The 57671-nt window shown below is 64.8% G+C and carries 44 protein-coding genes and 1 tRNA gene (2 of these 45 running past the window's edge); 28 read left to right on the top strand and 17 right to left on the bottom strand.

Translation table 11 applies throughout. From position 1 onward, the window contains the following. Positions 1-872, bottom strand: partial view of an AAA family ATPase gene (locus ACX80C_RS07660; RefSeq protein ID WP_459325832.1) — the 5' portion only. It extends 172 nt beyond the left edge of the window; 872 of the gene's 1044 nt are visible here — the first part of the coding sequence; the start codon lies at positions 870-872; the stop codon falls past the left edge of the window. 232 nt (positions 873-1104) lie between these two features. On the opposite strand from ACX80C_RS07660, the gene ACX80C_RS07655 reads away from it, so the two are divergent. The 5 genes from ACX80C_RS07655 to ACX80C_RS07635 all read left to right on the top strand — a co-directional run bounded on the left by ACX80C_RS07655 (position 1105) and on the right by ACX80C_RS07635 (position 7389). Continuing rightward, positions 1105-2043 carry a TatD family hydrolase gene (locus ACX80C_RS07655; RefSeq protein WP_459325831.1) on the top strand — a complete coding sequence of 313 codons (939 nt, stop codon included), beginning with the start codon at positions 1105-1107 and terminating at the stop codon, positions 2041-2043. A gap of 361 nt (positions 2044-2404) precedes the next feature. Next, positions 2405-3514, top strand: a complete 1110-nt coding sequence (locus ACX80C_RS07650; protein ID WP_459325830.1) for a transglycosylase family protein — start codon at positions 2405-2407, stop codon at positions 3512-3514. Positions 3515-3588: 74 nt separating this feature from the next. After that, positions 3589-4464 (top strand): 16S rRNA (adenine(1518)-N(6)/adenine(1519)-N(6))-dimethyltransferase RsmA, encoded by an 876-nt coding sequence (gene rsmA / locus ACX80C_RS07645; protein WP_459325828.1) that lies wholly within the window; start codon positions 3589-3591, stop codon positions 4462-4464. A gap of 77 nt (positions 4465-4541) precedes the next feature. Then, the gene (locus tag ACX80C_RS07640) at positions 4542-5516 is read left to right on the top strand and encodes a 4-(cytidine 5'-diphospho)-2-C-methyl-D-erythritol kinase (RefSeq protein ID WP_459325827.1); all 975 of its coding nucleotides are present in this window, start codon (positions 4542-4544) and stop codon (positions 5514-5516) included. 46 nt (positions 5517-5562) lie between these two features. After that, a complete protein-coding gene (locus ACX80C_RS07635) occupies positions 5563-7389 on the top strand; it encodes an ABC-F family ATP-binding cassette domain-containing protein (RefSeq protein ID WP_459325826.1) in 1827 nt (608 codons plus the stop codon). A gap of 33 nt (positions 7390-7422) precedes the next feature. Here the strand turns inward: ACX80C_RS07635 and ACX80C_RS07630 are convergent, their stop codons facing one another. After that, positions 7423-8067 carry a TetR/AcrR family transcriptional regulator gene (locus ACX80C_RS07630; protein ID WP_245192247.1) on the bottom strand — a complete coding sequence of 215 codons (645 nt, stop codon included), beginning with the start codon at positions 8065-8067 and terminating at the stop codon, positions 7423-7425. Positions 8068-8199: 132 nt separating this feature from the next. Here ACX80C_RS07630 and ACX80C_RS07625 point away from each other — a divergent pair. From ACX80C_RS07625 to sufU, 9 genes are all read left to right on the top strand, one after another. After that, positions 8200-8271, top strand: a tRNA-Gln gene (locus ACX80C_RS07625). A 91-nt stretch (positions 8272-8362) separates the two neighbouring features. Continuing rightward, positions 8363-9853 (top strand): bifunctional UDP-N-acetylglucosamine diphosphorylase/glucosamine-1-phosphate N-acetyltransferase GlmU, encoded by a 1491-nt coding sequence (gene glmU, locus ACX80C_RS07620; protein WP_459325823.1) that lies wholly within the window; start codon positions 8363-8365, stop codon positions 9851-9853. Continuing rightward, entirely contained in the window at positions 9850-10830 is a 981-nt protein-coding gene (locus tag ACX80C_RS07615; protein ID WP_459325822.1) for a ribose-phosphate diphosphokinase, read from the top strand. Before glmU ends, ACX80C_RS07615 begins: the two co-directional genes overlap by 4 nt. Before the next feature lie 273 nt (positions 10831-11103). After that, positions 11104-11748 (top strand): 50S ribosomal protein L25/general stress protein Ctc, encoded by a 645-nt coding sequence (locus ACX80C_RS07610; protein ID WP_459325820.1) that lies wholly within the window; start codon positions 11104-11106, stop codon positions 11746-11748. A 12-nt stretch (positions 11749-11760) separates the two neighbouring features. Continuing rightward, positions 11761-12348 carry an aminoacyl-tRNA hydrolase gene (pth, locus tag ACX80C_RS07605; protein ID WP_459325819.1) on the top strand — a complete coding sequence of 196 codons (588 nt, stop codon included), beginning with the start codon at positions 11761-11763 and terminating at the stop codon, positions 12346-12348. A gap of 402 nt (positions 12349-12750) precedes the next feature. Then, positions 12751-15378, top strand: coding sequence for a helix-turn-helix transcriptional regulator (locus ACX80C_RS07600; protein WP_459325817.1), 2628 nt, complete (start codon positions 12751-12753; stop codon positions 15376-15378). Positions 15379-15385: 7 nt separating this feature from the next. Continuing rightward, a complete protein-coding gene (locus tag ACX80C_RS07595) occupies positions 15386-18079 on the top strand; it encodes a LuxR C-terminal-related transcriptional regulator (protein WP_459325815.1) in 2694 nt (897 codons plus the stop codon). A 217-nt stretch (positions 18080-18296) separates the two neighbouring features. Continuing rightward, positions 18297-19598 (top strand): aminotransferase class V-fold PLP-dependent enzyme, encoded by a 1302-nt coding sequence (locus tag ACX80C_RS07590; RefSeq protein WP_459325813.1) that lies wholly within the window; start codon positions 18297-18299, stop codon positions 19596-19598. After that, on the top strand, positions 19595-20065 hold the full coding sequence (gene sufU, locus ACX80C_RS07585) for a Fe-S cluster assembly sulfur transfer protein SufU (protein WP_459325812.1): 471 nt from the start codon (positions 19595-19597) through the stop codon (positions 20063-20065). The genes ACX80C_RS07590 and sufU overlap by 4 nt, the downstream gene beginning before the upstream one ends. 86 nt (positions 20066-20151) lie before the next feature. Here the strand turns inward: sufU and nhaA are convergent, their stop codons facing one another. The 3 genes from nhaA to ACX80C_RS07570 all read right to left on the bottom strand — a co-directional run bounded on the left by nhaA (position 20152) and on the right by ACX80C_RS07570 (position 22332). Then, positions 20152-21507 (bottom strand): Na+/H+ antiporter NhaA, encoded by a 1356-nt coding sequence (gene nhaA, locus ACX80C_RS07580; RefSeq protein ID WP_459325810.1) that lies wholly within the window; start codon positions 21505-21507, stop codon positions 20152-20154. Between the two features lie 106 nt (positions 21508-21613). Further along, positions 21614-21835 carry an SCO4848 family membrane protein gene (locus ACX80C_RS07575; RefSeq protein WP_459325808.1) on the bottom strand — a complete coding sequence of 74 codons (222 nt, stop codon included), beginning with the start codon at positions 21833-21835 and terminating at the stop codon, positions 21614-21616. Continuing rightward, positions 21835-22332: a DUF2505 domain-containing protein gene (locus ACX80C_RS07570; protein WP_459325807.1), complete on the bottom strand. Its 498-nt coding sequence runs from the start codon at positions 22330-22332 to the stop codon at positions 21835-21837. Before ACX80C_RS07570 ends, ACX80C_RS07575 begins: the two co-directional genes overlap by 1 nt. A gap of 206 nt (positions 22333-22538) precedes the next feature. On the opposite strand from ACX80C_RS07570, the gene mfd reads away from it, so the two are divergent. The 4 genes from mfd (at position 22539) to ACX80C_RS07550 (ending at position 29778) form a co-directional block, all read left to right on the top strand. Beyond that, positions 22539-26153 (top strand): transcription-repair coupling factor, encoded by a 3615-nt coding sequence (mfd, locus tag ACX80C_RS07565; protein ID WP_459325805.1) that lies wholly within the window; start codon positions 22539-22541, stop codon positions 26151-26153. A 256-nt stretch (positions 26154-26409) separates the two neighbouring features. Next, a complete protein-coding gene (deoC, locus tag ACX80C_RS07560; RefSeq protein ID WP_459325804.1) occupies positions 26410-27426 on the top strand; it encodes a deoxyribose-phosphate aldolase in 1017 nt (338 codons plus the stop codon). Positions 27427-27436: 10 nt separating this feature from the next. Next, positions 27437-28909: an aldehyde dehydrogenase family protein gene (locus ACX80C_RS07555; protein ID WP_459325802.1), complete on the top strand. Its 1473-nt coding sequence runs from the start codon at positions 27437-27439 to the stop codon at positions 28907-28909. Then, a complete protein-coding gene (locus ACX80C_RS07550) occupies positions 28906-29778 on the top strand; it encodes an aldehyde dehydrogenase family protein (protein WP_459325800.1) in 873 nt (290 codons plus the stop codon). The genes ACX80C_RS07555 and ACX80C_RS07550 overlap by 4 nt, the downstream gene beginning before the upstream one ends. Before the next feature lie 50 nt (positions 29779-29828). Here the strand turns inward: ACX80C_RS07550 and ACX80C_RS07545 are convergent, their stop codons facing one another. From ACX80C_RS07545 to nirB, 5 genes are all read right to left on the bottom strand, one after another. Continuing rightward, positions 29829-30440 (bottom strand): endonuclease domain-containing protein, encoded by a 612-nt coding sequence (locus ACX80C_RS07545; protein ID WP_459325798.1) that lies wholly within the window; start codon positions 30438-30440, stop codon positions 29829-29831. 462 nt (positions 30441-30902) lie between these two features. Next, entirely contained in the window at positions 30903-31157 is a 255-nt protein-coding gene (locus ACX80C_RS07540; protein WP_459325796.1) for a hypothetical protein, read from the bottom strand. Positions 31158-31237: 80 nt separating this feature from the next. Then, positions 31238-32365: a uroporphyrinogen-III synthase gene (locus tag ACX80C_RS07535; RefSeq protein ID WP_459325795.1), complete on the bottom strand. Its 1128-nt coding sequence runs from the start codon at positions 32363-32365 to the stop codon at positions 31238-31240. Continuing rightward, on the bottom strand, positions 32362-33390 hold the full coding sequence (gene cobA / locus ACX80C_RS07530) for a uroporphyrinogen-III C-methyltransferase (RefSeq protein WP_459325793.1): 1029 nt from the start codon (positions 33388-33390) through the stop codon (positions 32362-32364). Before cobA ends, ACX80C_RS07535 begins: the two co-directional genes overlap by 4 nt. Further along, on the bottom strand, positions 33387-35990 hold the full coding sequence (gene nirB / locus ACX80C_RS07525) for a nitrite reductase large subunit NirB (RefSeq protein ID WP_459325791.1): 2604 nt from the start codon (positions 35988-35990) through the stop codon (positions 33387-33389). The genes cobA and nirB overlap by 4 nt, the downstream gene beginning before the upstream one ends. A gap of 227 nt (positions 35991-36217) precedes the next feature. Between nirB and nirD the strand changes: the two genes are divergently transcribed. Together nirD and ACX80C_RS07515 are read left to right on the top strand one after the other, a co-directional pair. Then, a complete protein-coding gene (nirD, locus tag ACX80C_RS07520) occupies positions 36218-36595 on the top strand; it encodes a nitrite reductase small subunit NirD (protein ID WP_459325790.1) in 378 nt (125 codons plus the stop codon). 49 nt (positions 36596-36644) lie between these two features. Next, complete coding sequence (locus ACX80C_RS07515; RefSeq protein WP_459325789.1) at positions 36645-37196, top strand: flavin reductase family protein; 552 nt, start codon at positions 36645-36647, stop codon at positions 37194-37196. A 19-nt stretch (positions 37197-37215) separates the two neighbouring features. Here the strand turns inward: ACX80C_RS07515 and ACX80C_RS07510 are convergent, their stop codons facing one another. Further along, positions 37216-38922 carry a phospho-sugar mutase gene (locus tag ACX80C_RS07510; RefSeq protein WP_459325787.1) on the bottom strand — a complete coding sequence of 569 codons (1707 nt, stop codon included), beginning with the start codon at positions 38920-38922 and terminating at the stop codon, positions 37216-37218. A gap of 2 nt (positions 38923-38924) precedes the next feature. Next, entirely contained in the window at positions 38925-39734 is an 810-nt protein-coding gene (locus ACX80C_RS07505; protein ID WP_459325785.1) for a purine-nucleoside phosphorylase, read from the bottom strand. Positions 39735-39830: 96 nt separating this feature from the next. Between ACX80C_RS07505 and ACX80C_RS07500 the strand changes: the two genes are divergently transcribed. Beyond that, positions 39831-41228, top strand: coding sequence for an NAD(P)H-quinone dehydrogenase (locus ACX80C_RS07500; protein WP_459325784.1), 1398 nt, complete (start codon positions 39831-39833; stop codon positions 41226-41228). Between the two features lie 81 nt (positions 41229-41309). Here ACX80C_RS07500 and ACX80C_RS07495 read toward each other — a convergent pair whose 3' ends face one another. From ACX80C_RS07495 to ACX80C_RS07480, 4 genes are all read right to left on the bottom strand, one after another. Beyond that, positions 41310-42140 (bottom strand): hypothetical protein, encoded by an 831-nt coding sequence (locus ACX80C_RS07495; protein ID WP_459325782.1) that lies wholly within the window; start codon positions 42138-42140, stop codon positions 41310-41312. Between the two features lie 186 nt (positions 42141-42326). Then, positions 42327-43940 carry an FAD-dependent oxidoreductase gene (locus ACX80C_RS07490; protein ID WP_459325780.1) on the bottom strand — a complete coding sequence of 538 codons (1614 nt, stop codon included), beginning with the start codon at positions 43938-43940 and terminating at the stop codon, positions 42327-42329. After that, positions 43937-46048: a molybdopterin oxidoreductase family protein gene (locus tag ACX80C_RS07485; RefSeq protein WP_459325779.1), complete on the bottom strand. Its 2112-nt coding sequence runs from the start codon at positions 46046-46048 to the stop codon at positions 43937-43939. The genes ACX80C_RS07490 and ACX80C_RS07485 overlap by 4 nt, the downstream gene beginning before the upstream one ends. Next, positions 46048-47418 carry an MFS transporter gene (locus ACX80C_RS07480; RefSeq protein ID WP_459325777.1) on the bottom strand — a complete coding sequence of 457 codons (1371 nt, stop codon included), beginning with the start codon at positions 47416-47418 and terminating at the stop codon, positions 46048-46050. The genes ACX80C_RS07485 and ACX80C_RS07480 overlap by 1 nt, the downstream gene beginning before the upstream one ends. Positions 47419-47684: 266 nt before the next feature. Between ACX80C_RS07480 and ACX80C_RS07475 the strand changes: the two genes are divergently transcribed. From ACX80C_RS07475 to ACX80C_RS07455, 5 genes are all read left to right on the top strand, one after another. After that, a complete protein-coding gene (locus ACX80C_RS07475) occupies positions 47685-50489 on the top strand; it encodes a M6 family metalloprotease domain-containing protein (protein WP_459325775.1) in 2805 nt (934 codons plus the stop codon). Between the two features lie 176 nt (positions 50490-50665). Next, the gene (locus ACX80C_RS07470) at positions 50666-52078 is read left to right on the top strand and encodes an MFS transporter (protein WP_459325773.1); all 1413 of its coding nucleotides are present in this window, start codon (positions 50666-50668) and stop codon (positions 52076-52078) included. A 174-nt stretch (positions 52079-52252) separates the two neighbouring features. Next, on the top strand, positions 52253-53455 hold the full coding sequence (locus tag ACX80C_RS07465; protein WP_459325771.1) for a serine/threonine-protein kinase: 1203 nt from the start codon (positions 52253-52255) through the stop codon (positions 53453-53455). Beyond that, a complete protein-coding gene (locus tag ACX80C_RS07460) occupies positions 53452-54105 on the top strand; it encodes a hypothetical protein (RefSeq protein ID WP_459325770.1) in 654 nt (217 codons plus the stop codon). Before ACX80C_RS07465 ends, ACX80C_RS07460 begins: the two co-directional genes overlap by 4 nt. Before the next feature lie 52 nt (positions 54106-54157). Beyond that, positions 54158-55141 carry a squalene cyclase gene (locus ACX80C_RS07455; protein ID WP_459325769.1) on the top strand — a complete coding sequence of 328 codons (984 nt, stop codon included), beginning with the start codon at positions 54158-54160 and terminating at the stop codon, positions 55139-55141. On the opposite strand, the gene ACX80C_RS07450 is transcribed toward ACX80C_RS07455, so the two are convergent. Then, positions 55138-56937, bottom strand: coding sequence for an acetyl/propionyl/methylcrotonyl-CoA carboxylase subunit alpha (locus ACX80C_RS07450; protein WP_459325767.1), 1800 nt, complete (start codon positions 56935-56937; stop codon positions 55138-55140). The two genes, ACX80C_RS07455 and ACX80C_RS07450, sit on opposite strands and share 4 nt — an antisense overlap. A 181-nt stretch (positions 56938-57118) precedes the next feature. Here ACX80C_RS07450 and ACX80C_RS07445 point away from each other — a divergent pair, with 181 nt between their 5' ends. After that, entirely contained in the window at positions 57119-57496 is a 378-nt protein-coding gene (locus ACX80C_RS07445) for a serine/threonine protein phosphatase (RefSeq protein WP_459325765.1), read from the top strand. 46 nt (positions 57497-57542) lie between these two features. Then, positions 57543-57671, top strand: partial view of an FAD-dependent oxidoreductase gene (locus tag ACX80C_RS07440; RefSeq protein WP_459325763.1) — the start only. Its footprint extends 1047 nt past the window's final position; only the first 129 of its 1176 coding nucleotides appear in the window; its start codon is at positions 57543-57545; its stop codon lies off the right edge, out of view.

Raw genomic sequence — 57671 nt, 5'->3', positions numbered from 1 at the left:
AAGTCCCGGCCCTCCAGCGCAGCACCGGCCTTCGCGGCGCGAAGGAGTTGGAGGAGGCCGCGCGGGCTCGCGCCCAGCCGTAGTTGGGCGTGCTCGCGCGTGGCATGCCCGATGCCCACCGTGTACTCCTTCACAGCGGGGGAGACATACACCTGCCGGACCTGGGCAATCATGGCCGATACATCAGCCACATCCGCCACTGCGCGGACTGATTCAAGCGGAGACACGGACTGGTGGGTCTCCAGCATCTCCATCTCGGAGCTGATATCCGGATAACCCATGGAGATCCGCGCCATGAACCTGTCGCGCTGGGCCTCGGGCAACGGATAGGTGCCCTCCATCTCGATGGGATTCTGGGTTGCGATGACCATAAAGGGTTCCGCGAGGTGATAGGAATCGCCGTCGACGGTGACCTGGTGCTCCTCCATGCACTCGAGCAATGCGGACTGTGTCTTCGCGGACGCCCTGTTGATCTCGTCTCCGATGACGATATTGGCGAAAACGGGACCGCGCCGGAACTCGAAGCGGTGCGAGTCCTGGTTGTAGATGGACACGCCCGTCACATCCGAGGGCAGAAGGTCCGGGGTGAACTGGATCCTGTTGACACTGCAGTCGATCGTCCTCGCCAGCGTTTTTGCGAGCATGGTCTTGCCGACTCCCGGCACGTCTTCCAGCAACAGGTGACCCTGGGCGAGGAGGACGGTGAGCGCTAATCGGGCGGCGTCGGGCTTGCCGTCGATGACGGTGTTGATCGAGTCCAGAATCCGCGAACTGGTGTCGTGGAACACCTCACCGGTCATCGGCGCACGAGCGGTGTCCGCTGCGGGCGCCGTGCTGCCGTTCGGGGTGGCGTACTGATTGTGGGCGTCCATGGATACCTTCCGTATTCGTCGCCGAAGAAGTTTGGTCCACCCGTAGCGAAACACATCAGCGTGAACACAAACCTGCGCAGCGGCAAGTGACTACCTACAGATTACTAGGACAACTGGGGTTCGTCCCGGAAAGTTCCGGCAGGAGGGGGAACGCTACAAGCTTTGTCTGGGGTTGGACCTGCACCGAGGCCTTCGCCGCGCTACGCCGGACCTTGCCGATACGCTGTAAACCATGTGCACCACCACCCAGATTCCAGTTCAGTACCGGCCCATCGAGGCAGCGGCGGCCGAAGCGCCGGGCGCCCGTTCCAGGGCTCCGGAGTCCGCTGGACGGAGCCGGAAACTGGACTATCCGCCGGCTCCTGTTCCGCTGCCTTTCCCGGTCATGGACAACCACACGCACCTTGATTTCCGTGATGGCCAGGTGGCCGTGAGTGCCGCCGACGCCATGGACGCCGCGGAGGCGGTCGGCGTCGGGTTCGCAGTCCAGGTGGGAACCGACCTTGAGTCCTCCCGCTTCACGGTCGACGCCGTGGACAGGGACCACCGCCTGCTCGGCGCGGTGGCGATCCACCCCAATGAGGCACCCGTTCTGGCCGCAGGGGGTTTCCTGGAGGACGCGCTCGCCGAGATCGAGGAACTCGCGCACAATCCGCGGATCCGGGCGATAGGCGAAACCGGGCTGGACTATTTCCGGACGCCTGCCGAGGGCATCGAGCGGCAGCAGTACTCCTTCCGGCGGCACCTGGACATTGCAAAGCGTCTTGGCCTGGCCGTGCAGATTCACGACAGGGACGCGCACGACGACGTCGTCTCCGTCCTTCGCACGGAAGGGACGCCTGACCGTGTGGTGCTGCACTGCTTCTCCGGAGACGCGGACTTTGCCCGGATCTGCAACGACAACGGCTGGTTCATGTCCTTCTCCGGCACCGTCACCTTCAAGAACGCCGGCGCGCTGCGCGAGGCGCTGGAGATTGCCGACCCGTCCCTGATCCTCACCGAGACGGACGCGCCATTTCTCACCCCGCATCCCTTCCGCGGCCAGCCCAACGCCAGCTATGCGGTGCCCTATACGGTGCGCTTCATGGCCGAACATCTGGGCGCTGACCTGGAGGAACTCTGCAGGACCATCAATGCGAACACCCGCCGCGCCTATGGGGAATGGGATTGATCGACGCCGTGCGCTTCGGCTGCGGAGGTCCGGTACCGGGGTTTGCCCTCCGGTCACGGTTCGGTTACGGTGGGCTGTTATTAGCCGGGGTCGGGGAAGGCTTTCGGACTGATACCGTCCAACGCGGATGGGCTTCCTGTTGCGCATTAGCCGCATGATGCCACTTGGCATCTGTGGGTCTTGGCGCGCGCCGGTGGCCCTTCCGCCGTCGTTCATTGCCTGTGCACTCCTGGCTGCGCACTTCCATGCGCGGTTTCTGTGAGCGCCATTTCCCCGTGCCCGGATACAACGCGGAATGTGGGACTTTGTGGCGAAGAGGGATGCGAAAGCCTGGGCTGTGCTTGCCGGGCAGGGAATGGTCATGACGAGCCTCGTGGTAGGGCTGGTGGCCTTCGTAGGCAACGGCAAGAGCGTCCAGGTGGTCATCGACGGCGATGCGCGCGTTGTCCAGACGTTCGGCGGCACGGTTTCGGAGGTGCTCGACGCCGCGAACGTCACCGTCACCGCGAATGACCTGGTGGTTCCCGCACTGACCAGCGAAGTCGACGACGGCGCCGCGATCCAGGTCAACAAAGCCACCGCGGTGGACGTGACCCTCAATGGAGCCGAAACGGTTGTCCATACCACCGGCGACACGGTCGGTGAACTGGTGGATGAGCTTGGTGTCGCGCGTACTTCCGTGATTTCGGCCTCTACCGAGACCAGGCTGACGACGCTGAGTTCCACCCTGAGCATCTCGACGCCGAAGTCTGTGACGATCGCGGTCGACGGCGAGCGACGAAACCTGGAAACCACAGTCCACACCGTCGAGGAGCTGCTGGCCGAAGCGGGTATCACGCTCGGCGGCGAAGACCGGGTCTCCGTGCCGGTCACCAGCTCCCTCGTCACCGGGATGGGCCTGAAGGTCACCCGCGTCGAAACAGACAAGCAGGTCACCGAGACCGAGCCCATAGATTTCTCCAGCACCGAGGAAGAGACAGACGAGCTGCTGGCGGGCGAGCAGGAAATCCTGCAGGCGGGTGCATCCGGTGAGAGGACCAAGGTTTTCTCGGTCACCGTGATCGATGGCAGGGAAACCAAACGGGAACTCCTCAACGAGTTGGTAACCCGGGAACCAGTGAGCGAAATCATCGCGACCGGCACGGGCGAGGAACCCGAACCTGTTACCGAACCGGCTGAGCCGGCTGAGCCCGCCGGCGAGCCGGCGCCGGGACCTGCACCGGCGGGCGGCGCATGGCAGGCCCTGGCCCAGTGCGAGTCCGGCGGCAACTGGTCCATCAACAGCGGGAACGGCTACTACGGCGGCCTGCAGTTCAGCGAATCGAGCTGGATCGGAGCAGGAGGGGGGCAGTACGCTCCGCTGCCGCACCTGGCATCACCGGCCGAGCAGATTGCCACCGCCGAGGTGCTGAAGCAGAATGGCGGCTGGGGACATTGGCCCTCCTGCTCGGCGAAGCTCGGCCTGAGATAGCTTGAGATAGCCCGCAATGGTTCCGCATCTGCCGCGGGACGAAGTGCTGCCGCCTGTCCCGTTACGATTGCTAGGTGAATGACAAGAGCCAGTCTCCGGCAGCCCCGCTGCTCGGAGCCACGGAGATCCGGCGGCTGGCCGATGAGTTGGGAATTCGTCCAACCAAAACCCTCGGGCAGAACTTCGTCATAGACGGCAATACCATCCGCCGTATCGTTGCCGCTGCACACATTGACCCGGGGGAGACCGTACTCGAGGTCGGTCCCGGTCTCGGCTCCCTGACGCTGGGGCTGCTGGATGCCGCACGCCACGTTGTGGCGGTGGAGATCGATCCGGTCCTTGCCGGGCGGCTGCCGGAAACCATTGCGCGGTTGCGGCCCGGGAAGGCCGGCTCCTGCGACGTGGTTCTGGCCGATGCCCTCCGCGTGACCGAGCTGCCCGTCGAGCCGTCCGCACTCGTCGCGAACCTGCCCTACAACGTGGCCGTGCCCGTTGTGCTGCACCTGCTTGCCCGCTTCCCGTCCCTGCGCCACGGCCTTGTCATGGTGCAGGATGAGGTAGCCGACCGCCTAGCCGCTCCTCCCGGGTCGAAGGTCTACGGCGTCCCGAGCGTCAAGGCTGCCTGGTACGGCACCATGCGCAAGGCGGGCGTCGTCGGAATGAACGTCTTCTGGCCTGCACCGAAGATCGCGTCCGGTCTGGTGGCCTTTGAACGGCACGAGCCTCCGGCAACCACCGCATCCCGCGAAGAAGTATTCGCCGTCATCGACGCCGCGTTTGCCCAGCGCAGGAAAACCCTCCGGGCTGCCCTCGCAGGGTGGGCTGGTGGGGCAACTCACGCCGAAGATGCGCTGCTTCGTGCGGGCATTGACCCAACGGCGCGGGGCGAAGTGCTCGACATCCACGGCTTTGCCCGCATCGCCGAGTCGAAGCAGCTGCCCCTCGCCTGAGGGATGGACAAGCCGGGGCAGCTCCAGAACACGACGCGACTGCGCAAATGATGCACGCGTGATCTAAGTTGGAAACCATGGTGGCTGGCAGAACGGCAGGGATACGTGGAACCGGACCGCGCGCCGTGCGCGTAAAGGCGCCCGGCAAGATCAATGTGTCCTTGCGCGTCGGACCGCCGCGTGAAGACGGCTACCACAGCGTTGCCAGCGTGTACCTCGCAGTGTCTCTGTTCGAGGAGATCACGGCCACGGTCACCGACGAACCCGGCATAACCGTCACAGTCGACGGCCAGGGCAGCCTCAACCTCCCCATGGCGGAGATTCCCCTCGACAGCAGTAACCTCGCCGCGCAGGCGGCATCCCTGCTCGCTGAGCTCAGTGAAAACTCCACCGGCGTTCATCTCAACATCACCAAGCGGGTCCCGATCGCGGGCGGAATGGGAGGCGGCTCCGCCGACGCCGCAGCGGCACTGCTGGCCTGTGACGCCCTGTGGAACAGTGGATTCTCCCGTGACGAACTCGCGAAGATCGCCGTGGATCTCGGCGCGGACGTGCCGTTCGCACTCATCGGCGGCACCGCCGTCGGGCTCGGCGTGGGCGAGCAGCTCACACCGGCAATTTCCAAGACGCCGTTGCACTGGGTCCTTGTCACCTCGCCATTTGGACTGTCCACGCCGGCTGTCTACCGGACGCTGGATGACCTGCGCCTCGCGGCTGGTCACGATCCACCCGAGTTGCCGGAGATTGACCCGCAAGTACTGGGCGCCATGCGGGCGGGGGATGCCCATGCGCTCGCCGGGCTTCTGCACAATGACCTCCAGGATGCAGCGCTGGAGCTCGCTCCGGGACTGCAGGACGTGCTAGATGCCGGCAAGGAGGCCGGTGCGCTCGCCGGTATCGTCTCGGGTTCCGGTCCCACAGTTGCCTTCCTCGCTGAGTCTGCGGATCACGGCGAGACGATTGATGCGCTCCTGGCGAGTACCGGACTCTCCACGGAGCTTGTTTCCGGCCCGGCACATGGTGCGAGGATTGTCAGCGACTACATCGCCTGAGAAGTTCACAACTGACCCAAGATCCCAAACGAAAGCAGTACTCACGTTGGCCCATCTGCTCGGTGCTGAAAACATCAGCGTCACCTTTGCTACCCGCACGGTCCTGGACGGCGTCACCCTCGGACTTGAGGAGGGCGACCGCATCGGGATGGTCGGCCGGAACGGTGACGGCAAGTCAACCCTGATGCGCCTGCTCGCCCAGCGCAGCACGCCCGACGACGGCCGGGTCACCAAACGCCGCGACGTCACCGTCGGCTACCTCGACCAGAACGACGTCCTCGACGGCGACCTCGACGTCGGCGCCGCGATCGTCGGCGACCAGGCAGACCACGAATGGGCGTCCAACCCCAAGATCCGCGACGTCATGGGCGGACTCGTGGCGGAGGTCGACTGGCACGCGCGGATCTCCTCCCTCTCCGGCGGACAGAAGCGCAGGGTTGCCCTCGCGAAACTGCTCATCGGCAACGACGACGTCATCATGCTCGACGAGCCCACCAACCACCTCGACGTCGAGGGGGTCGCCTGGCTCGCCGAACACCTCAAGCAGCGCTGGCGTCCCACCGAGGGCGGGCTTCTCGTAGTCACCCACGACCGCTGGTTCCTCGACGAAATTTCCACCCGCACGTGGGAAGTCCACGACGGCATCATTGATGGTTTCGACGGCGGCTACGCAGCCTACGTACTGGCCCGCGCCGAGCGCGACCGGATGGCTGCCGTCGTCGAAGGCAAGCGCCAGCAGCTGGTGAAGAAGGAACTTGCGTGGCTGCGGCGAGGTGCCCCCGCCCGCACCTCGAAGCCGAAGTTCCGGATCGAAGCGGCGAACGCCCTGATCGCCGACGTTCCCGAGCCTCGTGACTCCCTGGCCCTGAGCAAGCTGGCAACAGCACGGCTCGGCAAGGATGTCCTGGACCTCGAAAACGTGTCCCTGGAGCTGGGGGAGAAGGAACTGTTCCGGTCGGTCACCCTGCGGCTGGCGCCCGGTCAGCGACTCGGAATCGTCGGTGTCAACGGTGCCGGCAAGACCACCCTGTTGCGGTTGCTGAACGGCGAGGTGGCGCCGTCGTCGGGCCGGGTGAAGAGGGGAAAGACGGTACAGACCGCGATCCTGTCCCAGGAGGTCCGTGAGCTCGACGACGTCAACCACCTGCGTGTCACCGAGGTGATCGAACAGGAGAAGCGGGTGCTCTCGGTCGGCGGGAAGGAGGTCTCGGCGAGTCAGCTCGTTGAGCAGCTCGGGTTCACCAACCAGCGCCAGTGGACCCCGGTCGGGGACCTCTCCGGAGGTGAACGGCGCCGCCTGCAGCTGCTGCGCCTGCTCGTGGGGGAGCCGAACGTGCTCATGCTCGATGAACCCACCAACGACCTCGACACCGACACCCTCGCCGCCGTCGAGGATGTCCTCGACGGCTGGCCGGGCACGCTGGTGGTGGTTTCCCACGACCGGTACCTGCTTGAGCGGGTGACCGACTCCCAGCTGGCGCTGCTCGGCGACGGGAAGATCGCCGGCCTGCCCGGAGGCGTCGACCAGTACCTCCAACTGCGCCGCGGTGCTGCGAGCGGTGGAATGAGCGGGACACCGCTTGCGGGCCAATCGAACGGCACCAACGGCACGACGACGGCGCCCGGTCCGGGTGGTCCGTCGCCGGAGGAGACCCGGCAGGCCCGGAAGGACCTCACCCGTATCGAGCGGCAGATGACGAAGACCGGTTCGCAGATCGAGAAGATCAACGAGCAGATGAGCGAAGCGGGAAGCCGGTCGGCAATCGACTTCGGGAAAATGGCCGGGCTGGACGCGAAGCTGCGCGAACTCCAGTCCGAGCAGGAGGCGCTGGAGGAACAGTGGCTGGCGGCGGCGGAGGTCCTCGGGGAGTAACGTTCACGGCCGGCGCACGGATGAGCCCTGCGGCTACTCGTCGACCTTCAGGACCGGTTCCGTGGACAGTCCGCGCAAACCGTTCCAGGCGAGGTTCACCAGATGGGCGGCAACTTCCTTCTTGTCCGGGCTTCGCTCATCAAGCCACCATTGCCCGGTCATCGCAACCATTCCCACAAGCATCTGGGCATAGATGGCGCCGTCACGCGGGTTGAAGCCACGGCGCTCGAACTCGTCCACCATGATGTGCTCCACGCGGGCGGCGATGTTGGACAGCAGGGTCGAGAAAGCGCCCTCGGGTTGTGACGGGGGCGCATCGCGCATGAGGATGCGGAAGCCTTCGGTGCTGTTCTCGATGTAGTCCAGCAGTGCCAGAGCCGCCCGTTCCAGGAGCTCCCGGGAACTCGCCTTTCCACCCAAAGCCGTCGAAACGCTGCGGAGGAGGATGTGGAACTCGACATCGACCACCTGCGTGTACAGGGCCTCCTTGCTGCCGAAGTGCTCGTAGACCACAGGCTTGGAAACCCCGGCGGCCTGCGCTATCTCCTCGATCGTTGTGCCGTCCAGTCCGCGAAGGGCAAACAGTCCACGCGCAACGTCGATCAGTTGCGCCCGGCGCTGCGGCCCGGTCATCCGAAGCCGCACAACACTCTCGGTAGGCTCTGTGCGGGAAGTCATGGATTCATCGTACGCAGGGCGGGCGTGGGGCTACGTCCCGGGCGGCGGAGGCAACTCGCAGGAACGAGCCCCGTCATGGCAGACTAGATAGTCGCGCGGGCGCTTTCAGTGTTCGGTTGTGGTTCCGCGCGGTCCGCCCTGGTGTAACGGCAGCACCCCAGCCTTTGGAGCTGTGGAGTATAGGTTCGAATCCTATGGGCGGAACGGCGGTTGTCCTGCCCCGGATAGGATTGCAGCGAGCAGTTTTCCCAGCAGGCCAGCAGGCGTACAACTCAGGCAAGGAGCGGCCCTCTTCGTGAGCCACGAGAACGAGCCCGTGCAGGCGGTATCAGCGCCTGCAGCAGTGATAGTTCTGGCAGCCGGAGCCGGGACACGGATGAAATCCCGGACCCCGAAAATCCTCCACCGCATCGGCGGCGCATCCATGGTTGGGCACGCACTGGCGGCAGCCCGTGGCCTCGCGCCGCGGGAGCTCGCCGTAGTCGTCCGCCACGAGCGTGACAGTGTGGCTGCGCACATCCTGGAACTGGATGCGGGAGCGCTCATCGTGGACCAGGATGAGGTGCCCGGCACCGGACGTGCGGTGCAGGTTGCCCTCGAAGTCCTCGACGCCCGGCACAGGGTCGAAGGGACAGTCGTCGTCACCTACGGCGATGTGCCCCTGTTGGACACCGCCACGCTCCAGGATCTGGTGCGGGTCCATGAACACGGCGGCAACGCCGTCACCATCCTGACCGCCGTGCTTGAGGACGCCACAGGCTACGGGCGCATTGTCCGGGCGGAGGACGGCACGGTTACCGGAATTGTGGAGCACAAGGACGCCACCGAAGCGCAGCACGCCATCACCGAGATCAATTCGGGGATCTACGCATTCGACGCCGCCGTGCTTCGGGAGAGCCTCACGCGCGTCGATATCAACAACGCCCAGGGCGAGATGTACCTCACCGACGTGCCCGCCGTGGCCAGGGAGATCGGCGGCAGGGTTGCCGCTGTGATCTCCGCGGACCGCTGGCAGGTGGAGGGTGCCAATGACCGCATACAACTGGCCGCGCTGGGTGCCGAACTCAACCGGCGCACACTCCAGCGCTGGATGCGCGCAGGAGTGACAATCGTGGACCCGGCCAGCACCTGGATCGATGTCGGTGTCGAGCTGGAGGAGGACGTGACGCTCCTGCCCGGCACGCAGTTGCACGGCACCACTCAGGTAGCGCGCGACGCCGTCGTCGGGCCGGACTGCACCCTGACCGATGTCGTCATCGAAGAGGGCGCGAAGGTGGTGCGCACGCATGGCAGCGGCGCCCGGATCGGCGCGGGCGCCTCCGTGGGTCCGTTCACCTACCTCCGTCCGGGAACGGTTCTCGGGGAGAGCGGCAAGATCGGCGCCTTTTACGAGACCAAGAACGTCACGATCGGCCGGGGGTCGAAGCTCTCGCACCTCGGGTACGCCGGCGACGCCGAGATCGGTGAGAACACCAACATCGGGTGCGGCAACATCACAGCGAATTACGACGGCGTCAACAAACACCGCACCATCATCGGCAGTGAGGTACGCACCAGTTCCAACACGGTGTTCGTAGCACCGGTCACGGTAGGCGACGGCGCCTATACGGGCGCAGGTGCGGTTGTCCGGAAAGACGTACCACCCGGAGCCCTCGCCATCAGCGTGGCACCGCAGCGGAACACTGAAGACTGGGTGCAACAGAAGAGGCAGGGCACTGCCGCCGCCGAGGCAGCCACACGCGCACACACCACCGACACATCCACGGAAGAGAGCAACCGTTCATGAGCGAGATCACCGCACGCGGCGAGAAGAAGCTGGTCCTCGCCACGGGAAGGGCGCACCCGGAGCTGGCTGAGGAAATAGCGGCGGTGCTGGAGACCGAGCTCCTGCCTGTGTCCGCCTATGACTTCGCTAACGGAGAGATCTACGTCCGTTCGGGTGAAAGCGTCCGGGGAACCGACGTCTTCGTCATCCAGGCCCACCCGGCACCGCTGAACAACTGGCTCATGGAACAGCTGATCATGGTCGATTCGCTCAAGCGTGCGTCCGCCAAGCGCATCACCGTCGTATCGCCGTTCTACCCCTACGCGCGCCAGGACAAGAAGGGCCGTGGGCGTGAGCCCATTTCTGCCCGCCTCGTTGCTGACCTCTATCGCACGGCCGGCGCCGACCGCCTGATGTCGGTTGACCTCCACACGGCGCAGATCCAAGGATTCTTTGACGGACCGGTGGACCACCTCATGGCCATCCCGCTGCTGGCGGACTACATCCGGACCCGCGTGGACGCAGAGAACATCACGGTTGTCTCCCCGGATACCGGCCGCGTGCGGGTGGCCGAACAGTGGGCGGAGCGGCTCGGCGGTGCGCCGCTGGCTTTCGTGCACAAGAGCCGGGACCTCACTGTGCCGAACCAGGCTGTCTCGAAGACCGTGGTCGGCCAGATCGAAGGGCGCACCTGCGTCCTGATCGATGACATGATCGACACCGGCGGAACAATTTCGGGCGCCGTGAACGTGCTGAAGAACGCGGGTGCCAGGGACGTCATCATCGCCGCAACGCACGCAGTGTTCTCCGATCCCGCTGCCCGCCGCCTGGCGGAGTCGGGCGCAAGGGAAGTGGTGGTAACCAACACACTGCCCATCGGCCCGGAAAAGCGCTTCCCCCAACTGACCGTCCTCTCGATCGCGCCGCTGATTGCCCGCGCTATCCGAGAGGTGTTCGACGACGGCTCAGTCACCAGTCTCTTCGACGGCCACTCCTGAGCGGGTCCAGCGACGGTCTCCGCCCGCCCGGCCAACAAAGTGATTCAAGGTTGCGCGCAGGGTTGCTGTAACATTGACTTCCGATGCCTAGGCGAGGGAGCAGCCTGGAGTATGTCCTTACGTGGACTACAGCTTGCTCCGTGATCGACGGTGGCTGGCCGCTTTCCCTGAGTTCGCGTCTGTGAAGACGTTACCGGGTGGATGGTGCCGGACCCGTTGCTTTTTCCTCGGTACGTCCGCAAGACCACCCATTCCAGAACCTCAGGAGACATCATGTCCGAGCAGAAACTCCCCGCGGAATTGCGCACCGATTTCGGCAAGGGCGCTGCACGCCAGGCCCGCCGCGCAAACAAGATCCCCGCAGTCATCTACGGCCACGGCGCTGATCCCATCCACGTACTGCTCCCGGCTAAGGCCACCACCCTGGCAGTCCGCCACTCCAATGCGCTCCTCAGCATTGACGTAGACGGCGAATCGCACCTCGCCCTCGCCAAGGACATCCAGCGCAACCCCATCAAGCAGATCGTCGAGCACATTGACCTGCTGACCGTCCGCAGCGGCGAAAAGGTCCAGGTGGAGGTCAACATCCACGTCGAGGGCGAGCCGAAGCCGGGCGTCGTCACCAACCTTGAGCAGACCACCGTTACGGTCGAGGCTGACGCCACCCACCTGCCCGAGTCCCTGACCGTCAACCTCGACGGCCACGGTGTAGGCGACCACGTGTACGCCTCGGACATCCGCCTGCCCAAGGGCACCACCCTGCTCACCGATGGAGAGACGTTGATCATCAACGTATCCTCACCGGTTGTTGAAGACCTCGGCGAAACCGCAACCGAGACCGGCGTTGACTCTGACGGCGGCGATGCCACCGCTGAGGAAGCTACCGGTGACGTGGTTCCGGCCACCGAAGAGTCCTAAGCACCCATCTCTTTGTCTGATAACACCTGGCTTGTAGCCGGGCTCGGTAACCCCGGGCCCGGCTACAGCGGTAACCGGCACAATGTGGGCCAGATGGTCCTCGATGTGCTGGGCGGCAGACTGGGGGGTAGATTCGGCACGTCCAAGGCACGCGCCGTCGTGCTCGAAGGCCGCCTCGGCATAGGCGGGCCGCGCCTGGTCCTCGCCAAGCCGCTCACGTACATGAACCTGACCGGCGGGCCTGTGTCGGCTCTCTCCCGCTTCTATGGAATAGTCCCGGCGAACATCATTGCGGTGCACGACGAGATTGATATCCCCTTCAGCACGATCAAAATCAAGATCGGCGGCGGGGAAGGCGGGCACAACGGCCTGCGGGACATCTCCACGGCGCTGGGCACCAAGGACTATGTCCGGATCCGGGTTGGCGTCGGTCGTCCGCCCGGCAGGCAGGAAGCGGCTGATTATGTGCTTCGCGACTTCAGCAGCACGGAGAAGAAGGAGCTTCCGATCCTGCTCGAGGAGGCTGCCGACGCCGTTGAAAGCCTCGTGCGGGACGGTCTGCTTACGGCCCAGCAGAAGTTTCACTCCGCGGGCAAATAGCGATAAACTAAGTGGAGCGGTTCACAACCGGTAATACCGGATGGAATCGCTCGGCCTGATGGCCCCAAAAGCGGGGGCCGACGTTGGGCGGCCTCTGAGACTGGGCCACCCCCATCCCAACGTCGGTCCCTTTTTTGTGCTTCCCCACCGGCGGAAGGCCTGGGCCGCCGCTGCCTTCCAGGAAGGCCGGACAGCTGCCCGCCGCCGTCGTTGTTCACGACGTCCTGAAAGTGGGTGCGCTATAACACATTCCGGCGTAGTCTTAGGGCCTAGCGCAAGACGTGTTGGGGCGGACTCGATGAGAAATTGTGTTATGTCCAGTGTCGACAAGGATCTGTCGGCTCTGTGGGCTACTACCGTTGCGCCACCAGGTGAGGACGGGCAAGTTGCCGGTACGAAGCGATGTTGAACGTCCATGGGGAATGGCCCCTGGTCGGACGTGACGGCGAGCTGAAGGACGTACGCGACGCACTGCTTGACGTCGGCTGCAACGGCGTGATCATAAGCGGCCAGTCGGGAGTCGGTAAGACTGTGCTCGCCCAGCGCACCGCGCGGGGCCTGGATGACTCCTTCGAACTGGTCTACGTCCGGGGTTCGGCACTGGCTGCGAAAATGCCCTATGGGGCGCTCAGCTTTGTCTTGAGCGATCTCGACGATGCGATCGTTGACAACCCGCTCATGCTCCTGCGCGGCCTGCAGGAACTATATGAGCGCAGGGAAGACGGACGCCAGACATTGATCCTCGCCGACAACCTGGAGGATCTGGACCCGTCCTCGTCCATGGCGATCAGCCACCTGGTGCGGGTCGGCGCAGTGAAACTGATCGCAATCTGCCAGAGCATCGACGCCTCACCGGAGGAGTTCTGCGATCTCTGGAAAGACGGCGCCCTGCGCCGCGTGGACGTCGGCCCCCTGGGACTGGCCTCGACCACAAGGCTCCTGTCCGCGGCGCTCGATGCGCCGGTTTCGCGGTCCGTCGCTGCCAGCATGTGGCACACGACAGGCGGCAATCCGCTGTTCCTACAGGCGTTGACCCGCGAACAGGTGGACTCCGGCGAAATGCTCGAACGTGACGGCGTCTGGGTAACGAAGCCCAGCGCGGCGCCGAAAACCCGGCGCTCGGTGTCCGACTGGATCATGGTCCGTCTCCGCCGGCTCTCCCCGGAGGAGCGGGAGGTGCTGGAGCTTGTTTCGGTGGTGAGCGTGATACCGCACGAACTGCTCCTGCGCTTCGTGTCTTCCGGGCCGGTAGATGCACTCCAGCAGAAGAAGATCCTGCAGCTGGAACACGGTGATCTGCCGCTCGTGCGGGTGGCCAACGGACTGGTCAGCGAGGTGGTCCGGGCGCAGGTTCCGCTCGGCCGCGGCAGGGAACTGCTGCATGCATTGGCAGCAGAATCCCGCCACTGGGACATGCCTGCGCTGGCTCGGATGACCTACGCCTCCTGGTGCCTTGATTGCGGTGCAGACATCGACGATGAAAGCCTCATCGACGCGGCGGGTCTAGCGAACAGGCACTTCGAAGGGACACTGGCGCTGCGCTTTGTACACGCCGTCCCGGGACACGCATCGATGGCACGGGCGGTCATCGAGAAAGCGCGCGCGCTGGGTATCGACGGCGACATCGCAGGCGGCCTGCGAACCCTCGAGCAGTTCCTCGGAAGCGGTGCGGCCCATTCGGTGGAGGAATGGATCGATGTCCGTTCACTGCAGTGCCGTCTCCTGGTCCGCAGTCCCGTGCGGTACCTCGAAGCTGAGCCCACCTTCGAGGATATCCGGCTCCGGCTCAGTATCGAAGCAGCAGCAGCGGCAGACATGGCGGACGCGGTTCAGAAGGTCGATGTGCTCGCAGCCGAGCTCGCGGTGTACAACGGACGCTACGCCGAGATCATTGAGGAACACACCGACCTGCACGACTTCCACGCAGACCAGCACGATTCCGAATTGCTCGGTTGGCTGGCGGAGGCGCTTGCAATGACCGGTCGACAGGATGATGCGCTTCGCCTTGCATCCTCCGTCCTGTCACGGTTGTTGGATACCACCAAGGATCCGCTGCTGCATGAGCAGGCGATGGCAAGGGTCTTCAAACTACTGGTGCTCTCGGGACGCTGGCAGGAGTGCCTCGGCATGCTCACCTCCCAGGATCAGCCTGTCAAGGACTCCGCCTATGACGGGTCCGCTTCCGAATTTGCTGAAGGGTGCCTGCTCGCATACTCCGGGAGGGGAACTGAAGCCCTCGACAAACTCCTTCCCGCACTCAGCCAGCTTCGCACGCGCGATCGCCATCAGATCCTGCCGCTCGCGGAAGCAGCCACAGCCTACGCGTATGCGCTGGTGGGCGAGGTTCGGGCCACCCAGGAGCACCTGCTCCGAGCCCGCCATCAACCCGAACGGCTCCCATGGCACGCCGCCCGCGCTGTCGATTACTTCTCTGCCCTCGCTTCCACGGCAACAGATTCGCCGGTCGAGGTAGCCCAACGCATGCTCAAGCTCGCAGACGAGGACCGTGCCATCGGCAACCATGGGCACGAACTGATGTTCCTGTGCCAGAGCATGCAGCTCGGTCTCGAGGATGTGGCCGACCGCGTAGTGTCCTCTGCGCTCGCCGTTCAGGGCCCGTTTGCCGAGGTCTGCGCGCTTTACGGCAAGGGCATTGCGTCCAAAGACGTTCACCAATTGCTCCAGGCAGCGCAGAAGGCGTCCGAGATCGGAAATTACCGCCTCGGTTCCGATGCCGCCCGGTTGGCGGCGCGGCTCGCCGAGGAGCAGGGCGACCACGTCACGGTCACGGAAGCGGAGAAGGTACTGCGCAACGTCGGTGCTCCTGGTGTGGCCGGACGTAGGCGAGCGCTCGACTCATTGACGGAACGTGAACGCAGTATTGCGGTGCTGGTGGCACAGGGACGCAGCAATCGTGATATAGCTCAGGTCATGTGTGTTTCAGTGCGGACTATCGAGGGTCACGTTTACCGGCTCTATTCAAAGCTTGGGGTGTCATCGCGCAGCCAGCTGGCTCTGCTGTTGGAGTAGCGGGTCAATGGCTGAGTATTCTGATGGTGGGCAGGATCTGGTTGGCCGTAGCGATCTGATCGAAGAAGTAACAGCGGCGATCTCCGGTACGCAGTATCTTGGCGCAATTTTGGTGGGCGATGCCGGCGTGGGAAAGACGGCTCTTGCACACTCGGTGGCACGGCAGCTGGACGGCAACGCGGCTGTCCTGCCTATCTCGGCCAGCCCGTCACTGCGCAAGGTTCCCTTCGGCGCCCTCTCGCCGTATCTGCGGACCCTGTCGATCAACGACGTCGGGTCCTCCGTCGCCGTGTACCGCAGTATCATGGCGCATCTGGAGACGAGCACCAACGGCGATGAGTTGACGCCGCTATTCCTCGTCGATGATTCGCATGAGCTGGACGACAGCACCAGCGTCCTGCTCTCCCAACTGGTGACCGGACGGCGTGCGCGGATCCTTGCACTTTCCCGGACCACCCCCGGTCCCATGTCGGAACTCGGATCGCTCTGGCAGGACGGCCTGCTGAACCGGTACGAGGTACAGCCTTTGACGGCTGACGAAGTCCACGAGCTGTGCGAACGGGAACTGGGCGGTGACGTGCTCGCAAGCGTCAGCAGCACGCTTGGCGCCACATCCGGAGGTAATCCGATGTTCCTCCTGGCGCTGTTGCGCCAGGGCAAACGCTCAGGCTATCTCGGGGTGCGCAATAAGGTCTGGCGTCTGGTCGGTCACGCGCCGCCGCTTGATCTCAGCCTCGTTGACCTCATCAAGAGCCGGTTTCGGCGCCGCTCGTCCGAGGAGATCGCGGTCCTTGAGACCCTTTCCCTTGCCGAACCCATGCCCTTCGACGCACTTGTGCAATGCACCGACCGGCAGGCAGTGGCCACCCTGCACGAGGATGGGTTGATCACCGTTTCCCGTGGACGTGAACGGGTTGCGAGCCTCAGCCATCCGCTCTATGGAGAGGTCATCCGTCACGATGTGCCCGCTGGGCGCAGCCTCGCGATCCGAAGACAGGTGCTGAACCTGCTGGACAAACAGTCGAGTTCAGCGGACGGCTTCCTGCGTTTCGTGGGTTGGGGCCTGGACTGTGGACTGCCGCCGGATGACAAGACACTGTTGCGCGCCGCCGTCGTCGCCAACCGTCTCTATGACGCCGATTTCGCCCTTCGCGCCGCCCGGGCAGTCCACACTCCCGACCTCCGCGGAAGCGCGTTGGTCGAAATCGCAAGAGCGCAGATGATGCGTGGGAACCTGCCGTATGCCCGCGAAATCGTCGATGAAGTGCTCGAACAGTGCACCAGTTTCCTTCTCGCCAAGGACGCTTCACTGTTGTCCGTCGCGCTGCATGTCCGTGGCAGCAACCCTGCCGAAGCCATCCGCACCGACGCGGCCCGCTGGCAGCGAATCGTGGAGCAGATCGCTGCTGGTTCCCCGGACATCCCCGAGATGCTGATCGGCGCCGCCGTGTCCAGGAACGGCTACCGGATCCTGGAAGGGTTCGCACTGAATTACGAGGGCAGGTTCGCAGAGGCAGAAACGCTGCTTCGGGGCATTCTCTCGGATCAATACTGTACCGATGAGGTTCGGCTTGCCGGCCTGACACTGCTGGGGGAGGCGCTGGGCTCAACCGGCAGGGGGATCGAAGGAGCAAGCGCCACCACCGAAGCGCTGCAGATCATTGCATCCCACGGCCACCAGTTCGTTGCCCACTGGGAATTCGTTGTCACCCGGCACTTCCTCTCACTGGCTCATGCCGGGTGCTGGGATGACATCGAAGAACTTCTGGAGCGTTTCGTCCGGTCCAAACCCGGTGGTCCGTCCCCGTTCAGTGGAATGAACGAGATCGCCCAGGGCCTGATCTCGCTGCGGAAGGGCCTGATGCGCACGGCCCGCACAAGCCTGATCCTCGCGGTTGAAGGTTTGCGGGAGTCGGACCCGAACCAAATGATGCCGGTGGCGCTTGGTCTTGCAGCCTTCGCCTGCGCAATGGTCGGCGACACCACACGTGCCCGGACGTACGCGGCGGACTTCGCGGCCGGCGAGGGCAACGGCACCAAGCAGGCACGGCTCATCGGAAAGATTCATGTAATCGCAGCGAATGCCCTGTTTCAGGGGGCCGCCAAGAGCATCGAGGAGCTGCGGGTCGTCGCGGCGCGGGCCGAGGGTGACGGAATGGACGTACTGGCTGCGCTCACGCTGGAGCTGTCCGCACGTCTGGGTGACGAACGGTGCTTCGACCAACTCGCGCGTCTCACCGCGAACTTCGAAGGCCCTGAGGGTGCGGTCATTTCCGCCATGGCGAAGTCCGCTGCCCTCCGCGACCCGGGCGGCCTGGTGGAGGCAGCAAGGCTGGCTCAGTCCGCGGGCTACCTCCTCATCGCCGCCGAATGCCTCGGCAAGGCAGTGAAGTTCCTGTCGCAGCGCGGGGAGGAACACCGGTCCCGTTCCATCCAGCAGCAGCTCAACCAGATTGTCGCCCAGCTTGAGGGCCTGCAGAGCCCGCAGTTCAGTCAGGTACATTCCACTTCGAAACTCACGCAACGGGAGCAGGACATCGCGCGGCTTGCCGCGAACGGCTACACCAACCGTGACATCGCCCTTGAACAGGGCGTCTCGGTGCGCACCGTGGAGGGGCATCTCTACCGCATCTTCGCCAAGCTTGGTATCACCAGGCGGGAAGAACTGCCCAGCGGCGGCGAGACAACGAGTACCGGCTGAGTACACAGCGGGCGGTCAAGGCCCGAAAATCGGGTACCGGGTACTCGTGTCCGAGGCCGTGTACCCTCCTAGAGTTGTCAGTGGAGCCGGCGACGTCGAAGCCTTTGAGACCAAGGCTCGTCCCCAGCCGTCGTCGGCTCCTTCATGGCGAACGGGCACCGCCCGGCAGTGGCTTCGGTAGAGTGAGTAGCGCCCATTCGTGCATTGAGGGAGTGCCATGCCCAACGCGTCAGCCCCGTCGTCTCCGCTGTCGGAGGATGAAGTGCTTCGCATCCGGAACGACTTCCCCCTGCTTGCCACCGAGCTGAACGGCCACCCGCTGGTCTATCTGGATTCCGGTGCCACCTCGCAGAACCCGGTGAGTGTGATGGAAGCGGAGCAGGAGTATTACGAGCAGCGAAACGCAGCCGTGCATCGCGGAGCGCACGCGCTTGCGGTGGCGGCCACCGAATCCTACGAGGGCGCCCGGTCCACCGTCGCCTCGTTCATCGGCGCAAACCCCGAAGAGGTTGTCTTCACCTCCAACGCCACGGAGGCGCTCAACCTCGTTGCGTACTCACTGTCCAACGCGTCGCTTGGGCGCGGCGGTGACGCGGCGCGCCCCTACGCGCTTGGACCGGGAGACTCGATCGTGGTCACCGAGTTGGAGCACCACGCGAACCTGGTGCCCTGGCAGGAGCTGGCCGAGCGTACGGGAGCCGACATTCGATACATACCCACCGACGACGACGGCGGCCTCCTCCTCGAGCGGGCAACCGCCGTCGTCGACGGCTCGACGAAGGTGCTTGCCTTCACCCACGTTTCCAACGTGTTGGGCACCCTCACTCCCGTGGCTGAGCTGGTTGGTCTTGCGCGGGCGGTGGGCGCGCTGACCGTCCTCGACGCCTGCCAGTCCGTACCGCACCTCCCGGTCGACGTGGATGCACTCGATGTAGACTTCATGGTCTTCTCCGGGCACAAGATGCTGGGCCCCACAGGAATCGGTGTCCTGTACGGACGTTCGGACCACCTGTCCGCCCTACCTCCCTTCCTCACGGGAGGATCAATGATCACAACCGTCACCATGGAACAGTCTGACTACCTGCCGCCGCCCGCGCGCTTCGAAGCCGGGACGCAGCGCATCTCGCAGGCAATCGCCCTGGAATCCGCGGTCAACTATCTCGCTGAGACGGGGATGGGGCGCATTGCGGAGCGGGGATCCGTGTTGGGGGAGAGACTGGTCGAGGGATTGGAGGCGATCGACGGTGTCCGCGTGCTGGGACCGGGTGCCGGTCGTGAGCGCATCGGCCTTGCGGCGTTCGACGTCGACGGCGTGCACGCTCACGACGTCGGCCAGTTCCTGGATTCACGGGGCATAGCTGCGAGGGTAGGCCACCACTGCGCGCAGCCGCTTCACCGCAGGCTTGGGCTGACCGCTTCCACCCGGGCAAGCACGTACCTCTACACCACTACCGAGGAGATCGATGCGTTCCTCGCCGCCGTGGCCGAGGTGCGTTCATACTTCGGGGTAGTGCGGTGAACGGCAGCCTCGAATCGCTGTACCAGCAGATTATCCTGGACCACGCCCGACGCCGTGTGGGGCAGGGCCTTGGCGAGCACAGGACTCCGGACGACGACGGCAGCGACGTCGCGACAGCCCAGTCACACCAGCTCAACCCGGTGTGCGGCGACGAGTTGACGTTACGGGTCTGGATCTCGGGCTCGCGTGTGCAGTCTGTGGCGTGGGACGGAGCCGGCTGCGCCATCTCGATGGCATCGGCGTCCGTGCTCACCGAACTCGTCACCGGGTGCACGCGCGACGAGGTGATGGATCAGCTCGACAGGTTCAGGGAGTTGATGCGCTCCCGCGGCGCAGCACCGGTTGACGAAGAACTGCTTGGCGATGCAGCGGCTTTCGCCGGGGTATCCCGGTTCCCGGCGCGCGTGAAGTGCGCGATGCTCGCCTGGGTGGCGCTGGAGGAAGCGGTACTCGCGGCCAACCGCTGATTGCCGGTTGGCCAGAATCGAGTCAGCAGAAATAACTGGAAATCCGCGGGAAGGTAGCGATTCCTACTGACTCGATTCGCGAGCCCCTAGCGGCGGGGAGGATTGTCTTCGAAGAGATCTGGGACGCCGTCGTCGTCGGCGTCTACCTTCTCCGCCTCCACTACTGTCCGGTAGTGCTTGTTGCGGGAGCGCAGAATTACTGCGGCGATCAGTGCGGCGATAAGGGAGGCTCCGAGGATCGCGACCTTGGCATTCTCCGTGTGCTCCGATCCTTCGCCGAAACTCAGCTCGTTGACCAAAAGAGAGACGGTGAACCCGACTCCCGCGAGCACGCCTACTCCCAGAAGGTCGATCCATTTCAGGTCCGGGTCAAGCGTTGCCCTGCTGGTTTTGGTGACGGCCCAGGTGGTCAGCAGAATGCCGATCGGTTTTCCGAGGACGAGGCCCAGCACGATGCCGATGGTGACAGGGTCGCCGAAGGCTGCGACCAGGCCGTCGAGCCCGCCGATGGTCACGCCGGCCGAGAAGAACGCGAAAATCGGAACCGCGATTCCGGCGGACAGCGGACGAAACCGGTGCTCGAAAGTCTCGGCAAGGCCCGGCTTGTTGGCCGTTGGCTGCACAGGCTTTCCACCCTTGCCTTTGCGCAGCACCGGAATCATGAAGCCGAGCAGCACGCCGGCAACTGTCGCGTGAACACCCGATGCATGCATCAGGGCCCACGTGATGAAGCCGATCGGAAGCAGGATGATCCACGCGGCCGGAGTTTTCTTCCCGAAGAACTTCGGGTTCTTCTGTGCAAGGAACGCGAAAAGCGCCAGCGGAATCAGCGTCAACAGCAGGAAAGTGAAGTCGACATCTGCCGTATAGACGAACGCGATGATGGCGATCGCAATCAGGTCATCCACCACGGCAAGCGTCAGCAGGAAGATGCGCAAAGCGCTGGGCAGGTGGGAGCTGATCACAGCGAGGACCGCCACCGCAAATGCGATGTCCGTCGCGGTGGGAATAGCCCAACCGCGCAGGGTTTCCGGGGAGCTTAGGTTCACCAGAACATAGATCAGTGCCGGGACAACTACGCCGCCCACGGCTGCTGCCACCGGAACGATCGCCCTGGCCGGACTGCGCAGATCACCGGCCACGAATTCGCGTTTGAGCTCGAGGCCCACCAAGAAGAAGAAGATCGCCAGCAGTCCGTCCGAGGCCCAGTGGCCAACGGAAAGCTTCAGGTGCCAGGGCTCATACCCGAATTCGAAGTCACGAAGAGCGAAGTAGCCGTCCGAGAGAGGTGAGTTCGCCCAGATAAGCGCAAGCACTGCGGCGATGATCAGCAGGATCCCGCCAACGGTTTCCTTACGAAGGATCTCGCTGATTCGCTGGTACTCCAGCCAGCTGGACCGGCTGAATGCGCGCCTGGGCGCAGAGCGATGTTCGTTTGACACGTGTGGCTCCTTCAGAAGACAGGACAGAACTCTGCCGACCAGACTTCCCGGCGCACCAATTTCTGCAACCCTAGCAGGATGGCGCAGATCGCGCGGAAGTCTTAGCTCATGCGGCGAGCGTCCGGATGCCGATCACGAGGGTCGCGGCCCCGAGGATCATGGACGTGGTGATCAGCATGAAGTGCACCTTCAGGAACCGCGTGGGCGCACCGTGCTCATTCCGCGAGCGGGGGTCCTTCAGAATGCGGCGAAGGAACGGCGGCCACACGATCAGGGTCCAGAGACCGGAAACCACCAGGATGATCGAGAGCGCAAGGGGCAGTTCCATCAGCGGTTCTCCAGCCAGCTCTTGGCCTGGCTGGCCTGGATGTTCAGTGCCTTGCCGATCATCGGTTCTGCGGCGTCGGCGATCTTGCTACCCATGAACGGGATGGATGAGCTGACGTTGCCTGCTACGTCAACCCGGGTGGACGTGCCCTCGGCGACGAGCCGCTGAACGGCGTCGACGTTGACGGGGACACCCGAAACGCTCATGGCGACCTTCGCCTCACGGGTTCCGTCCGCCGCCGGGGCGGCCCAGTGCTCGGTCTGGGTGACGGTGAGGGTTTCGCCGACAAACTTGCGGGCCATCTCGGGCAGCCGGGTGGTCGGAAGGGTGCGCACCGCGGTGAGGGTGAATGCGCCGGCGGTGTCGCCGTCGACCGTCAGGGACAACAGGTCACCGCCCACATGCTCGCTGGTGTGCTTGAGGAAAGCCTCGTCGGTGAAGACGTCGGTCACGGTTGCGACGTCGTAGGGCAGGGTGGTTGAGGCGCTGAGTGCCACGGATCCTCCGGATTATAGGGGTGTGTAGGATTTTGCGTCCCGTACATCCTATGTGAGCTTCCTTCAGCGGTTGCCCGCCGTGCCCCGCAGCCCGTCAAACGCGGGTAGTCTTGATGGTGCTCCCCGGGATTCTTCGTGAATTTCGGGCATTTGTGTTGTCTTTTTGCTGCTTCCACGGCTTCTACGTTGCTTCGCGAAGGATTGTCATGGCCCCCAATGGACCCACGCTCGACGGATTGCGCTCCGCTCTGCAGGAGGACGCGTCCTTCGTGCGGGTGCGTTCCAACGCTTCGAGGGCGCTCGCGGACCGCAGCACCGATCTGCAGATCGGTGCCCCCGCCGGACTGCGTGCCGCGTTGATCGCCGAGATGGTGGACGGCCTTGAAACGAACAACGACGACGGCGCGCAGGCGCCGGTTGTCGTGGCCGTCACCGCCACGGGGCGGGAGTCCGAAGACCTCGCCGCCGCCCTGCGCTGCTACCTGCCGGACGGCTCGATCGAAGAGTTCCCGAGTTGGGAGACCCTGCCGCACGAGCGTCTTTCTCCCCGGTCCGACACCGTTGGACGGCGCCTCTCGGTGCTCAGGCGCCTGGCCCACCCTGGCGAAAACCCGGTGCGGGTCATCACCGCGCCCGTCCGCGCCGTCGTGCAGCCCCTCGTGGCAGGCCTCGGCGACCTTGAACCGGTGGCACTGAAGGTCGGAGAGGAGCGTGGGTTCGACGAGGTGGTCCGTGCTCTCGCGGACGCCGCGTACTCGCGTGTGGACATGGTGACCCACCGCGGCGAGTTCGCGGTGCGGGGCGGCATCATCGACGTCTTCCCGCCCACCGAGGACCACCCGGTCAGGGTCGAGTTCTTCGGCGATGAGGTGGATCAGATGCGGTGGTTCGCTGTCGCAGACCAGCGGTCACTGCCCACCGATGGGGATCGCGGCGCGCCGACTGAACTGTATGCGCCGCCCTGCCGTGAAATCCTCATCACGCCGTCGGTGATGTCGCGCGCATCGAAGCTCCGTCCGGATCTCCCGGCCGCAGCGGGGATGCTCGAGAAGATTGCCGGCGGCATTGCTGTGGAGGGTATGGAGTCGCTGGCCCCGGTGCTCGTGGATGCCATGGTGCCGTTCGTCGGTGAGTTGCCTGCGGGGTCGATCGCCGTCGTCGTTGAGCCGGAGAAGGTCCGCGCACGCGCCCACGACCTTGAGGCGACCAACGAGGAATTCCTCCAGGCGGCGTGGGCAACGGCGTCCGACGGCGGTGCGGCGCCCGTTGACCTCAGCGGCCAGTGGGGCGCGGACCTGGAGGCGGCAAGCTTCCGGTCGCTTGGCGACACCCGTACCGCAGCCCTGGCGAATGATGTTGCATGGTGGTCGATCACCTCCTTCGGGTCCGATGACCTGCTCACCGACGTTGACAGCTTCACCGTCGCCGCCCGCGAACCCCGCGGATACCAGGGCGACGTCGCCGAAATGATGGAGTTCCTCAGCGGCAGGGTCCGCGATCAGTGGCGCGTGGTCGTCGCAACCGAAGGCCCTGGGCCGGCGCAGCGCCTGGCGGAACTGTTCCACGATGCCGACATCCCGGCGTCGCGCATTGAATCCCTGGACTCGCCTCCTCAGGCGGGCATCATCGAGATCACGACGGCGTCCGCCGGCCGCGGCTTCGTGCTCGACGGGCTGAAGCTCGGGCTGCTGACCGAGGCCGACCTGCTGGGCAGGACAACCGCCTCCGGCACCCGTGACATGCGGAAGATGCCCTCGAAGCGGCGCAACGCCGTCGATCCGCTGCAGCTCCGCGAGGGCGACTTCGTGGTGCACGAGCAGCACGGTGTGGCACGCTTCGTCGAGCTGATCCAGCGCTCCACCGGCGCCGGACCCACCAAGACCGTGCGTGAATATCTCGTCCTTGAGTATGCGCCGTCCAAGCGCGGTGCACCGGGGGACCGGTTGTTCGTGCCGACGGATCAGCTTGATCAGGTCACGCGCTATGTCGGCGGTGATACGCCGGCGCTGAGCAAGATGGGCGGATCCGATTGGGCAAAGACCAAGAACCAGGCCCGCAAGGCGGTCAAGGAGATCGCCGGAGAGCTGATCCGGTTGTACTCGGCGCGGATGGCTTCGCGTGGCCACGCGTTCGCAGCCGATACCCCGTGGCAGCGGGAACTGGAAGAGGCATTCCCGTACATCGAGACGCCCGACCAGCTGACCACGATCAACGAGGTCAAGGCGGATATGGAACGGGAAGTACCCATGGATCGCCTGGTCTCCGGCGACGTGGGCTACGGCAAGACCGAGATCGCGGTCCGGGCGGCGTTCAAGGCTGTGCAGGACGGGAAGCAGGTGGCCGTGCTGGTGCCCACTACGCTCCTGGTTCAGCAACACTTCGAGACCTTCTCCGAGCGGTTCTCCGGATTCCCGGTGCGCATCCGTGCGCTGTCCCGGTTCCAGAGCTCCAAGGAGTCCAAGGAGACGGTGGAGGGGCTGAAGAACGGTTCGGTCGACGTGGTGATCGGCACGCACCGGCTGCTGTCCACCGAGGTGCAGTTCAAGGATCTCGGCCTCGTGATCGTTGACGAGGAGCAGCGGTTCGGCGTCGAGCACAAGGAAGCGCTGAAGAAGATGCGCACCAACGTGGACGTCCTCGCGATGAGTGCCACGCCGATTCCGCGAACACTGGAAATGTCGCTCACGGGTATCCGGGAGACCTCGACGCTTGCAACTCCGCCGGAGGAACGGCATCCGGTACTGACCTACGTCGGCCCCTACACCGACAAGCAGACGTCAGCGGCGATCAGGCGTGAGCTGATGCGCGAAGGCCAAGTGTTCTTCGTGCACAACCGGGTATCCTCGATCGACCGGACGGCGGCGCACCTGCAGCAGCTGGTCCCTGAAGCCCGCGTGGCTGTGGCCCACGGGCAGATGAGCGAATCACGGCTGGAACAGATCATCGTTGACTTCTGGGAGAAGAGGTTCGACGTCCTGGTGTGCACCACCATCATCGAGACGGGGCTCGATATCTCGAACGCGAACACGCTGATCGTGGACAGGGCGGACAATTACGGTCTCTCGCAGCTGCATCAGCTGCGCGGACGGGTGGGCCGTGGCCGTGAACGTGCCTACGCCTACTTCCTCTACCCCTCCGAAAAGCCGCTGGGCGAGGTGGCGCTGGAGCGCCTCAAGGCCGTTGCATCCCATAACGAGCTCGGGGCAGGCATGCAGCTTGCGCTCAAGGACCTCGAGATCCGCGGCGCCGGTAACCTGCTCGGCGGCGAACAGTCCGGCCATATTGCCGGCGTTGGGTTCGACCTCTACATCCGTCTGGTGGGCGAGGCAGTAGCCGACTACCGGGGTGAGGCCGAGGAGAAGGCAGCCGAGATGAAGATCGAGTTGCCCGTCAACGCGCACCTGCCGCACGATTACGTTCCGGGGGAGCGGCTGCGGCTTGAGGCGTACCGGAAACTGGCGTCCTCCGTGACCGATGAGGCGATCGATGAGGTGGTTGAGGAACTCAAGGACCGCTACGGTGACCTGCCGCCTGCGGTGGAGAACCTCGTTGCCGTGGCACGCTTCCGGGTCCGTGCGCGTTCGGTTGGGCTGACGGACGTGGCGCTCCAGGGTAACTTCATCAAGTTCGCGCCCGCGAACCTGCCGGAGTCCAAGGAGATGCGGCTGAAGCGGATGTACCCCGGCGCTTCGGTGAAACCGGCATTGAACGCCGCGCTCGTTCCGAAGCCGAAGACTTCCCCTGTCGGCGGGCGGGACCTTGCCGACGCGGCGATCCTCGAATGGGCTCAGAACGTCATCGACGCGGTGTTCGCGGCCTGAGTCTCCTTTGGAAGTTTCGTGCAGACATGGCGGCTTCGAGCCCGGGAAAGTCGCCAGAGGTGCACGAAAGTTCCCCGGATCGGCACCCCGCGCGGCCTTCGCCGTCGTCGTTACCCGGTGGTAAAGTCGTAGCGACTATGCGCCGTCCGACCACCTGTCCCGCCGCTATCGATACCCACGCCGTCACAGGCGAAAGAGGGTGCGGCCGGAACCGTTCTGCGCATGGTGTGAGTAGAAGTATGGAGAACATGTGACCATGGAAACCACGCGCGCCGGCACCACCATTGCACCGGCGTCGAGGGCCCTGGACGTGATCGGCGGAGATCTCACCGAACGCAGCCTGCGCCGCTACCTCGAAGGTATTCCGGGCGTCGACGCGGTGGGCCTTGAAGCCCGCGCGGCCGCCCTCGGAACCCGTTCGATCAAGACCACGTCGAAGGCCTGGGCGCTCGACACCATCATCGCGCTGACCGACCTCACCACGCTCGAGGGCGCTGATACTCCGGGCAAAGTTCGCTCGTTGGTCGCCAAAGCCATGGTGCCGGATCCGGACGACATGTCCACCCCGCGCGTTGCCGCCGTCTGCGTGTACGGCGACATGGTGCCGCACGCGGTGCAGGCCCTGGGAGCAGCGCACGACGACGGCGCCGCGGGCCGCATCAACGTCGCCGCGGTTGCCACAGCCTTCCCGAGCGGGCGGGCGTCCCGGTCCGTGAAGCTTTCGGATACGTCTGACGCCGTTGCCGCCGGAGCCGACGAAATCGACATGGTGATCGACCGCGGGGCATTCCTCGCAGGCCGCTACGGGCAGGTGTTCGATGAGATCGTTGGGGTCAAGGAAGCGTGCAAGCGCTCAGACGGCACCTATGCGCACCTGAAGGTCATTCTCGAAACCGGTGAGCTGAACACCTACGACAACGTGCGCCGTGCATCCTGGCTCTCCATCCTCGCCGGTGGGGACTTCATCAAGACCTCAACGGGAAAGGTCTCTCCGGCCGCCACGCTCCCGGTCACGCTGTCCATGCTCGAGGTGGTCCGCGACTGGCACCGTCTCACTGGAGAAAAGATCGGTGTGAAGCCCGCGGGAGGTATTCGGACCTCCAAGGACGCGATCAAATACCTCGTCACGGTCGCGGAAACGGTGGGGGAGGAGTGGCTGCAGCCGGACCTCTTCCGCTTCGGTGCCTCCAGCCTCCTGAACGACGTGCTGCTCCAGCGCCAGAAGCTCACCAGCGGCCGCTACTCCGGCCCGGCCTACGTCACGATCGACTGAAGGACCCGCCATGACATTCCTCGATTACGCTCCCGCGCCCGAGTCGGCAGCGATCCTCAATCTTCGCGACGAATACGGTCTCTTCATCAACGGTGAGTTCGTCCCAGGCAACGGCGAATCCTTCACCACCATCTCACCGGCCACCGAAAAACAGATTGCCACCGTGTCCTGCGCCAATGAGCAGGACGTGGATACCGCCGTCGCCGCCGCCCGCCGCGCCTACGAAAAGACGTGGTCGCGTATGTCCGGTGCCGACCGCGGCAAGTACCTTTTCCGCATTGCGCGGCTGGTTCAGGAACGCTCACGCGAACTCGCAGTGGCTGAAAGCCTGGACAACGGCAAACCGATCAAGGAAAGCCGCGATGTCGACATCCCGCTCGTAGCCGCGTGGTTCTTCTACTACGCGGGCTGGGCGGACAAGCTGGAATACGCCGGGCTCGGTCCCGCGCCGCGCTCGCTCGGAGTGGCCGCACAGGTGATTCCGTGGAACTTCCCGCTGCTGATGCTCGCGTGGAAAATCGCGCCCGCGCTCGCCGCCGGAAATACCGTCGTCCTCAAGCCTGCCGAAACCACCCCGCTGACGGCACTGTTGTTCGCGGAGATCCTGCAACAGGCCGACTTGCCCGCCGGCGTCGTCAATATTGTGACCGGCGCCGGTGCCACCGGGTCCGCGCTGGTGAATCACCCGGACGTGAACAAGGTTGCCTTCACGGGATCGACGGCGGTGGGCCGGGAGATTGCCCGCTCCACGGCCGGGACCTCCAAGAAGCTGACCCTTGAGCTGGGCGGCAAGGGCGCGAACATCGTGTTTGACGATGCCCCGATCGACCAGGCAATTGAGGGTATTGTCAACGGGATCTTCTTCAACCAGGGTCAGGTGTGCTGTGCGGGTTCGCGGCTGCTGGTGCAGGAATCGGTCCACGACGACGTCGTGGACCGGCTGAAAGCGCGGCTGTCCACCCTGCGCGTGGGTGATCCGCTGGACAAGAATACCGACGTCGGCGCCATCAACTCGGCGTCCCAGCTGGGGCGGATGCGTGAACTGTCCGACATCGGCGAGCAGGAGGGAGCTGAACGGTGGAGTCCGGCCTGCAACCTGCCTTCCGAAGGCTTCTGGTTCCCGCCGACGGTCTTCACGAACGTGTCCACGAGCCACCGGATCGCGCGGGATGAAATCTTCGGGCCGGTCCTGTCCGTGCTGACGTTCCGCACGCCCGCGGAAGCGATCGCGAAGGCGAACAACACGCCGTACGGGCTTTCTGCCGGCATCTGGACCGACAAGGGCAGCCGGATCCTCGCTGTTGCTGACAAGCTGCGTGCCGGCGTTGTCTGGGCCAACACGTTCAACAAGTTCGACCCCGCGTCTCCCTTCGGCGGGTACAAGGAATCCGGCTATGGCCGCGAGGGCGGCAAGCATGGGCTCTCGGCCTACCTGGCGCCGTCGTCGTTCAAGTCGTCGTCGTTCAAGGGAGGTACCCGATGAGCCGGCTCGCTGTTCCGAAGACCTACAAGCTCTACGTCGGCGGTAAGTTCATCCGGAGCGAATCCGGACGGGTGTACGAGGTCGAGCCCAAGAAGGGGAGCTTTTCGGTGAGTTCAGTCAACGCTGCGAAAGCTTCGCGGAAGGACGCGCGGGATGCAGTGGTTGCCGCCCGGGCTGCCGTTAGTGCCTGGTCGGGTACCACGGGCTACAACCGGGGGCAGGTGCTGTACCGGATCGCGGAGATTCTCGACGGACGCCGCGCGCAGTTCGCCGAGGAGATCGCGGCGTTCGAGGGTGTTTCGTCCTCGGCGGCGTCGGCGCAGGTGGACGAGGCAATCGATCTGTGGGTCTGGTATGCCGGCTGGGCGGACAAATACGTGCAGGTTGCCGGGAACTCGAACGCCGTCTCCGGGCCGTTCTTCAACCTGTCGGTCCCTGAACCGACCGGCGTGGTGGCTGTGGTGGCGCCGCAGGGGAATACCTCGTTGCTTGGCTTCGTACGCGCGGTGGCGCCGGTACTGGTGAGCGGGAACGCCGTCGTCGTCATTCCGAACGAGGCAGCGCCGCTTGCTGCGCTGAGCCTTGGCGAGGTCTTCGCGACCAGCGATGTGCCGGCCGGCGTCGTGAATGTCCTCAGTGGCTCACCGGCCGAGATCCTGCCGTGGCTGGCTGCCCACGCGGACGTCAACGCGCTGGACCTGCTCGGAGCCGGCGAGTTGGACTGGGTGGACCTGCAGGTTGCGGCCGCGGACACGTTGAAGCGGGTGCTTCCGCCCGAGTCAGGGCCCGACGCCGGTGCCCCCTCGATTGACCGCATCACGTTCTTCACGGAGACCAAGACGGTGTGGCACACGAAGGGCCTCCTCTAGCCCTCCATCGACTCTTCAATAGGTGACCGTTAGAGCGCTGTAACGGTCACCTATTGAAGAGTGGATTTCGGACATGGACGCCAGCCAGCCGCAATGAGGGCCGACCGCACTTTTGCCACGGCGGCTTTGGCGTCGTTCACCATATGGCGCTTGGAGATTCGAACTTCGGCCCACCCCAACCTTCCGTAGCGTTCCGCCCTGGCAATGTCGCGAGCCACTTGTTCCGGGTCTGAGTGACCGGATCCCTCATATTCGATCCCGACGCGGTACTCGGGGTAGGACAAATCTGGTTGGTGGTGCTCGTTGCCAGCTTCGTCCGAAATGGGAACGTTAAGCTTCGGTTCAGGCAGTCCGGCGTCCACAAGCGCGAGACGCAGCAGAGTTTCCGGCGGAGAATCGGCGCCGATTCGTGCGAGCGCCAGTGCTTCACGGGCACGCCGAACACCTCTCTTACCAGCGTGGCGATTGATCATGTCCTGCAGGCGTTCGAGGGTGCTGTGAGGTTCGCTTCGCCCTTCGAGGTTAGAGCGGGGAATCCTGATGAGGTGGTCTGCGATCACGACGAGATCGTGGACAGGTAAACGCGCGGCCAGATCGAGCCATGTCCTTTCACGGGTGGTGACGTTCACTCCGTCAACAGTCGTTACTTCGTCGGCATACATTTTGCATTCATGGCCGACGACGCCGGGCCGTCGTACCGCTGGCTTTCCTTCGGGGCGCGAAATATGGATGATCGCTGCTGCATCACACGAATAGTGGGGAAACTGCCAAATGGCGCCCGCGGTTACATGTGAAGCGGCGGAGAAAGGCGTGACCCTGCTAACCGCGCCAGCTAGCTCCGCATCTGACGGAGAGCACTTGGCGGACCTCAAGCCCCGACCGATGGACACAACTTTCCCGTTACGCAGGCGACGTCTGCTGATGCCGAGCGCGTCAGCGTCACCAACGGTGAAGGGAAGAACGGTCAGAGGCTCTGGAAGAGGTTCCGGTGTGCGCATGAAGCGATTATTCCGAAGGTGGGACCTTCGCCGTCGTCGTTATCCACATATGCGATCGACTCCTCAATAGGTGACCGTTAGAGGGCCCAAACGGTCACCTATTGGAGAGTCGATGCAAGAAACGGTTCAGGCCTTGCGCTCGCCCTTCGCGATCTGCCCACCGGTGTCCGAACGGCCGAGGATGGTCTGCGGGATCCAGAACGCGAGGAAGAACAGCACGAGGCACACCGCGAACGGCCAGACATTGGTCTTCTCGAAGAACGTCAGCGAGAAGATAGCCGCCGTAAACAGGACGAGCATCACAACGAAGGCAAGGATGTTACCGATCAGGTGCCCCTGACCGGAATGCGTAGGACGCTCGGTGCGTGCAGGATGTGCCATGGAATCTCCTCAGGGATCGTGCGAAATCTGCTCCCCTAACTCTAGCGTCCGCGAACGCCGGGGCGGATCACGATGCACGGCTACAGCTGCAGCCGGTAACCGCGTTTGATGACGGTCGCCACGAGACCGGCATCGGGTAACGACTTCCGCAGCCGGCTGATGGTCATATCCAGTGCATGTTCGCCGGTACCGTCGGCGAGCACCCCGGCCAGTTGTTCCCGTGAGAGCACCCCGCCGTTGGCTTCGGCGAGGGCCCGGAACAGGCTCATCGGCGCAGGGGCCAGCTCCACCGGATTCCCGTTGATGCGCAGGTTCCTTCCACGCAACTCGATCGGCCCGAAGGCGCTCGGATACTGCAGAACCCGGTGCTGGCCCAGGTACTCGCCCACCAACCGGATCAGCGCCCCCATACGGTAGCGTTCCGGGACGAGGGGCGAAACCCCCACATCCACGAGCGGCTGTGCCGTCACGGGCCCGACGACGGCGGCCGCCACCCGCCCGGTCAACGCCCGGACAAACGCATCAAGGGACCCCATTTCCGACGCGGTGCTGAGGACGGCATCGACCGCGGGTGCACTGGTGAACGTGAGAACATCGAGCCCGCCGGCACAGACCGTCTCGATCAGCCGCGGCAGCGCATCCGGACCCGTTGGCTTCACCCAGCGGTACGGGGTCACGGTCAAAACCTGCGCACCCGCGCGGCGAAGCCTTTCCAACTGCCGATAATCCGTGTGGCCATGCAGCTGCACGGCAACCGTCTTCCCGTGCAGTTCCAACCCGAGCATCATGTTCACCAGGGACGCAGTGGTTTCATCGATGCTGATCCCGACGTCGGTGAGGCTTAGCGCCCGCACAGCACCGCGGGCTTTGGGGCCCCGGACGTAGATCTTCGCCTCACCGAGAACGTCCAGCAGGGAATCCCCGACGCCTGCGGCATCAGCGGCCTCGCACCACCTCCGCAGGCCATAGGCGGTGGTGACGATGGCATAATCCGGACGGGCAGCGATGATCGCGCGGGTGTCTTCGAACAACGGCAGGTCTTCGGCCACAGGCGCGATCTTCAGCGCCGGTGCGTGCAGGATTGAGGCACCGCGGCGTTCAAACGCCTCGATCAGGTCACCCGCACGCCGGTCCGCGGTCACACCGATGCGGAAACCGGCCAGCGAGAGCTCACCGGTGGGTAGATCAACTGCGGGCATAACAGTCATGATGCCACCATCGGGTGCGTGAGCACGTCGGTCAGCGTCGCGCGAAAGTCCTGGTGCCGGCGAACCACCTCGCCGATGACGACGACGGCGGGTGAGGTGCAGCGCGCCGCGCCCGCAGCCGTGACGGCTCCGCCAAGAGTCGAAATGGTGGTCCGTTGCTCCGGACTGAAGCCTTTCTCCACGATCGCAACCGGAACGCTGGATGCAAGCCCCGCCTTGCGCAGTCCCGAGGTGAGCTGCGGCAGGGTACCGATGCCCATCAGTACCACAATGGTTCCGCCCAGGGCGGTAAGCGCCTCGAGTTCCTGCGGAGTCAGCGGCTGGTGCCCCGACACAACGGTGAACGCGTGCGCCACGCCCCGGTAGGTCACCGGAATGCCCGCGGCCGCCGGCACGGCAATAGAGCTGCTGATTCCCGGCACGGTCGAGACCGGAACCCCGGCCGCCACGCAGCTGTTGATTTCCTCCCCGCCCCGGCCGAACACGAACGGGTCGCCGCCCTTCAGGCGGACGACGTTGTGTCCCGCCTTCGCCCGTTCGACCATGAGCGCTTCGATTTCCGCCTGGGGAATCGGGTGGTGACCGGGAGTTTTTCCGACGTCGATGAGTTCCGCCCCGGGCGCCAGCTCCGTGAGCGTTCGGTAGGGCGCCAGCCGGTCGTAAAGTACGACGTCGGCCTCCCGCAGCACGGCGCGTGCCCGCACAGTGAGCAGGTCCTCCACACCCGGACCGCCTCCGACCAGGGTCACGCAGCCGCCCGGTGCGGCTGGCTCCTCCGCGGAGACAAGAATCCTGCGCTCACGGCAAGCCTGGCGCAGCGGTTCCCAACGACCGCGCGAATCGTCAACCACAACGGCGAGACACACGCCGTCAAGAAGCCGCGGATGGAACTGCGAGGGGATCGCGATCCGGCGCACTGTTGCGCCGCCGGCACCGTAGCGGCGCACTACGCGGCGCGCCGCCGTCGTAGTGCCCGCAACAAGGACGGTCAGGCCGGTGACTTCGAGGGAAAGCTGCATGGTCATTCGCCCTCTCCAAGGGCGGAACGGACGGGAATCCCGGCGCCTAACAGGACGGGACCGCCGGCGGCCCGCTCCTCGTCAGTGGCGGGCCGGATCTGGCCGCGTTCGGGGACGTTGGCGATCCAGTCGTCCTTCTCGTGCGGGGCATTGACGAAGGAGCGGAACCTGCGCAGGCGCTCAGGATCCTGCAGGGTGGCGGCCCATTCGTCCTCGTAGTTGTCGATGTGCCGCGCCACGGCTGCTTCCAGGTCCACGGCGATGCCAAGCGAGTCGTGGACGATAACGTCCTCGACGTGCTTGATCCCGCCGTCGAGCTCTGCCTGCCAGGCCGCGGTGCGCTGCAGCCGGTCCGCGGTACGGATGTAGTACATGAGGTAGCGGTCGATGTACTGGATGAGGGCGTTGTCATCGAGGTCGCTGGCCAACAGCTGGGCGTGTGCCGGGGTGGCTCCGCCGTTGCCGCCGACGTACAGGTTCCAGCCGTCCGAGGTGGCGATCACGCCGACATCCTTGCCGCGCGCCTCCGCGCACTCGCGGGCGCAGCCGGAGACGCCGAACTTAAGCTTGTGCGGGCTGCGCAGCCCGCGGTACCGGAGTTCCAGCTGGATGGCCATTGCCACCGAATCCTGCACACCGAACCGGCACCAGGTGGAGCCGACGCAGGACTTCACGGTCCGCAGCGACTTCCCGTACGCCTGGCCCGATTCAAATCCGGCTTCGACCAGGATCTTCCAGATCTCCGGCAGTTCCTCCAGCCGCGCACCGAACATGTCGATCCGCTGACCACCGGTGATCTTGGTGTACAGATTGAAGTCCTGGGCAACCTTGGCGATCACGCCGAGCTTCTCCGGGGTGATCTCGCCGCCCGGAATGCGCGGCACTACCGAGTAGGTGCCGTTCTTCTGCATGTTGGCGAGTGCGCGGTCGTTGGTGTCCTGCAGGATCCCGCGGCCGCCGTCGAGCACGTACTCGGCACGCTGCGAGGCGAGGATGGACGCTATGACGGGTTTACAGATGTCGCAGCCGTGCGTGCCCGTCTCCGGTACCGCGAAACGCCCGATGATGCCCTCGAAGCTGTCCAGCTCCAGTACGCGTACCGCTTCGAAGAGCTCCGGCCGTGACATGGCGAAGTGCTCGCAAAGGGCCTTGGAGACCTCGATGCCGCTCTTCTTCAGCTCACCCTCGAGGAGCTTCTTGAGCATCGGCACACAGGAACCGCAGCCGGTCCCGGCCTTTGTGCAACCCTTCAGGGGACTGAGCTCGCGAACCGGTTCGGAACCCTCGCAGGTACCGCAGCCGTTGACTGCGTCACGGATTGAGCCTGCCGAGACGTTGTTGCAGGAGCAGAGGATCGCGTCGTCAGGCAGTTCCATGTCCGGCGCCTCACCGCCGCCAGCAGCCGAGAGGTAGGCGCCGGGCTCGGCGCTGAGTTCCCGCCCAAGGAGCGGGCGAAGGGCTGTGTAGGGAGATGCGTCGCCGACGAAGATACCGCCGAGCAGCGTCTTTGCATCGTCCGTGACGACCAGCTTCTGGTAGAGCCCACGCGCAGGATCGGCGTAGACAATCTCAAGGCTGTGTTCGGCAGCGGCGAAGGCGTCGCCGAACGCGGCGACCTCCACCCCGGAGAGCTTGAGCTTGGTCGCTGTATCGAAGCCGGGGAAGGTGGCTGTACCGCCGTGCAGGCGGTCGGCGCAGATCTCGGCCATGGTGTTCGCCGGTGCCACCAGGCCAAGGGCCATGCCGTCGAAGCACGCGACCTCGCCGATCGCCCAGATGTTCGGGTCCTCGGTGGCACAGGACGCATCGATGACGACGCCGCCGCGCGGCCCCGTTGTCATGCCGGCATCGCGGGGAAGTTCGTCGCGGGGCCGGACGCCGATGGCCACCACCACGAGGTCCGCGGGAACCCGCCGACCGTCGGCCATGTCGACGCCCACCATCCGGCCGTCCTCCATCGCGAAACCGGAGGGGAACACCCCACCGTGCACGGTGACGCCCTTGGCTGTGATGAGCCGGTCGAGTGCCTGCCCGCCGCCCTGGTCGAGCTGGGTGTTCATGAGCCATTCCGCGCCGTTGATGACCACCGGGTTGGCTCCGAGCGTCTGCATTCCGCCGGCCGCCTCCAGACCGAGCAGCCCGCCGCCGATCACAACTGCGTTGATTGTGCGGCCCAGTTCCTCGGTGAGCCGGGTGACTTCCGTGCGAAGGGCCCTGACGTCGTCGACCGTCCGGTAGACGTGTGCCGCGTCCATTCCGGGCAGCGGAAGACGGGCAGCGTTGGAACCCGTGGCAAGGACCAGATGATCGAAGGCGTGCACGTCCCCCGATGCGGTGGTCACGGTGCGGGCTTTCCGGTCCAGGCTGACGGCGCGGGAGCCGGTGGCAAGGGTGATGGACGGGTGGTCCCACATGGTGGCGTCGCCGAGTGTGAGATCGACGTCGGCAACGAGGGCCCGGCTCAGCGCTACGCGGTCATACGGCAGCCAGGTCTCCTCCGTGAGCACGGTGATGGCGAATCCGTCCAGCCCGCGAGACCACATGGCTTCAACGAAGCGGTGGGCTGCGGGCCCGCCGCCGACGACGAGGATCTTCTGGGTTGACATGTAGGACACCTTTCGCGCATTTGAGCAGCACTCTTGAAATGAGCGTACGGATGCGCAGTTGCCTCGTGATTTCCCTTATGTAAACGAAGATTAACTTCGCACTCACCGACGCCACGTTCGATGGTGAGATGCGTTTTACGCGTCCGCAACACGGAATAACGCCGTGTGTAACGCCCTCTGAATAGCGTCAGAAACAGTTCCAAATCGCGCAAGAACTAGGGAGACCCATGACGCTGCAACTCGACCACAGTCCCGAGACCGCACTCCAGGAAAGGCTCCAGGGCACCTGGTATCCGATCTGCCGCCTCACTGATCTTGAGCAGTGCTGGGGCGAAGCCGCATTGATCCACGGCCGTCAGGTTGCACTGTTCCGCGTGGACACTGGAACGGTGTTCGCGGTATCCCACCGCGACCCGGTCAGCGGCTCGCAGGTGATGGCTCGCGGACTCATCGGGTCGAAGGGGCAACGATTCACGATTACCTCGCCGCTCCACAAGGAGGTGTACTACCTGGACTCGGGGGATCCCGTTTCCGGAATCGGTACGGCCCTGCGCAGCTTCCCAACCCGTATTGCGGATGGGACGGTCGAGGTGTTGATCGCCTGAACGGCGGACCACATGTGCCCACCAGCACCGGCGATGACATCATGGGGACATGGAGCTGGAGGGCGGGCTGACCGCGCAGAGACTGGACGAAACCAACCCGTCACAGGCCGACACAGACGCATTCCGGGTGCTCAGCAGCGACATCGCCTCCGGTGTCGGAGTCATTTCCACCGTCCTGCGCCGTCGAGACTACGCGGCGACTGTCAGCAGCTTTCTCTCGGTCTCCTACGATCCGCCCACGCAACTGGTGAGCCTGTATGAGGAGTCCCGCATCTGCGAAGCGGTGACCGCATCGGGAACGTGGGCGCTGAGCCTCCTCTCGAATGACCAGCGCGGCACGGTGAACTGGCTGGCCAGCCCCGGGAATCCTGTGGAGGGACTGCTCGCCCAGGTCCCCTTCCGGCGGGGCCCGGCCACTTCAAGCGCTGTGATTTCGGGCGCGCTGGCATGGTTCGAGCTCAAGACCGTGGCTGTGCACCCCGCCGCAACTCACCAGCTCATTGTCGGGCAGGTCCTGTCAATGGGCCGGGACATACCGGCGGGTTCCGCAACTGATCCGCTGATCCACTTCGGTGGCGGATATCAGCGACTGCGGCGCTAGACAGCTTCGTTGGAGCTGGTCAGAGCCCGAGCGCCTGCTTCACGTCGCTGATCACTGCATCCAGCCGGGTCCGCGCGGTCGTCTTGGCCGTTCCCAGTTCCGATGGCGAGCCGACAGGCTCCACAACTTCCAGGTAGCACTTGAGTTTCGGCTCAGTCCCGCTGGGACGGATGATGACCCGGGTCTGGTCTTCGGTGACGTAGAGCAGCCCATCCGTGGGCGGGAGGTCTGCGCCCTCGGCGAGGTCTTCGGCGACCGTCACGGCGGAACCCGCGAACGACGACGGCGGCACCTGCCGCAGGCGGGTCATCATCGTCCCGAGCAGGTCGAGGTTTTCCACCCGCACGGACAGCTGGTCCGTGACGTGCAGCCCGTGAGCCAGGGCGAGCTCATCGAGTACATCAAAGAGGGTCTTGCCCTCGGCGTGGCAGGTCGCGGCGAACTCAGCCAGCAACAGGGCCGCCGAGAGGCCGTCCTTGTCCCGCACCACCTCGGGAGCCACGCAGTACCCGAGGGCCTCCTCATAGCCGAAACCGAGGTCCGGAACGCGTGAGATCCACTTGAACCCCGTGAGCGTCTGGGTATGGCGGAATCCGGCAGCGTTGGCGATCCGTCCGAGCAGACGGGAGGAGACGATCGAGTTCGCGAAGACCCCGCCCCTGGAGGAAGCGCTACCTCCGGAGAGCCTGTGTGCCAGGTGGAGCCCGAGCAGCGCCCCGGCTTCGTCTCCCCGAAGCATCCGCCACTGGCCCGTTGCGGGATCCTTCGCAGCAGCGGCCATGCGGTCGGCATCCGGATCGTTGGCCAGCACGAGGTCGGCATCGTGTGTACCCGCTGCAGCCAGCGCCAGATCAAGCGCGCCGGGTTCCTCCGGGTTTGGAAACTCCACCGTGGGAAAGGCAGGATCGGGCTCGGCCTGCTCCGCAACAACATGCACGTCTGCGAAACCTGCAGCGGCGAGCACGGCCTGCGCAGTACGGCCTCCGACGCCATGAAGAGGAGTGAGCACGATCGACAGGTCCCGCGCCGGGTAACCCTCCCGGTCAGCGAGGGCAACCACCGTGGCAACGTAGTCGTCCTCGGTGCTGTTCGGGAGCACAGTCCAGCCGCTCTCAGCTAGCTTGACATCCCCCACCGAGGCAATTGCCGCAGCGATCGCTGTGTCATGCGGGGCGACAATCTGCACACCACGGGCCGTAGGCTCAACCGCGCGTCCGCCGAGGTACACCTTGTACCCGTTGTCCTGGGGCGGATTGTGACTGGCTGTCACCATGACCCCGACCTCGCACTGAAGCGCGCGGATCGCATACGCCAGCACCGGCGTCGGAAGTTCGGTGGGCAGGAGGAAAGTCTCCAGTCCTGCCGCCGTGAAGATCGCCGCGGTTTCCTCGGCAAAGATTCGCGAGTTGTGCCGGGCATCGAAGCCGACGACGGCGCGCGGCACGTACTCTCCCGCCGCCAGTTCGAGCGCGTGGGCTGCCACCCCGGCCGCGGCGCGCCGCACGACCACCCGGTTCATGCGGTTCGGGCCCGGTCCCAGCGCGGCACGCAGGCCGGCCGTCCCGAAAAGCAGCGGGCCGCTGAAGGCATCGCCAAGCTGCTGTAGGGCAGCCAGCCCGCCGTCGTCGTCGTTCTGGGCACTGTTGATCAGTTGGGTTAGTTCCGCACGGGTTTCCGGGTCGGGGTCCTCAGCGGCCCAGGTACGGGCCTGCGTGAAGAGATCCATGGTCAGAGCCTGCCGATGATGTCGGCGAGGAGCCGCGAGATGCGCGGGCCGGCGGCCTGGCCGGCCTCCAGGACTTCCTCGTGGCTGAGCGGTACGTCACTGATGCCGGCCGCGAGGTTGGTCACCAGCGACATACCGAAGACCTCCATGCCGGCGTGCCGCGCGGCAATCGCCTCAAGGGCAGTGGACATGCCAACGAGGTCCGCGCCGATCCGCTTGGCGTACTGGACTTCGGCCGGGGTTTCGTAATGCGGTCCGGTGAACTGGGCATAGACGCCTTCGTCGAGGGACGGATCGACTTCGCGTGCCAGGGTCCTCAGCCGGGACGAGTAGAGGTCGGTGAGGTCGACGAACGTGGCGCCCTCAAGCGGCGAGGTTGCGGTGAGGTTGAGGTGGTCGCTGATCAGTACCGGTGTGCCGGGTGCCCATTGTTCCTGCAGGCCGCCGCAGCCGTTGGTGAGGACGAGGACCTTCGCTCCCGCCGCCGCGGCCGTGCGCACCCCGTGAACGACGGCGCGCACACCGTGGCCCTCGTAGTAGTGGGCCCGGGCGCCGAGGACGAGGGCACGCTTGCCCGCCGGCGTGAGCACGGAGCGGATGGTGCCAACATGTCCCGCGACTGCCGGCGCGGCGAAACCTGGGATATCCGTAGCTTGCAGGGTGTGGGTGGTTTCGCCGATCAGCTCCGCGGCCTGGCCCCAGCCGGAGCCGAGGACCAGTGCGATGTCATGGGCTGGTACCGAAGTTTCCTGCGCGATGTACTCCGCTGCGGTGCGGGCAAGGGCGAACGGGTCCTGGGATTGGTCAGTCACCGGTCCAACTTACCCCCAGTTCTTCGCGAGGTTCCACCTGTTATTTGCGGTCCACGCCGTTTGAGCGGTGGTGGGGGATAGGACAGAATGGCAAGTGTGACGAGTCAACTGGATTTCAGCGCCCTGCGGATCGCAATTCTCGGGGGTGGACCCGGTGGCTACGAAGCGGCCATGGTTGCTGCCTCGCTTGGAGCGAAAGTCACTATTGTTGAGCAGAACGGACTGGGTGGCTCCGCTGTGCTGACGGACGTTGTTCCTTCAAAGACGCTCATCGCCACGGCCGACACCATGGCCCGCGTCGCCAACGCACACAACCTTGGAGTGAAGTTCGCTGATTCGACTGCGGCCTACGCGGATCTGGGGCAGGTGAACCAACGGCTGCTCGACCTCGCGGCCAACCAGTCCCGGGATATCACCGCGGCTCTGGAGGGTGCGGGAGTCACCGTCCTGATCGGTACAGGCAAGCTGCTCGATAACCACCGGCTTGAAGTGGAAACGGAATCCGGGACCACAACCGTTGAGGCCGACGCCATCCTGCTCTCCGTTGGAGCCCACCCGCGCGAACTTCCGACGGCGGCGCCGGACGGTGAGCGGATCTTCAACTGGAAACAGGTCTACAACCTGACCGAAGTGCCTGAGCATCTGATCGTCATCGGATCGGGGGTGACGGGCGCCGAATTCGCTTCCGCGTACCACGGCCTCGGAGCGGAAGTCACCCTGGTCTCCAGCCGCGACCGCGTGTTGCCCGGTGAGGACGCCGACGCCGCTGAGGTCCTCGAGAATGTCTTCCGCGAGCGCGGCATGAGCGTGCTGTCCAAGTCACGTGCAGAGGGTGTAGCCCGGACCGACGACGGCGTGAGGGTCACCCTTTCCGACGGCCGCACCGTTGACGGAAGCCATTGCCTGGTGGCCGTCGGCTCCATCCCGAACACGGCGGGGATCGGGCTCGAGGAAGCCGGTGTTGCGCTCACCGAATCGGGGCACATCAAAGTGGACGGTGTTTCCCGTACCACCGCCCCCAACGTCTATGCTGCCGGTGACTGCACCGGCGTCCTTGCCCTTGCCTCGGTGTCCGCCATGCAGGGCCGGATCGCCATGGCCCACCTGATGGGAGACAGCGTCACGCCGTTGAAGCTGAAGCAGGTGGCGTCCAACATCTTCACGGCACCCGAGATCGCTTCCGTTGGGGTCTCGGAAGCCGATGTCGAGTCCGGCCGCTACCAGGGCGACGTCTTCAAGCTCTCGCTCAGCACCAATCCGCGCGCGAAGATGATGAACGTCAAGGACGGGTTCGTGAAGATCATTGCCCGCAAGGGATCGGGCACGGTGATCGGCGGCGTCGTTGTTGCCCCGCGTGCTTCCGAACTGATCTTCCCGCTCGCGCTCGCCGTCACCAAGAAGCTCCATGTGGACGACGTCGCGAACACGTTCACCGTGTACCCGTCGCTGACCGGGTCGATCTCGGAAGCGGCGCGGCGGCTGCACATCCACTAACCGGGTTTCCGCTAACCCGCATCGAGTTGGCAGGACACGCCGGTTATGCGTCTCCAAAAGGGGTGTGTCCTGCCAACTCGATCAGGATTTCGGTCGCCAGCCTCTTGCAACCATCGCCGACCGGACTTTTGCAACCGCTGCTTTGGCTTCGTTCGCCATATGCCGGTTCGAGATGCGCACTTCGGTCCACTCGATCGCTTTCGCCTTCTCAGCTCGGCTGATGTCACGGTCCACCTGTCCTTGCTCGGCGTGCCCTGAGCCGTCGTACTCAATTCCAATCTTGAGTTCGGGATATGAGAGATCGGGCTGATGGTGTTCGACGCCGTACTCGTCGACGACGCGCAGGTTCACACAGGGTTCAGGAAGACCTGCATGAACCAGTGCCAGACGGAGCATTGTTTCCGGAGGCGAGTCAGATCCTACCCGCGCAAGGTCGAGCGCTTGCCGTGCCTTACGGATTCCGCGCTTGCCGGGGTGGCGGTCGATCATCCGCTGCAGGTCATCCTTGCTGCAATACGGTTCCGACCGGCCCTCGAATCGTTCGCGGGGAACACGAATGAGCTGGTCCGCTATGACCACAAGCTCATCTACGTTCAGCATCTCGGCAAGGTCCAACCATGTGCGCTCTCGAGTGGTGAGCCTGATGCCGTCTATCTCGGTTATTTCATCGGGGTACAGCCTGCTGGTGTGGCCGATGACCTTTGTCCGACGGGGAGTGGCCTTGCCTGCGGGACGGGATAAATGGAACATGCTCTGTTCTCCTTCACAGCTGTAATGAGGTAAGCCCAGGACCGCGCCGGCTGTTTGATGGGATGCAGCCGAGTGCTCCGTCACGCGGGTGTAGGCACGCAGAAGTTGCGCCATGTGCCCCTGGTGGAAGGCCGCAACCCTGATTCCCTGGCTGGAAGACACGAAGCGAGCACTGTAAATTCGCTTGCGGTTGATTCCGAGCTGATCGGATTCCGTCACAGTAAATGGAAACGATTCGAGAGGTTCCGGGAGGGGGTGAGGCGATCGCATGACCTTGATTATGGGTGCACAGGCTCAACCGGTACTTGGGTTATCCACAGACCCCATCGAGATGGCAGGACACGCCGGTTATGCGTCTCCAAACGGGGTGTGTCCTGCCAACTCGATGGTTTGGAAGTGCTCCTCGATGATCCCGCGGATGTCCGTGTGGCACCCGCCGCAGCCCGTCCCCGCCCGCGTCGACGCCGACACCTCCTCAACCGTTGAACAGCCGACGACGGCGGCCTGCTCGATACTTCCCCGGCTCACCCCTGCGCACCGGCAGACGGTGGCTGACGGATCGCGGTTGGACGACGACGAAGATGCCTGCTCCTCCGCCCCATCCAGGCGGAGCAGGCTCGACCGGTCCTCAGGCAACACCGAACCGCTCTCGAAGAGCAGCACCAGTTCGGCGCCCGTCCTCGGCATCCCGATGCACACCAGCCCGCTGAGCACCCCGTTGCGCGTCACCATCTTCGCGTACCGGCCGTGCTGCGGATCGGCCCAGAGCGCAACCGCGGTGCCGTCATCGTGCCCGGACCACAGGTTCGCGCTCACATCGCCTGCCACTACCGCGTCCAACCCGCGGGCTTTCAGCATCACGACCGGGGGCAGCGCCGCTTCACGGTACGACGACGGCGGCGGCCCATCCGCGCCAGAAGTCGCGCCGAAAGGCGTGCCGGACGCCACACCAGCCGCCACGCCTGTTGGTGCCAATCGCCGGGTCAGGGCGTCCGCGAGCCACTCAGCCTGCTTCCAGCCCGGCCCGATCAGTCCCGAGGGAGCGGTATCGCCGGCACAGTCAGCGCAGTCCGGGTCAGGGCAGCTCACCTCGGCGCAGTCGCCGATCGCGTGGATGAACTCGTCGTGGTGGACCGTGAGGGAATGATCAACGAGGATCCCGCTACTAAAAGGCAGCCCGGCGCCGTCGGCCAGCTCAGTGCGGGGCCGCACGCCGCATGACAACACCAGCAGATCGCCCGAGACGAACCGGCCGTCATCAAGGCGGAGGGCCGTGAACTTCCCGGTGTCGTCGTGTTCCAGGCCCACGGCTTTGGCCCCGGAGACCAGCCGGACGCCCTGCCGCCGGAGCGCGGCAGCGAGGACGCGGCCGCCGTCGTCGTCAATGTTGCGAGCCAGCGGGTGATCGCCGTGGTGCACCACTGAAACCCGCGCGCCTTCCTCGGCCGCCGCGAGTGCGGCTTCCAGCCCGAGGATACCGCCGCCGAGGATCACCACGTCGCCCCGCCGCTGAACCACTGCACGCAGGGCGCGCGCGTCTGCGAGGTCGCGTAATGCAGTGACTCCCGGGGGAAGGGAGGGATGCAGCGGGTCCGGGTTCAGCCCGGCGAGATAGGGGATGACCGGACGCGCGCCGGTGGCCAGGACCAGCCGGTCATGTGCCCGGACGGTCCCGTCGGAAAGCTGGAGCTGCCGCCGCGCCCGGTCGATCCGGCGCACGCTCCGGTCCAGTAGAACGTCAGCGCCCACGGTGGCGAGCCGCGCAGGGTCGCTGAGCGAGATCGTTTCGGGGGAGGTCCGGCCAACACCGACGTCGGCAACCAGGACGCGGTTGTACGCCGGCTCGGGCTCGGCTCCGATCACAGTGAGGTGTGCCGCGCCGGAAGCAAGCATCGGATCGATCAACTCGATGAACCGTGCCGCAACGGGGCCGAATCCCACCACAACAATGCGTTCTCTCATACGGCCACAGCCTCCGTCCCTGCCGAACGGCGCGCCCGCACGGTCACTCGGGTTGTCTTGAATTCGGGCATTCCGGAGACCGGATCCGTCTCATCGGAGGTGAGCAGGTTCGCGTTTCCCGCACCTGGAAAGTGGAAGGATAGGAAGACCGTGTCCTGCCGGACCGTCGTCGTCAGTTGTGCGCGTGCCGTGACAGTGCCGCGGCCGTTGCCGATTTCCACCTCGGCGTTGTCCGTGATGCCCAGCCCGGCGGCGGTGACCGGGTGAATCTGGATCACCTGGCTGTCGCTCGTGGCCAGGAGGTCACCGACCCGGCGGGTCTGCGTGCCTGACTGGTAGTGTTCCAGCAGCCGCCCTGTCGCAAGCGTCAGCGTTCCGTGGGGAGCAACACCGGGAACCGAAGCCGGCGCCACAGGGTGCAGCACAGCCCGTCCATCGGGGTGGGCGAAACGGTCAAGGAACAACCGGGGGGTGCCTTTGCTTCCGGTCGGATAGGGCCAGTAGGCGGGCTCGCCGTCGTCGAGCATGGTGTAGTCCACGCCGGAATAGTCAGCGAGGCCACCGGCGCTCGCGGCGCGTAACTCGGTGAACACGGTTTCGGGGTCCTCGCTGAACGACGACGGCGCCTCCAGCAGCTCGGCCAGCCGGGACATGATCCACAATTCGCTGCGCGCGTCGGCAGGCGGTGCCAGAGCCCGCCGACGCCGGAGGACACGTCCCTCGAGATTGGTCATGGTGCCCTCCTCCTCTGCCCACTGCAGGACCGGAAGGACGAGGTCAGCCTCGGCGGCGGTTTCGGAGAGGAAGAAGTCGCAGACCACCAGGAAGTCCAGACTGCGCAGGCCATCGAGCACAGTGGCGGCGTTTGGAGCCGAGACCGCAACGTTCGCGCCATGGACGAACAGGCAGTGCACTCCTCCGGGTTTGCCGAGCGAGGCGAGAAGTTCGACGGCGGGAAGCCCGGGCCCGGGAATTGCCTCCTCGGGCACTCCCCAGACTTCGGCCATGTGCTTCCTCGCGGCGGGATCGGTGATCTTCCGGTATCCGGGCAACTGGTCGGCCTTCTGCCCGTGTTCGCGGCCGCCTTGACCGTTTCCCTGGCCAGTCAGCGTGCCGTAGCCGCTCCCGGGAGTTCCGGGCAGACCCAGCAGGAGTGCGAGGTTGATGGCCGCGGTAGCCGTGTCCGTCCCGTTGGCGTGCTGTTCCACGCCGCGGCCGGTGAGGATGTACGTCCCGCCGGGCTGGGCGAGCCGGTGCGCGGTCTTCCGGATGGTCTCCGCCGGGACGCCGGTGACGGCCTGGACCCGCTCGGGCCACCAGGCGGCCACACTCCGCGTGATGGCCTCGTAGCCGCGGGTTCGGCCGGCGATGTAGGGCCGGTTAACCAGGCCCTCCGTGATCACCACATGCGTAATGCCCAGCAGGAGCGCAAGGTCCGTCTTCGGCGCGGGCTGGAGGTGTACACCCTGGCCGCCGGCGGTGAGCCGGGCGGTCGCTGATCGGCGGGGGTCGACGACCATGAGTCCGCCCGCATCCCGGGCACCCTGGAGATGCTGGACGAACGGCGGCATGGTGTCGGCCGTGTTCGACCCGAGCATCAGGATGGTTCGCGCCGACCCCAGATCTGCCAGCGGAAAGGGGAGCCCGCGGTCCAGTCCGAAAGCACGGTTCGCCGCGGCGGCGGCAGAGGACATGCAAAACCGTCCGTTGTAATCGATGCGGGAGGTGCCAAGGGCCAGCCGCGCGAATTTCCCCAACTGGTACGCCTTCTCATTGGTCAACCCCCCGCCGCCGAAGACGCCGATTGCGTCTGCTCCATATTGTGCGCGGACTTTCCGCACTGTGTCCCGGATGAGCCGGAGTGCTTGTTCCCAGCTCACCGGGCGGTGGACGCCGTCGTCGTCCTTCAATAGCGGCGTCTGCAGTCGGTCCGGGTGTCGAAGCAGCTCTGTGGACGTCCAGCCTTTACGGCACAGCCCGCCCTTGTTGGTGGGAAAGTCCCGGCCGCTGACGCCAACGGAGTGCGGACCCGTGGAGGTCAGCGTCATGGCGCACTGCAGCGCGCAGTACGGGCAGTGAGTGTCAGTCGTGCCAGCGGGACCGCTCATCAGACGCTGCCCACCTGGCCGGAGGTGCTGCGGCGGAGGTAGAAGAACCAGGTGACTGCAAGCATGAGTGCGTAGGCGGTGACGAAACCGTAGAACGCGGCGTCGTATGAGCCGGTCGCGCCCTTCGAAGCGTTCAGCACCTGGGGGATGACGAATCCGCCGTAGGCTCCGATCGCCGAGATCAGCCCGAGGGCCGCGGCCGCCTTACGTCCGGTACTCATCCCGTCATCGTTTCGGCCCCGCAGAGCGAAGATGATGGGGATCATCCGGTACGTGGCGCCGTTTCCGGCGCCGGCCGCCGCAAAGAGCACGAGGAACAGGGTCAGGAAGAGCCAGAAGTTCGACGCAGGAAGGGTCCAGATTACGGTCAAGGCAGCCAGTGCCATGACAGCGAACGCGCAGACAGTGATCCGTGCTCCGCCCCAGCGGTCGGCGAGGCGGCCACCGTAGGGGCGGGCCAGGGAGCCCACCAGCGGGCCGAGGAACGCGAGCGACAGGGCTGCCGGCCCGATGGCGAATGTTGAGAAGGCCGGAAAGGAATCGAGGATCAGTTTCGGGAAGACACCGGAAAAGCCGATGAACGAGCCGAAGGTTCCGATGTAGAGGAACGCCATGACCCATAGGTGCGGCTCGCGCAGGGCGGCGATGGAGCCGGCGAGGTCCGACTTCGCACTGGAAATGTTGTCCATGTACTTCCAGGCGCCGAAAGCAGCGACAAGGATCAGCGGAACCCAGATCCAGCCCGCGAGGGGAAGGTTGAGCGTCGCAGCGGCGCCCGCCGCGATGACCAGCGGAACAATCAACTGCGCGACGGCGGCGCCGAGGTTTCCGCCGGCGGCGTTCAGTCCCAGCGCCCAGCCCTTCTCGCGGGCGGGGTAGAAGAAGGTGATGTTCGCCATCGAGCTGGCGAAGTTGCCGCCGCCGAACCCGGCAAGCGCCGCGACGCCGAGCAGTACCCCGAACGGCGTGTCCGGGTTGCTGACGCAAACGGCCAGGCCGATCGCCGGAATCAGGAGCAGAAGCGCCGAGATGATGGTCCAGTTCCGCCCACCGAACCTCGGAACCATGAAGGTGTACGGGATGCGGAGCGTGGCGCCGACCAGGCTGGGCATCGAAATGAGCCAGAAGATCTCGGCGCTGGAGAGTGTGAAGCCGGCTGCAGGCAGGTAAATCACGGCAATGGACCACAGTTGCCAGACAACAAAGCCGAGGAATTCGCAGGCGATGGACCAGCGGAGGTTACGGCGGGCGATGTTTCGGCCGCCGGACTCCCACTGATCGCGGTCCTCAGGGTTCCAGTTATCGATCCACCGGCCGGGACGGTGCGCAATAGTTGTTTCAGCGGCTGTGACTGCGCGTTCAACGCTCATGGCGGACCTTTCATTCAAGGAGCAGTACGGCCACGATATGGAGGACGCGTTTCGCGTCAGGTCCCGGTATGTAAACGCGGTGTGACATCCGCCTATCCGCGGTATGGACGCGGTGAGTAGAAGGCGCCGAGGCAGCAGTTGGGCAGAAATGTGACGTGATTGGTTGCTGCCCTCTGGCGAGAGCGCGCAAGCCTCAGCTAGGCTGAACTGGTATGTCACACGTCACATTAAATCTACACGTGTAGACGCGACCCAGGGAGAATTCAATGGAGATACCTTTCCGCAGAGGCGCCCTCATAGGCGTAGCGGCAGCTCTGGCCCTCAGTGGGCTAGCCGTACCGGGCATGGCACAACCGCCATCGCCGGATGAATTGCAGAAACTCGAACAGCACGGACAGCACGGGCAGGAGCCGCACGGGCACGCCCATGGGTCCGATGACAAAGCCGGCAAACTGGACCGCAAACAGCGGGAGGTTCGTGAGGAGGCTGTCGACAAGCTCATCAACGGCGAGGCCACTACGGAGATCCGCGGCGGCGAACGGGTGATCAAAGTCCCGGGCGACGCCGGCGCCGGGATCCAGCGTAAGCGAGCGGACCAGGACTCAAAAGATAGCTACGTCCGCTATCCCGAGAAGCGCACGGAAAACTTGTTCGTCATCCCGGCCGAGTTCGGCGACGAAATCCACCCACAAGCGGGCGGTCAGCCGGGCCCGCTGCATAACCAGATGCCAAAGCCTGACCGAGACTTCGACGGCAGCCCAACCGACAACAACAAGAGTCACTGGGTGGAGGACTTCAGCCAGGAGCACTACCAGGAAGTGTTCTTCGGTGAGGACCACTCGCTGAGCGACTACTTCGACAAGGTTTCGAATGGCCGCCTGCGTGTGGGCGGGGAGGTCGCCGATTGGGTCCAGGTGCCCTACAATCGCGAGCGCTACCAATCGTCCAAGCTCGACAGCGATGACCGCGTGGCTGCGCTGATCGACGACAGTACGCAGGCCTGGTATGAGCAGCAGCAGGCGTCCGGGATGGACAAGGACGAGATTGTCGACTACCTGGCCAAGTACGACCTGATTGACGACAATGACCACGACGGCGATGGAGTGTTCAACGAGCCTGACGGGTACATTGACCACTTCGCACAGTTGTACGCGGGCAATGACTCCCTTGGCGCGTGGTACTCCCACGCCAACTTCGATGACATCGGCGTCACCGGGCCGGAGGGCAATAAGCTGGGCGGCGTCGAAATCGGTGACTCCGGCATCTGGGTCGAGGACTACTTCATTGCACCCGAACTGGGCATCTCGGTGTACCCGCACGAATTCGGGCACAGCCTCGGCCTGCCTGACTTGTATGGGGGACGCAACAGCAACCAGAACTGGTCCCTTATGGCGCAGGGCGTCTGGGTAGCCCATGAGACTGATCCTTCGGTAGGTACCGGACTGGTCGGCATGGGTGCATGGGAAAAGCTGCAGATGGGCTGGCTGGACTACCAGCAGGTAGAGCACGGTGAAGAAACCGACCTCAAGATCGGGCCGGCTGACCGTGACCACGAGAATTTGCCTCAGGCGCTGCTGGTGAACCTGCCGGACAAGAAGGTAACCACCAGGTACAACCGTCCGCACTCGGGCGGAACCGAGTGGTGGAGCGGCGCCGGCAATAACCTCAGCAACACGCTCAGCCGCACCGTGGACCTGACTTCGGCCACTTCCTCGGCGTCCGTCGCAGGTTGGCTGTTCAATGACCTCGAGGCTGACTGGGACTTCCTTTACGCTGAAGCCTCCACCGATGGCGGTCAGACCTGGGAGCAGATTGGGGAGCCGATCGACGGCACCTTCGGCTGGACAGAGATGTCCTGGGATCTGACGAAGTGGCTCGGGTCGGAAGTCACGTTCCGGTTCCGGATGCAGACTGATGGCGCAGTGACAGAGGACGGTTCTTTCCTCGACGATTTGTCCGTGATCATCGACGGCGAGACCATCTTCAGCGACGATGTGGAAAGTGGCGATAACGGCTGGACGGCCGACGGCTGGAAGCAGATCGATGGCACCAATACAGAGAGTCACAGCCACTACTACCTGGCGGAGAACCGGGTGTATCACGGTTACGACGAGACGCTCCGTTTCGGAACGTATTATTCGCCTGACCCGGAGCGTCCGAACTGGCGGGAAACCTTCCCGTATCAGAACGGCATGCTCGTCTGGTATGTGAACAATGAGTACAACTCGTTCGACACGTCCAAGCACCCCGGTTACGGCAAGGTGATGGTGATCGATTCCCGCCCCGCACCGCTTACGTGGCCCGATGGCAGTCATCTGCCCGCAAACGCCCAGGCATTTGATGCCACCTTCGGACGGGAGTTCACCGATCCGATTGACTTCCGAAAAGGCGACAGCCGTCTTGCTCTGCGCCGTCAGCCGGGCATCGCGACCTTCGCCGACCTTCGAAGCCACGCATACTGGGACCCTGCTAACCCGCAGGCATCGGTCAAGACGCCGTTTAGTGGTACCACGATCACGGCGAATGGTCGCGGCGACGTTCTGAACCTCAAGGTCGGCTTCGAAGAGGTCACAGAGGATCCAGACAAGGATGCCAACAAGCCCGATGGGCCCACGGTGGAGAACGCGATCGAGCAGTCCACCATGAGCGTGCACGACTTCTCCAGCCAGGAGATTGCGGGCGAGAACGCCGCAGCAACGAACGCGATTGACGGCAACCCAAGTTCGTTCTGGCACACTCAATGGCAAGCCGCCCAGCCGGTCTATCCGCACCACATCACCCTCGACCTCGGGGCCGAGTACGAGGTGACAGGGTTCGAGTACCGGCAACGGCAGTCCGAAACCAACGGGCGGATCGCCGATTACGAGATCTTGGTCTCGACCGACGGGATTACCTGGTCCGCGCCGGTAGCCAGCGGTACGTTCGAGAACACGGCCGCAGCACAGGTAATCGACCTTGTGCCCACTGAAGCGCGTTATGTCCGGTTGACCGGGCTCAACGCGATAAACGGCTCGGCCTTCGCCGGGGCCTCCGAGATCTATATCGGTGGAATCCCTGTGAATCAGGAGTAAGGACGGCTGGTACCCGCAGACGACGGCGCCCCCGCAGCTTCGGCTACGGGGGCGTCGTCGTCTGTCCAGAATGTGGACGGGTTATCTCACCCTTCGATTCCGGTGATGAGATGAAGGATCCGCAATACCACGGTTGCCGGATATTCCCGCAGTCGTCCAGAGAAAGCACGAAACATATGTCATCGTCATCATCGAAAGTGGAGCCCAGCGACACCAAGCCGCTGAACTCCCGGGGGCGCGTCATCTTCGCCAGCCTCATCGGCACCACCATCGAGTTCTACGACTTCTACATTTACGCCACGGCGTCGGTCCTGGTGTTCCCTGCACTGTTCTTCCCGAACTCCGACCCCACCAGTGCGCTCCTGCAGTCATTCGCGATCTTCGGCGTCGCTTTCGTTGCGCGCCCCCTCGGCTCGATCATCTTCGGCCACTTCGGGGACCGCATCGGCCGCAAGGGCACCCTGGTGGCCTCGCTGCTGACGATGGGTATTGCCACCTTCCTGATTGGCGTTCTGCCCACGGCGCTGGTTCCCGGCTGGACGTTCCTGGCGCCTGCTATCCTCGTCCTGCTGCGATTCCTGCAGGGACTTGCCCTCGGTGGCGAATGGAGCGGTGCTGCATTGCTCGCGACGGAGAACGCTCCGAAGAACAAGCGCGCGGTGTACGGTACCTTCCCGCAGCTCGGTGCCCCGATCGGCTTCATCATCGCCAACCTGCTGTTCGTGTTCCTGAACGAGGTACTCTCTCCCGAAGCCTTCCTGGCATGGGGCTGGCGGGTACCGTTCATCGCCAGCGCCGTCCTGGTGATCGTTGGACTCTACGTGCGGCTCAAGCTCATTGAGAGCCACTCCTTCCAGCAGGTGCTGGATAAGGGCAAGGTCGTGAAGCTTCCGCTTGCTTCGGTGTTCACCCGCCAGTGGCGCCCGCTCCTTCTTGGCACCTTCATCATGTTCGCAACCTACGTGCTGTTCTACCTGATGACCTCGTTCACCCTGAGTTTCGGCACGACTGCCGCAACCGTTGACCAGGCAAGAACCGCCGCGGAGGCGGCAGGGCGAACGTTCACGGCCGAGGATGCCGCGAAGTTCGTCCCGGGCCTGGGGATTGACCGTGGAACCTTCCTGTGGATGCTCATCATCGGCGTCGTCTTCTTCGGTATCTTCACCATCGTTTCGGGGCCGCTGGCTGAGAAGTTCGGCCGTCGCCGCATGCTGCTGGCGGTCACAGTGGGGATCGCGCTCTTCGGGCTGACTTGGGTGCCGCTCTTCGGTGCGGGGATTGTGGGCGCGATGATCCTGCTGATCCTGGGATTCATCCTGATGGGCCTGACCTTCGGCCCGATGGCTGCGATCCTGCCCGAGCTGTTCCCCGCCAACGTGCGGTACACGGGCTCAGCGGTCGCGTACAACCTCTCAAGCGTGATCGGTGCGGCCCCGGCGTCGTTCGTTGCCCTGGCGCTGTGGAAGGCGGCCGATGGCAGCACCCTAATGGTCGGCCTCTACCTGAGTGCCGCGGCGGTCCTTACCTTCATCGCTCTGTGGTTGTCCCGCGAAACCCGCGACCACGACTACGACAACAACATCGGCTAACGCTTTCTTTCCTTTGCATCGACTCTCAATAAATGGTGCTTCTCAGCGCTGAATTAGCATCCAAAGGGCCCATTTGGGGAGAGTCGATGATCGTTAAACTTTCCTTCCAAGTTTTCCGCAGGGAACGCAGGCAAGAATTCATTTTCAGGATCCTTCTCGGTGGAAGCGGATGGAATGAATCAGGAAACGCTCGCGAGCGGCCGATATCTGCTCGACCGGGTGATCGGCGCCGGGGGGATGGCGGACGTTTATCGCGCCCGGGACTTGAGGCTCGGCCGCGACGTAGCAGTGAAAATGTTCCGCCGCGGCTCAGCCGAAGGGGTTGCCCGCGGTTCGGGCGAAGCCCGCATGCTGGCCGCGCTGCATCACCCCGGCCTGGTGCGTGTGCTGGACATGGACGCTGAAGGCGCAGCAAGCGGCCCGTCCTACCTCGTCATGGAGTACATCCGCGGGTCCGACCTCGGCGCGCTGCTCCGCGAGGGTCCGCTGTCACCCGAGAGCACGACGACGGCGGGCCGGGACATCGCCCGCACTCTCGGCTACATCCACGGCCGGCGGATTGTGCACCGTGACATCAAGCCCTCGAACGTGCTGATCCGCTCAACTGAAGTGGCGGACGGCGACTTCAGCTATCTGCTCACCGACTTCGGCATTGCCCGGTTCTTCGAGAGCAGTCGTGTAACCGCGACGGGAAGCCTGATCGGAACCGCGACATACTTCAGCCCTGAGCAGGCACGCGGTGACTCCGTTGGCGCCCCGACCGACATCTACGCTCTCGGCCTGGTCCTCATTGAGTGCCTCACCGGGGAGCCCGCTTTCCCCGGCACCGGCCTGGAAAGCGCGCTTGCCCGGATCAGCCGGGCGCCCGTCATTCCCGAGTCCTTCGGTCCGCTTTGGCACGGACTGCTCGTGGCGATGACCCTCGACGATCCCGCCGCACGACCGACCGCCGCCGACGTTGTCCGAACCCTGGAGGCGCTCGACCCTGCAGCCACACCCAGGGACGCCCCGACCCTCACCGCCGTACTCCTCACCGGTCCTCCCGAGCTCGCTCCGCCGGTCGGCTCACCCGGAACGGTCACGACGACGACGCCGCCGCCAACGCGCGAGTCGTACACCGGGGCCCGCACGGCCGGAGAGACGGCCCCAGCCGCGGCGGAACGCGCACCGCGGGGCCCGCTCGCAGGGCCGCTTGCGGGTGCAGGGGCACCGCCGGCCCGGGTGGTCATCGCCGTCGTACTCCTGGCGGCGCTCGCGGTTGCCTGCGTCGTCGTCATCTCCCTGCTCAGCGCGCAGCCGTTGCCGGCCCTGCTTCCCGCGATACCGGGCACCATCGGTGACCTGCTTGAGGACCTGTATGAGAGCGTGCAGCCGTGAGCACCTATCTTCGGGTGTGCGCAGCCGCGGTCGCGGCGGCGATCCTGCTGGGCGGATGCTCACAGCCGGCACTCTCCGACGATGTTGCGGATGAACTGCAGGTGGACGTCCAGCAGCTTGCGGTGCAGGCTGCGCGCGGCGACACCGCGGACGCGAGTGCGGCAGCGCGGACGCTCGCAGACCGGGTGCGGATCGCGGAGGCAAACGGAAAAATCAGTGAGGAGCGTGCGGCGCTCATCCTCCAGCGAATTGACGGACTGATCGCGGTGCTCGCGGATTCGGGTGCTGCTCCAGCGCCCGTCGGCACTCCCGGTCCCGTCGCCCAACCTGCGCAGCCCCTGGAGCCCGAGCCGTCAGCGCCCCCGGCGCCCGCCGGCACGGTGACGCCCGAGCCCGTTCCCACGCCTGACTCGCCGGCACCCGCTCCTACGCCTGACCCGCCGGCACCGGCTGTTCCCGACGGTGCAACTGTTGACAACGGTGGCGACGGGGGAGTAGACCAGGACGGCTCGGACACGGCGCTGCCGGATGCCGAGATAGAGCCTGCCGTGGACCCGGACGGTGAAGATCGCGTGGATGTCGAGGAGGATAACGATGACGACGGCGGTAAGGGCCGGGGCCGCGGGCGAGGAAGGGGCGGCGACGGCTGACCCTGCGTCTCAGGGCTGTCGTGGCCGTCCATACCGGAGTAGCCTCTGCAGCATGCAGACTGACGGGACACTGCTTGACTGGCTGCTCGACTCCGACCCGGCTCTGCGCTGGGGAGTGCAGCGGGACCTCGCCGGAGCACCGGAATCCGAGTGGCGGGAAACCCGTGAGCGTGTGGCGACGGACGGCTTTGGGACGCAATTGCTCGCCCGGCAGGACGCGGATGGGCAGTGGGCGTCAGGCGCCTACTTCCCCGCAGACTTCGACTTCGAAGGACCCGAGGCAGCCGAGGAAGCGGGCCAGCCCTATACCGCGACGACGTGGTCCCTGAACAGTTTGCGGGACTGGGGTCTGAATCCCGACACTTTGGCGGGAACTGCTGATTCCCTGGCCGCGAACAGCCGCTGGGAATATGACAACCTGCCGTACTGGAGCGGCGAAGTGGACGCCTGTATCAACGCCTTTACGCTCGCCAACGGTACCTGGCTGGGGGCCGATGTCTCCGTTCTGGCCCGATGGTTCCCGGAGCACCAGCAGGCCGACGGCGGATGGAACTGCGAGTGGGTGGAGGGATCTACCCGTTCCTCCTTCCACTCGACGCTGAATTCGCTGAAGGGTTTGCTGTACCACGAGGTAGCAACCGGTGGTACCGACGAATTGCGGGATGCCCGGAAGGCCGGCGAAGAGTACCTGCTCAAGCGCCGCCTGCTGTACACGCTCTCCACCGGTGAGCAGGTGGCGCACTGGGCCACCCGCTTCGCGTACCCTTTCCGCTGGTTCTACAGCGCCCTGAACGCCGCCGACTACTTCCGGTCAGCTGCCCTGCACGAGGGCGCAGAACCGGATTCACGGATGTCAGACGCCATGGAGGCTATCCGCGCAGCACGCCGGCCGGACGGTACCTGGATTCAGGAGCGCCGTCATCCCGGCCGGGTGTGGTTCGAGGTGGACGTCCCCGCCGGGGAGCCATCCAAGTGGCTTACCTTCCACGCGACGCGCGTTCTTCACTGGTGGGGCGCAGGAACGCCGCCGCGTTAGTTGATCGCGGCGATCACGGCACCCGCGGAGACCGTATCGCCCGGTGCTGCGCTCAGCCCGGACACGGTACCGGACTTGTGTGCGGTGAGGGGCTGCTCCATCTTCATGGCTTCGAGCACCACGATGAGATCGCCCTCCGAGACCTCGTCGCCGTCGTTGACGGCGACCTTCACGATGGTTCCCTGCATGGGAGAGGTCAGCTCATCACCGCTCGCCGCGGAGGCTGCTCCTGCACGGGAACGGGCCACCTTCTTTGGTTTTCCGGAGGATTTTCCGTTGGCCGTTCCCAGCCCCGCGGGCAGCACGACCTCCAGCCGTTTGCCGCCCACCTCGACGGTTACCCGCTGCCGGTTTTCGTCGTCCGGCATGGCGTCCGACATACCCGACGGAGCCCATGGAGGAATCGTGTTGTTGAACTCGGTTTCGATCCAGCGGGTGTGGATCGAGAAGCTGCCGGAGGCCGGAGCGAAGGCGGGGTCGCTGACCACGGCGGAGTGGAAGGGTAGGACCGTGGGCATGCCGTCGATGAGCATCTCTTCGAGGGCACGACGGGACCGGGCAAGGGCCTGCTCGCGGGTTGCACCGGTGACGATCAGCTTGGCCAGCATGGAGTCGAAGTTTCCGCCGATCACCTCGCCCGCCTCGATGCCGGAGTCAACACGGACACCGGGACCGGTCGGAAGCTTGAGCGTCTGGACGGTGCCGGGTGCAGGCATGAAATTGCGGCCTGCGTCCTCGCCGTTGATGCGGAACTCAATGGAATGCCCGCGCACCTGCGGGTCGGTGTAGCCGAGTGCCTCGCCGCGGGCGAGGCGGAACTGTTCGCGGACCAGGTCGATGCCCGTGACCTCTTCGGACACCGGGTGCTCGACCTGGAGCCGGGTGTTCACCTCGAGGAAGGAGATAGTGCCGTCCTGGCCGACCAGGAACTCGCACGTTCCGGCTCCCTGGTAACCGGCTTCCTTCAGGATCGCCTTCGATGCCTCGTACAGGCGTGCGTTCTGCTCGTCGGTGAGGAAAGGCGCAGGCGCCTCTTCGACCAGCTTCTGGTTGCGCCGCTGCAGCGAGCAGTCGCGGGTGGAAACGACGACGACGTCACCGTGGGCGTCTGCGAGGCACTGGGTTTCGACGTGGCGGGGTGCATCCAGGAACCGTTCAACGAAGCACTCACCGCGGCCGAAGGCAGCCGTTGCTTCGCGGACGGCGGACTCGTAGGCCTCAGCAATTTCGTTGCGCGAGCGGACCACCTTGATGCCGCGTCCGCCACCGCCGTAGGCCGCCTTGATGGCCAACGGCAGGCCGTGCTGGTCCGCGAAGTCGAGCACTTCCTGGACCGACTCGACCGGATCCTTGGTCCCGGGAACCAGGGGAGCGCCTACTCTTTCGGCGATATGCCTGGCCTGGACCTTGTCACCGAGTTGGGCAATCGCGGACGGCGATGGGCCGATCCAGGTGAGTCCGGCGTCGATCACTTTCTGCGCGAACTCGGCGTTCTCGGAGAGGAAGCCGTAGCCCGGATGGATGGCGTCGGCACCACTTCGGACGGCTGCGTCGAGTACCCGATCCATCAGGAGGTAGGACTCGGCGGCGGTGTTGCCGCCCAGGGCGAACGCCTCGTCAGCGAGCCGCACGTGGAGTGCATCGCGATCAGGATCAGCGTAGACCGCTACCGATGCGATGCCCTCGTCCCGGGCCGCCCGGATGACACGAACGGCGATCTCGCCGCGATTGGCGATGAGGACTTTGGTGACGTGTGCGGGCGCGGATGTCTGCGCGCGCGTGAACGACTCGCTCATAGGGTGTAAGGCTCCTTTGGTCTGTTGGGAGCCTAGCGCGGTTTTGTCGCAACTGCCCATAAACGATGACGATTCCCCGTGTTCTCAGCCGATTATTTGTAGGGAAGCTACAAAGGGGTGTCAGGTGGCGTTCCGCTGCGGTCCGCCCGGCGTCGGTAGGGGCGCAGTTATAGTGAGTCGCATGGTCACTCCACTGCCGGCGCAGAACACTTTCGACCACCTGCGGTCATCAGACGGTGAGCATGTGGGGTATATCAACCTGACCCAGGACGGCCGGTTTGTGCCGTACGACCTCCTTCACCGCCAGCGTGCCGAGCCGATGGATCTTGACGAAGCCGAGAACCTACTCGATGAACTGGGCCTGCGGATGTTCACTGAAGACTGGTGGCTCATACGTGACGGGCAGCAGGAAAAGGTGCTCATCCGCGAGATCCGACGCGACTCAATATCGGTTGCGCGGGCAATGCCGGGCACCATCGCCAAATCGGTTGACCTGACGGAGACCATCGATCTTCCTCTCCCAACCGATCGGCTTGTGCAGGCCGGTCAGTCAGCCTAGCCGGGCATCACAGCAGCGGAATCCCGAAAGCGAACGGGAACCAATCATGCCGCATCCTGGAACTGCTCTTGTCGTGGGAGGGGGGATCGCGGGCCTGTCTGCCGCGGCGTCGCTCCTGCGTGAGGGTTGGAACGTGACTGTGCTGGAGCAGGCGTCCCGCTTCAGCGAGGTTGGC

Source organism: Arthrobacter tecti (assembly GCF_054511355.1).
This window is presented reverse-complemented; position numbering and strand designations above follow the sequence as displayed.

Excerpts from the sequence above, each read along its gene's own strand:
- nirB (WP_459325791.1), bottom strand. The coding sequence starts at position 35,990 with ATGTCAACCCAGAAGATCCTCGTCGTCGGCGGCGGGCCCGCAGCCCAC.
- ACX80C_RS07490 (WP_459325780.1), bottom strand. The coding sequence starts at position 43,940 with ATGAGAGAACGCATTGTTGTGGTGGGATTCGGCCCCGTTGCGGCACGG.
- mfd (WP_459325805.1), top strand. The coding sequence starts at position 22,539 with ATGGCCCCCAATGGACCCACGCTCGACGGATTGCGCTCCGCTCTGCAG.
- ACX80C_RS07485 (WP_459325779.1), bottom strand. The coding sequence starts at position 46,048 with ATGAGCGGTCCCGCTGGCACGACTGACACTCACTGCCCGTACTGCGCG.
- ACX80C_RS07465 (WP_459325771.1), top strand. The coding sequence starts at position 52,253 with ATGAATCAGGAAACGCTCGCGAGCGGCCGATATCTGCTCGACCGGGTG.
- ACX80C_RS07595 (WP_459325815.1), top strand. The coding sequence starts at position 15,386 with ATGGCTGAGTATTCTGATGGTGGGCAGGATCTGGTTGGCCGTAGCGAT.
- ACX80C_RS07655 (WP_459325831.1), top strand. The coding sequence starts at position 1,105 with ATGTGCACCACCACCCAGATTCCAGTTCAGTACCGGCCCATCGAGGCA.
- ACX80C_RS07575 (WP_459325808.1), bottom strand. The coding sequence starts at position 21,835 with ATGGAACTGCCCCTTGCGCTCTCGATCATCCTGGTGGTTTCCGGTCTC.
- ACX80C_RS07510 (WP_459325787.1), bottom strand. The coding sequence starts at position 38,922 with ATGGATCTCTTCACGCAGGCCCGTACCTGGGCCGCTGAGGACCCCGAC.
- ACX80C_RS07480 (WP_459325777.1), bottom strand. The coding sequence starts at position 47,418 with ATGAGCGTTGAACGCGCAGTCACAGCCGCTGAAACAACTATTGCGCAC.
- ACX80C_RS07610 (WP_459325820.1), top strand. The coding sequence starts at position 11,104 with ATGTCCGAGCAGAAACTCCCCGCGGAATTGCGCACCGATTTCGGCAAG.
- nirD (WP_459325790.1), top strand. The coding sequence starts at position 36,218 with ATGACGCTGCAACTCGACCACAGTCCCGAGACCGCACTCCAGGAAAGG.
- ACX80C_RS07535 (WP_459325795.1), bottom strand. The coding sequence starts at position 32,365 with ATGACTGTTATGCCCGCAGTTGATCTACCCACCGGTGAGCTCTCGCTG.
- ACX80C_RS07475 (WP_459325775.1), top strand. The coding sequence starts at position 47,685 with ATGGAGATACCTTTCCGCAGAGGCGCCCTCATAGGCGTAGCGGCAGCT.
- ACX80C_RS07650 (WP_459325830.1), top strand. The coding sequence starts at position 2,405 with ATGACGAGCCTCGTGGTAGGGCTGGTGGCCTTCGTAGGCAACGGCAAG.
- ACX80C_RS07450 (WP_459325767.1), bottom strand. The coding sequence starts at position 56,937 with ATGAGCGAGTCGTTCACGCGCGCGCAGACATCCGCGCCCGCACACGTC.
- ACX80C_RS07540 (WP_459325796.1), bottom strand. The coding sequence starts at position 31,157 with ATGGCACATCCTGCACGCACCGAGCGTCCTACGCATTCCGGTCAGGGG.
- ACX80C_RS07615 (WP_459325822.1), top strand. The coding sequence starts at position 9,850 with ATGAGCGAGATCACCGCACGCGGCGAGAAGAAGCTGGTCCTCGCCACG.
- deoC (WP_459325804.1), top strand. The coding sequence starts at position 26,410 with ATGGAAACCACGCGCGCCGGCACCACCATTGCACCGGCGTCGAGGGCC.
- ACX80C_RS07445 (WP_459325765.1), top strand. The coding sequence starts at position 57,119 with ATGGTCACTCCACTGCCGGCGCAGAACACTTTCGACCACCTGCGGTCA.
- ACX80C_RS07590 (WP_459325813.1), top strand. The coding sequence starts at position 18,297 with ATGCCCAACGCGTCAGCCCCGTCGTCTCCGCTGTCGGAGGATGAAGTG.
- ACX80C_RS07545 (WP_459325798.1), bottom strand. The coding sequence starts at position 30,440 with ATGTATGCCGACGAAGTAACGACTGTTGACGGAGTGAACGTCACCACC.
- ACX80C_RS07630 (WP_245192247.1), bottom strand. The coding sequence starts at position 8,067 with ATGACTTCCCGCACAGAGCCTACCGAGAGTGTTGTGCGGCTTCGGATG.
- cobA (WP_459325793.1), bottom strand. The coding sequence starts at position 33,390 with ATGACCATGCAGCTTTCCCTCGAAGTCACCGGCCTGACCGTCCTTGTT.
- ACX80C_RS07550 (WP_459325800.1), top strand. The coding sequence starts at position 28,906 with ATGAGCCGGCTCGCTGTTCCGAAGACCTACAAGCTCTACGTCGGCGGT.
- ACX80C_RS07600 (WP_459325817.1), top strand. The coding sequence starts at position 12,751 with ATGTTGAACGTCCATGGGGAATGGCCCCTGGTCGGACGTGACGGCGAG.
- ACX80C_RS07515 (WP_459325789.1), top strand. The coding sequence starts at position 36,645 with ATGGAGCTGGAGGGCGGGCTGACCGCGCAGAGACTGGACGAAACCAAC.
- ACX80C_RS07555 (WP_459325802.1), top strand. The coding sequence starts at position 27,437 with ATGACATTCCTCGATTACGCTCCCGCGCCCGAGTCGGCAGCGATCCTC.
- ACX80C_RS07640 (WP_459325827.1), top strand. The coding sequence starts at position 4,542 with ATGGTGGCTGGCAGAACGGCAGGGATACGTGGAACCGGACCGCGCGCC.
- ACX80C_RS07470 (WP_459325773.1), top strand. The coding sequence starts at position 50,666 with ATGTCATCGTCATCATCGAAAGTGGAGCCCAGCGACACCAAGCCGCTG.
- ACX80C_RS07455 (WP_459325769.1), top strand. The coding sequence starts at position 54,158 with ATGCAGACTGACGGGACACTGCTTGACTGGCTGCTCGACTCCGACCCG.